The sequence below is a fragment of the Sphingobacterium sp. UBA1897 genome (genome assembly GCF_002337775.1).
Lineage (GTDB): Bacteria > Bacteroidota > Bacteroidia > Sphingobacteriales > Sphingobacteriaceae > Sphingobacterium > Sphingobacterium siyangense.
Window position 1 is genome coordinate 220,507 of sequence record NZ_DDGR01000018.1, and the last position, 57,671, is coordinate 278,177.

Annotated in this window: 45 protein-coding genes (1 of these 45 running past the window's edge); 27 read left to right on the forward strand and 18 right to left on the reverse strand. The window is 40.2% G+C overall.

Annotation, left to right across the window (positions count from 1 at the left end):
* Positions 1-33: 33 nt before the first annotated feature.
* The gene (locus tag B4N43_RS09265; RefSeq protein WP_286734302.1) at positions 34-453 is read right to left on the reverse strand and encodes a nucleoside-diphosphate kinase; all 420 of its coding nucleotides are present in this window, start codon (positions 451-453) and stop codon (positions 34-36) included.
* A gap of 279 nt (positions 454-732) precedes the next feature.
* On the opposite strand from B4N43_RS09265, the gene B4N43_RS09270 reads away from it, so the two are divergent.
* The 5 genes from B4N43_RS09270 (at position 733) to galK (ending at position 6,255) form a co-directional block, all read left to right on the forward strand.
* Positions 733-1,581 carry a 4-hydroxy-3-methylbut-2-enyl diphosphate reductase gene (locus B4N43_RS09270; RefSeq protein WP_088163256.1) on the forward strand — a complete coding sequence of 283 codons (849 nt, stop codon included), beginning with the start codon at positions 733-735 and terminating at the stop codon, positions 1,579-1,581.
* 81 nt (positions 1,582-1,662) lie between these two features.
* On the forward strand, positions 1,663-2,697 hold the full coding sequence (gene hemH / locus B4N43_RS09275) for a ferrochelatase (protein WP_286734305.1): 1,035 nt from the start codon (positions 1,663-1,665) through the stop codon (positions 2,695-2,697).
* Between the two features lie 12 nt (positions 2,698-2,709).
* Positions 2,710-3,984, forward strand: coding sequence for a metallophosphoesterase (locus tag B4N43_RS09280; RefSeq protein WP_088163254.1), 1,275 nt, complete (start codon positions 2,710-2,712; stop codon positions 3,982-3,984).
* A gap of 68 nt (positions 3,985-4,052) precedes the next feature.
* Positions 4,053-5,102 (forward strand): UDP-glucose--hexose-1-phosphate uridylyltransferase, encoded by a 1,050-nt coding sequence (locus tag B4N43_RS09285; protein ID WP_075994539.1) that lies wholly within the window; start codon positions 4,053-4,055, stop codon positions 5,100-5,102.
* Position 5,103: 1 nt separating this feature from the next.
* Positions 5,104-6,255: a galactokinase gene (gene galK / locus B4N43_RS09290; RefSeq protein ID WP_145330323.1), complete on the forward strand. Its 1,152-nt coding sequence runs from the start codon at positions 5,104-5,106 to the stop codon at positions 6,253-6,255.
* Between the two features lie 89 nt (positions 6,256-6,344).
* On the opposite strand, the gene B4N43_RS09295 is transcribed toward galK, so the two are convergent.
* From B4N43_RS09295 to B4N43_RS09315, 5 genes are all read right to left on the reverse strand, one after another.
* Positions 6,345-7,535 (reverse strand): trans-sulfuration enzyme family protein, encoded by a 1,191-nt coding sequence (locus B4N43_RS09295; protein WP_075994537.1) that lies wholly within the window; start codon positions 7,533-7,535, stop codon positions 6,345-6,347.
* A gap of 201 nt (positions 7,536-7,736) precedes the next feature.
* Positions 7,737-11,072 (reverse strand): transcription-repair coupling factor, encoded by a 3,336-nt coding sequence (gene mfd, locus B4N43_RS09300; protein WP_088163252.1) that lies wholly within the window; start codon positions 11,070-11,072, stop codon positions 7,737-7,739.
* A 292-nt stretch (positions 11,073-11,364) separates the two neighbouring features.
* A complete protein-coding gene (locus B4N43_RS09305) occupies positions 11,365-11,949 on the reverse strand; it encodes a hypothetical protein (RefSeq protein ID WP_075994535.1) in 585 nt (194 codons plus the stop codon).
* Positions 11,950-12,086: 137 nt separating this feature from the next.
* Positions 12,087-13,379 carry an HAD-IB family phosphatase gene (locus B4N43_RS09310; RefSeq protein WP_088163251.1) on the reverse strand — a complete coding sequence of 431 codons (1,293 nt, stop codon included), beginning with the start codon at positions 13,377-13,379 and terminating at the stop codon, positions 12,087-12,089.
* A gap of 109 nt (positions 13,380-13,488) precedes the next feature.
* Positions 13,489-14,460, reverse strand: a complete 972-nt coding sequence (locus B4N43_RS09315; RefSeq protein ID WP_088163250.1) for an NAD-dependent epimerase/dehydratase family protein — start codon at positions 14,458-14,460, stop codon at positions 13,489-13,491.
* A 189-nt stretch (positions 14,461-14,649) separates the two neighbouring features.
* Here B4N43_RS09315 and B4N43_RS09320 point away from each other — a divergent pair, with 189 nt between their 5' ends.
* Positions 14,650-15,837, forward strand: a complete 1,188-nt coding sequence (locus B4N43_RS09320; protein WP_120335149.1) for a formimidoylglutamase — start codon at positions 14,650-14,652, stop codon at positions 15,835-15,837.
* A gap of 204 nt (positions 15,838-16,041) precedes the next feature.
* Positions 16,042-17,364, forward strand: a complete 1,323-nt coding sequence (gene rmuC / locus B4N43_RS09325; protein ID WP_286734310.1) for a DNA recombination protein RmuC — start codon at positions 16,042-16,044, stop codon at positions 17,362-17,364.
* 90 nt (positions 17,365-17,454) lie between these two features.
* Here rmuC and B4N43_RS09330 read toward each other — a convergent pair whose 3' ends face one another.
* The gene (locus B4N43_RS09330) at positions 17,455-18,531 is read right to left on the reverse strand and encodes a DUF4407 domain-containing protein (protein WP_120335147.1); all 1,077 of its coding nucleotides are present in this window, start codon (positions 18,529-18,531) and stop codon (positions 17,455-17,457) included.
* A 171-nt stretch (positions 18,532-18,702) separates the two neighbouring features.
* Here B4N43_RS09330 and B4N43_RS09335 point away from each other — a divergent pair, with 171 nt between their 5' ends.
* On the forward strand, positions 18,703-20,814 hold the full coding sequence (locus tag B4N43_RS09335) for a M3 family metallopeptidase (protein WP_120335146.1): 2,112 nt from the start codon (positions 18,703-18,705) through the stop codon (positions 20,812-20,814).
* A 256-nt stretch (positions 20,815-21,070) separates the two neighbouring features.
* The gene (locus B4N43_RS09340; protein ID WP_286734313.1) at positions 21,071-21,262 is read left to right on the forward strand and encodes a hypothetical protein; all 192 of its coding nucleotides are present in this window, start codon (positions 21,071-21,073) and stop codon (positions 21,260-21,262) included.
* A 139-nt stretch (positions 21,263-21,401) separates the two neighbouring features.
* On the opposite strand, the gene B4N43_RS09345 is transcribed toward B4N43_RS09340, so the two are convergent.
* A complete protein-coding gene (locus B4N43_RS09345; protein WP_286734315.1) occupies positions 21,402-22,787 on the reverse strand; it encodes a nucleotide sugar dehydrogenase in 1,386 nt (461 codons plus the stop codon).
* Between the two features lie 226 nt (positions 22,788-23,013).
* Here B4N43_RS09345 and dnaG point away from each other — a divergent pair, with 226 nt between their 5' ends.
* The 3 genes from dnaG to B4N43_RS09360 are packed head-to-tail and all read left to right on the forward strand — an operon-like array spanning position 23,014 to position 26,441.
* Positions 23,014-25,017: a DNA primase gene (gene dnaG / locus B4N43_RS09350; protein ID WP_286734317.1), complete on the forward strand. Its 2,004-nt coding sequence runs from the start codon at positions 23,014-23,016 to the stop codon at positions 25,015-25,017.
* A gap of 8 nt (positions 25,018-25,025) precedes the next feature.
* Complete coding sequence (locus B4N43_RS09355) at positions 25,026-25,382, forward strand: YraN family protein (protein ID WP_145330336.1); 357 nt, start codon at positions 25,026-25,028, stop codon at positions 25,380-25,382.
* 30 nt (positions 25,383-25,412) lie between these two features.
* Positions 25,413-26,441, forward strand: a complete 1,029-nt coding sequence (locus tag B4N43_RS09360; protein ID WP_075994525.1) for a glutaminyl-peptide cyclotransferase — start codon at positions 25,413-25,415, stop codon at positions 26,439-26,441.
* Between the two features lie 482 nt (positions 26,442-26,923).
* Here B4N43_RS09360 and B4N43_RS09365 read toward each other — a convergent pair whose 3' ends face one another.
* Entirely contained in the window at positions 26,924-27,946 is a 1,023-nt protein-coding gene (locus B4N43_RS09365) for a Kelch repeat-containing protein (RefSeq protein WP_286734320.1), read from the reverse strand.
* A gap of 3 nt (positions 27,947-27,949) precedes the next feature.
* Entirely contained in the window at positions 27,950-29,317 is a 1,368-nt protein-coding gene (locus B4N43_RS09370) for a DUF4270 family protein (protein WP_286734321.1), read from the reverse strand.
* 119 nt (positions 29,318-29,436) lie between these two features.
* Here B4N43_RS09370 and B4N43_RS09375 point away from each other — a divergent pair, with 119 nt between their 5' ends.
* Together B4N43_RS09375 and B4N43_RS09380 are read left to right on the forward strand one after the other, a co-directional pair.
* Positions 29,437-30,873, forward strand: a complete 1,437-nt coding sequence (locus B4N43_RS09375; protein ID WP_286734322.1) for a sensor histidine kinase — start codon at positions 29,437-29,439, stop codon at positions 30,871-30,873.
* 121 nt (positions 30,874-30,994) lie between these two features.
* Positions 30,995-31,669, forward strand: coding sequence for a response regulator transcription factor (locus B4N43_RS09380; RefSeq protein WP_075994521.1), 675 nt, complete (start codon positions 30,995-30,997; stop codon positions 31,667-31,669).
* Between the two features lie 36 nt (positions 31,670-31,705).
* Here the strand turns inward: B4N43_RS09380 and B4N43_RS09385 are convergent, their stop codons facing one another.
* A complete protein-coding gene (locus B4N43_RS09385) occupies positions 31,706-34,444 on the reverse strand; it encodes an outer membrane beta-barrel protein (protein WP_075994520.1) in 2,739 nt (912 codons plus the stop codon).
* Positions 34,445-34,662: 218 nt separating this feature from the next.
* On the opposite strand from B4N43_RS09385, the gene B4N43_RS09390 reads away from it, so the two are divergent.
* Positions 34,663-35,205 (forward strand): TetR/AcrR family transcriptional regulator, encoded by a 543-nt coding sequence (locus B4N43_RS09390; protein WP_075994519.1) that lies wholly within the window; start codon positions 34,663-34,665, stop codon positions 35,203-35,205.
* 497 nt (positions 35,206-35,702) lie between these two features.
* The gene (locus B4N43_RS09395) at positions 35,703-37,409 is read left to right on the forward strand and encodes a glycoside hydrolase family 3 protein (RefSeq protein WP_248932701.1); all 1,707 of its coding nucleotides are present in this window, start codon (positions 35,703-35,705) and stop codon (positions 37,407-37,409) included.
* A 95-nt stretch (positions 37,410-37,504) separates the two neighbouring features.
* Here B4N43_RS09395 and B4N43_RS09400 read toward each other — a convergent pair whose 3' ends face one another.
* The gene (locus tag B4N43_RS09400) at positions 37,505-39,052 is read right to left on the reverse strand and encodes a glycoside hydrolase family 10 protein (RefSeq protein ID WP_286734327.1); all 1,548 of its coding nucleotides are present in this window, start codon (positions 39,050-39,052) and stop codon (positions 37,505-37,507) included.
* Between the two features lie 215 nt (positions 39,053-39,267).
* On the opposite strand from B4N43_RS09400, the gene B4N43_RS09405 reads away from it, so the two are divergent.
* From B4N43_RS09405 to B4N43_RS09435, 7 genes are all read left to right on the forward strand, one after another.
* Positions 39,268-40,695, forward strand: coding sequence for an L-serine ammonia-lyase (locus B4N43_RS09405; protein ID WP_075994516.1), 1,428 nt, complete (start codon positions 39,268-39,270; stop codon positions 40,693-40,695).
* 76 nt (positions 40,696-40,771) lie between these two features.
* The gene (locus B4N43_RS09410; protein ID WP_075994515.1) at positions 40,772-41,584 is read left to right on the forward strand and encodes an MBL fold metallo-hydrolase; all 813 of its coding nucleotides are present in this window, start codon (positions 40,772-40,774) and stop codon (positions 41,582-41,584) included.
* Positions 41,585-41,971: 387 nt separating this feature from the next.
* Positions 41,972-42,688 (forward strand): DUF4198 domain-containing protein, encoded by a 717-nt coding sequence (locus tag B4N43_RS09415; RefSeq protein ID WP_075994514.1) that lies wholly within the window; start codon positions 41,972-41,974, stop codon positions 42,686-42,688.
* Positions 42,689-42,803: 115 nt separating this feature from the next.
* Positions 42,804-45,218, forward strand: a complete 2,415-nt coding sequence (locus B4N43_RS09420) for a TonB-dependent siderophore receptor (RefSeq protein ID WP_286734331.1) — start codon at positions 42,804-42,806, stop codon at positions 45,216-45,218.
* 29 nt (positions 45,219-45,247) lie between these two features.
* Entirely contained in the window at positions 45,248-45,580 is a 333-nt protein-coding gene (locus B4N43_RS09425) for a hypothetical protein (RefSeq protein ID WP_075994512.1), read from the forward strand.
* Between the two features lie 10 nt (positions 45,581-45,590).
* Complete coding sequence (locus tag B4N43_RS09430; RefSeq protein ID WP_286734334.1) at positions 45,591-45,869, forward strand: hypothetical protein; 279 nt, start codon at positions 45,591-45,593, stop codon at positions 45,867-45,869.
* A 6-nt stretch (positions 45,870-45,875) separates the two neighbouring features.
* On the forward strand, positions 45,876-47,519 hold the full coding sequence (locus B4N43_RS09435; RefSeq protein WP_075994510.1) for a PepSY-associated TM helix domain-containing protein: 1,644 nt from the start codon (positions 45,876-45,878) through the stop codon (positions 47,517-47,519).
* 232 nt (positions 47,520-47,751) lie between these two features.
* Here the strand turns inward: B4N43_RS09435 and B4N43_RS09440 are convergent, their stop codons facing one another.
* Together B4N43_RS09440 and B4N43_RS09445 are read right to left on the reverse strand one after the other, a co-directional pair.
* Positions 47,752-49,167 carry a PLP-dependent aminotransferase family protein gene (locus B4N43_RS09440; protein ID WP_075994509.1) on the reverse strand — a complete coding sequence of 472 codons (1,416 nt, stop codon included), beginning with the start codon at positions 49,165-49,167 and terminating at the stop codon, positions 47,752-47,754.
* 2 nt (positions 49,168-49,169) lie between these two features.
* The gene (locus B4N43_RS09445) at positions 49,170-49,541 is read right to left on the reverse strand and encodes a hypothetical protein (RefSeq protein ID WP_075994508.1); all 372 of its coding nucleotides are present in this window, start codon (positions 49,539-49,541) and stop codon (positions 49,170-49,172) included.
* A 173-nt stretch (positions 49,542-49,714) separates the two neighbouring features.
* Here B4N43_RS09445 and B4N43_RS09450 point away from each other — a divergent pair, with 173 nt between their 5' ends.
* A complete protein-coding gene (locus B4N43_RS09450; protein WP_286734339.1) occupies positions 49,715-51,292 on the forward strand; it encodes a Na+/H+ antiporter in 1,578 nt (525 codons plus the stop codon).
* A gap of 75 nt (positions 51,293-51,367) precedes the next feature.
* Positions 51,368-52,006 carry an NAD-dependent epimerase/dehydratase family protein gene (locus B4N43_RS09455; RefSeq protein ID WP_286734341.1) on the forward strand — a complete coding sequence of 213 codons (639 nt, stop codon included), beginning with the start codon at positions 51,368-51,370 and terminating at the stop codon, positions 52,004-52,006.
* 19 nt (positions 52,007-52,025) lie between these two features.
* On the opposite strand, the gene B4N43_RS09460 is transcribed toward B4N43_RS09455, so the two are convergent.
* Together B4N43_RS09460 and B4N43_RS09465 are read right to left on the reverse strand one after the other, a co-directional pair.
* Positions 52,026-52,565, reverse strand: a complete 540-nt coding sequence (locus B4N43_RS09460) for a hypothetical protein (RefSeq protein ID WP_286734344.1) — start codon at positions 52,563-52,565, stop codon at positions 52,026-52,028.
* A gap of 25 nt (positions 52,566-52,590) precedes the next feature.
* Entirely contained in the window at positions 52,591-52,821 is a 231-nt protein-coding gene (locus B4N43_RS09465) for a hypothetical protein (protein ID WP_248932693.1), read from the reverse strand.
* Positions 52,822-53,174: 353 nt separating this feature from the next.
* Here B4N43_RS09465 and B4N43_RS09470 point away from each other — a divergent pair, with 353 nt between their 5' ends.
* A complete protein-coding gene (locus tag B4N43_RS09470; RefSeq protein WP_075995012.1) occupies positions 53,175-54,296 on the forward strand; it encodes an ATP-binding protein in 1,122 nt (373 codons plus the stop codon).
* A 40-nt stretch (positions 54,297-54,336) separates the two neighbouring features.
* Here the strand turns inward: B4N43_RS09470 and B4N43_RS09475 are convergent, their stop codons facing one another.
* Complete coding sequence (locus B4N43_RS09475) at positions 54,337-56,031, reverse strand: HEPN domain-containing protein (RefSeq protein ID WP_286734348.1); 1,695 nt, start codon at positions 56,029-56,031, stop codon at positions 54,337-54,339.
* A 23-nt stretch (positions 56,032-56,054) separates the two neighbouring features.
* Entirely contained in the window at positions 56,055-57,326 is a 1,272-nt protein-coding gene (locus B4N43_RS09480; RefSeq protein WP_286734350.1) for a hypothetical protein, read from the reverse strand.
* A gap of 184 nt (positions 57,327-57,510) precedes the next feature.
* Between B4N43_RS09480 and B4N43_RS09485 the strand changes: the two genes are divergently transcribed.
* On the forward strand, positions 57,511-57,671 hold the 5' end (the start) of the coding sequence (locus B4N43_RS09485; RefSeq protein WP_120335122.1) for a hypothetical protein. Its footprint extends 253 nt past the window's final position; 161 of the gene's 414 nt are visible here — the first part of the coding sequence; it begins with the start codon at positions 57,511-57,513; its stop codon lies off the right edge, out of view.

Below are 57,671 nucleotides of genomic sequence, written 5' to 3' on the forward strand. Positions count from 1 at the left end.
TGTAAAGCGCTTTTTTTATGTTGTTTCTAACGACTAGAATCTTTCAAATTGAGAGAAAAAGAAGTTTCCTTCGATAGCAGCATTCTCATCTGAATCCGATCCATGGATAGCGTTTGCGTCAATAGATTTAGCATATCTGTTACGGATTGTACCTTCAGCTGCATCAGCAGGATTAGTCGCGCCGATCAATGTACGGAAATCTTCAACAGCATTATCTTTTTCCAAGATTGCAGCAACGATAGGACCTGAAGTCATAAATTTTACCAACTCACCATAGAAAGGACGCTCTTTGTGTACTGCATAGAATGCACCAGCTGTCTCTTGAGAAAGTTGGATGTATTTCATTGCAATGATTTTAAAACCACCAGCAATGATATCGTTTAAGATTGCACCGATGTGACCGTTCGCTACTGCGTCAGGTTTGATCATCGTAAAAGTTCTGTTAGTTGCCATTATTTTAATTTTTTTGCAAAATTAGATAAATTGCTTTTCATATGCAATATCATTACGCTTCATATAGACACAATTATTGATAAGCCAACTGGCTGATGTGATCCTTATCGCTAAATCTTATACGCCTTGAAAATATGTTTATATTGAAATAGACGTTTCGCATGCTCCTAATCAGCTGTTTTTTCTCGGTATGTAACAAGGCTTTGTATCCGGCCGTTTATAGAAAAGTAAAAAAACAATTGATCTAAGTTCAATACGAATATGTAACTTTGTGATATTATGGCATTAAATCTAACAGTAGACATCGATAAAGATTCAGGCTTTTGCTTTGGAGTGGTATACGCTATTGATATGGCGGAGGAGATCTTGGAGGAAGAGGGATATCTTTATTGCTTGGGAGATATTGTTCATAATGATGAGGAAGTTGCTCGACTGAAAGCAAAAGGCTTACGTATTATCGATCATGCCGCTCTGCCGACCTTGAGCAATGAAAAGGTATTGATCCGTGCCCACGGTGAAGCCCCAGAGACTTATCGTGTTGCTTTGGAAAACAACATAACCCTGATAGATGCCTCTTGTCCAGTGGTGCTCAAATTGCAGAACCGTATAAAAACATCGTTCGATCAAGAGGAGAAAATTCTAATCTTTGGTAAGCATGGACATGCTGAAGTGATCGGTTTGCAGGGGCAGACAAATAATGAAGCCTTAGTTTTTCAGGATATTACCGAATTGGATCAGGTCGAATTGCCGGCCTCATTTACGCTATATAGCCAAACAACAAAAAGTGTAGATAAATTTTATGCGATCAAAGATGAACTGATCAAGCGCGGGTATGAAGTAAAGGCCAATGATACCATCTGTCGACAAGTTTCCAATCGATACGAAGATCTTGGCGCTTTTGCCAGACAATACGATAAAATCGTCTTTGTATCGGGCAAGAAATCCTCCAATGGAAAGGTGCTGTTTGAAGTTTGTCAAAACGCCAATCCCGCTAGTTATTTTATTTCTGATCCAGCAGAATTAGATGCTTCGGTCTTTGCTGAAAACGATCGTATTGGTATCTGTGGCGCTACTTCTACGCCAATGTGGTTGATGAAAGACGTAAAAGCAAGTTTAGAAGCATTATAAGCACAATTACCCGTCACAGATATTTCATAATTCCGCGGTTTAGATCCCGAGTGCATTCTTTTTTGCGTAGCTTTGTAAGCTATGAGCAATAAAGGCAAAAAAGGTATTCTTTTAGTACAATTGGGTACACCTGATAGTCCCACTACTCCAGATGTAAAAAAGTATTTAACGGAGTTCTTAATGGATCCACGCGTCATTGATATTCCTTATTTTCAACGAACCTTATTGGTAAAGGGAATCATTGCACGTACCCGTGCTCCCAAATCTGCAAAAGTATACGAAACGATCTGGGATAAAGAAACAGGGTCACCTTTGATGCATTACAGTATTTTGCAACGGGATCTGCTTCAAGAAGCATTGGGGGAAGAATACCATGTCGAATTAGCGATGCGTTACCAAAACCCATCGATTGAGGCTGCATTGAAAAATATGGAAGGTCTATTTTTGGAGTCCATTCGTGTAATCCCTTTATTTCCACAGTACGCTTCAGCAACATCGGGCTCGGTTATTGATCGTGTCATGGAGCTAATCCGCAAATGGAATTATCTACCGGAAATCAGTTTCGTAAGCAATTTTTGTACTGACGATTTGATGGCAGAAACTTATGCAGATCATGCCCGCAGGCACGATTTGGAAAGTTTTGACCATTTTGTCTTTAGCTATCATGGCCTTCCTGTGCGGCAGCTAGGCAAAGTGGATCCGACAGGTCAACTTAAATGCCCTGAATCAGGCTGTGATTCCTGTAAAACGACAGCCAATTCATATTGCTATCTCTCGCAATGTTATGCAACTACACGGACGATAGCTGCAAAGCTTGGTTTAAAAAAAGAACAATATTCGCTTTGCTTTCAATCCCGGTTAGGTAAAGAGCCCTGGATACAGCCGTATACCTCGGATTTGTTGCACGACCTTGCCGCGAAAGGTTATAAGAAGTTATTAATTTTCAGTCCTGCTTTTGTAGCGGATTGTATCGAGACCATTGATGAAATTGGCGTGGAATATGCTAATGAATTTAAGCACTTAGGTGGAGAAGAGGTTTGTTTGGTAGAAAGTCTTAATGATGATCCCAAATGGATCGAGTCTTTAAAACAATTGGCACTCAATGCCAAAAACTAAAATAGGTAAATGATGTTGTTCGTAAACGCGTGTGTATTACTCATATTGGATTTTTATATTTTCTTTGCCCTCCGCGCAACGAAGATCAAATTTCCCAAAACAAAAGTATTTTCCATCCTCTGGTGGTCTTATTCTGTTTTACTGCTATTGGGAGTTTTTATCTCAGCACAATATAGTATTCCTTTAATCGTACGGTCGGTTATTTTAGTCGCCTTTTTTCTGACTGCCGCATCAAAGATATTTTTCTTTTTGATTTTGTTGATTGATGATATCCGACGCGGTGGTGTGTGGTTAAAACGGCTGTTTACAAAAAAGAGATCTATTGAGGATTTAGTTGAAGATGCCGGAGACCCTTTACCGGAGAATCCGGTGAAAGGGATTAGCCGATCCGAGTTTTTGACCAAAGCTGGTATTCTAGTTGGTGCCTCACCCTTGATACCATTGAGCTGGGGTATTATTTCAGGAGCCTATGACTATCGTGTAAGGAGAGTGCCCTTGTATTTGCCAAATTTGCCTAAAGCATTCCATGGAATGACCATCGCGCAGATTTCAGATGTGCACTCGGGATCTTTCTACAATAAAAAGGCTGTCAACGGTGGTATTGATATGCTTTTAAAGGAAAAAGCTGATGTGACTTTTTTTACCGGTGATATTGTGAATGCCCAAGCTTCTGAAATGCGCGGCTATCAAGATATTTTTGCTCGTGTGAAATCTGATTTAGGTGTGTTTTCTACATTAGGTAACCACGACTATGGTGACTATTATTATGGTAAAGAAGATTCTCCTGCAAAACGCAAGAACCTCAAGGATGTGATCGATGTTCATAAAATCATGGGCTGGGATCTGTTAATGGATGAAAATCGTAAGATTAAGGTTGACGGTGAAGAGCTTTGTATTGTCGGGGTTCAGAATTGGGGGACAGGCCGTTTTCCGAAACATGGTGATATCAAGAAAGCGTTAATGGGTACCGAAGAGCAACCTGTTAAGTTGCTGTTATCTCACGACCCCTCGCATTGGCGGGCTCAGGTATTGGATACCGACGTGGATGTGATGTTTGCCGGACATACCCACGGTATGCAATTTGGCGTAAGGTCCGAGATGTTGCAATGGAGTCCAGTACAATATATCTATAAGGAATGGGCAGGGCTATATCGTGAACAACAGAACAAACGATTATATGTGAATGTCGGCTATGGTTTTTTGGGTTATCCAGGACGCGTTGGAATTCTGCCTGAAATTACCATATTCGAATTGCTAAAAGCGCATGACCCAAAGTTTAAAGCCTAAAAAATCCCCTTTGACTTTTGAGTTAATATAGCTATAATTGTGTATTCTGTACACCAGTTATACATAACATGCAATCAACTTTAAACTTTGGGGACTCTCCCCACACACGTGTTAATATTCTTACCGGGGAAAAAGTACTTGTGTCTCCGCATCGTAGTAAAAGACCATGGCAAGGGCAAGTGGAGGATCTCCCCGGGGATAATAGACCCGAATATGATCCACAATGCTATTTGTGTCCGACAAATAAACGAGCAGATGGTGATGTCAATCCAGATTATAAAGAAAGTTTTGTCTTCGTGAACGATTTCTCGGCTTTATTAAAAGATACAAGCCAACAGGAATTTAATGAGGATGAATTATTTGTCGCAGAGACCGAAAGAGGGATCTGTAAGGTAATTGCATTCACACCACGCCACGATCTTACACTACCCGAAATGGATCAGGCCGCAATCAAATCGGTGGTTGATCTTTGGCAAAAGGAATTTGTCGAACTCTCCAAGGTTGACTGGATCAAATACATTCAAATTTTCGAAAATAAAGGCGCGATCATGGGCTGTAGTAACCCACATCCCCACGGACAGATCTGGTCACAAAATCATTTGCCAGTAGAAATCCAAAAAGAATGCGTTCAGCAACAGCAATATTTCAACAAATATCAACGTACAATCCTGTCAGACTATGTTAAAGCGGAGTTGAGAAAAGAGGAACGCATTATTGACGAAAATGATTCTTTTGTTTCTCTAGTCCCTTTTTGGGCTGCCTGGCCTTACGAAACGATGATTGTCAGCAAACGATCTATCCAAAACATTGCCGGGTTTGACGAGAAGGAGAAGACGGATTTTGCCGCTATCCTCAAGTTATTGACGACGCGATATGACAATCTCTTCAAAACATCCTTTCCCTATTCTGCAGGAATGCATCAGGCCCCGGTAAATGATGGTGATCACCCAGAGTGGCATTGGCATATGCACTTCTATCCACCATTGTTACGTTCTGCTACCGTTAAAAAGTTTATGGTGGGTTATGAGATGCTAGCAAATCCACAACGTGATATCACACCGGAAGTTGCCGCAGAACAGTTGCGAAATTGTTCGACAGTACATTATAAAGCTAAATAAGATGATAACAAAAGATACAATTGTAAACAAATTTAAAGAACTCTACCAGGAGGAACCTCTTGTCGTTACTTCCCCCGGACGGATTAATATTATTGGAGAACATACGGATTATAACGATGGATTTGTATTGCCTGCTGCAATTGATAAAGCAATATACGTTGCTGTAAGTAAGCGATCGGATGATAACATTGTGCTTTATGCGGAAGATTATAAAGAACGTCATGAGGTAAAACTAGCAGATATTGCAATCTCAGAAAAACATTGGCCAAACTATATTCTCGGTGTAGTTGATCAGTATCAGAAACGTGGGGCAACGCTAGGTGGATTCAACCTGTATATCGATGGCGATGTACCATTGGGGGCCGGATTATCGTCTTCAGCGGCCGTTGAGTGTGCCGTTACCTTGGCGCTCAGCGAACTGTTCGATTTACAGGTCGAACGACTTGATATTCCACAGATTGCACAAAAAGCTGAACATACCTACGCTGGTGTGATGTGTGGTATTATGGATCAGTTTGCTTCAGCTTTTGGTAAAGAGAAAAATGTCATCAAACTGGATTGCCGTAGTTTGGGTTTCGAGTATGTGCCACTTGATCTTAAGGGTTATGAAGTTGTGTTATTGAATACAAACGTAAAACATTCATTAGCTTCTACAGCTTACAATACACGTCGTGAACAATGCGAACAGGCGTCTGCATGGGTACAGGAAAAATACCCGGAAGTCAAGAACCTACGTGATGTAACCATAGCGATGCTTGATGAATTGGTGAAAGATAAAGATGCCGATATTTATGCGAAAGCTAGTTTTGTGGTCCGTGAAAATGAACGCGTAGAGAAATCTTGTGATGCACTACGTTCAGGAGATGTTGTTCAGCTTGGACAGTATATTTTTCAGAGCCATGAGGGGTTAAGTAAAGTGTATGAAGTCAGTTGCCCGGAACTGGATTATTTAGTGGATTACGTCAAGCAATTTCCTGAGGTGATCGGTGCCCGAATGATGGGCGGCGGTTTCGGTGGCTGTACGATCAATATCGTCAAAGAAGGTGTATTACCTTCAATTTTACCAACACTCGAAAAAGAATACAAACAGAAATTTGATAAAGAACTTTCGGTTATTCAGGTCAGGATTGCCGATGGTACCCGCGTACTTTGATAAAAAAGTAGGTACAGTAAGGGGAATAGCATGTTCATGCTATTCCCCTTATTTTTTGTCTTTTTTGATAACGACTTACTACACAAGTCCTAGTTAAGCTGGTCTAATGCCTGTTTTAAGTCGGCGATTAGATCATCGGCATGTTCGATTCCAACAGAGATGCGCAACATGCCTAGCGTGATTCCGGAAGCTTCTTTCTGTTCCTTCGTATGATGACCGCCCCACATACTCGCGGGGTGTACAATAAGCGATTCGACCCCTCCCAAACTGGCCGCGTTGATAAATATATGCAGCCCATTGATGAGTTTCTGTGCATTTAAAAATGCCTCTTCTTCATCTTTACCGTTGACATCGATGCAAAGCATACCGGAGAAACCGTTCATTTGTTGGGCCGCGAGCTCATGTTGTGGGTGATTGGGTAATCCAGGATAACTGACTTTTTTTATTTTTGGATGTTGATCCAGAAATTCGGCTAGCTTCAGCGCATTTGTATTGATCTGTTTGACGCGTAGACTTAATGTTTTCAATCCCCGTAATAGTAACCAGGAATCAAGCGGTGCAAGTGATGCTCCCAAAGCGACGGATCGTTTCCATACGCTGGCGATATAGTGCTGCGTACCGCAGACGATACCCGCGGTGAGGTCGCTGTGTCCGCCCAAATATTTCGTGGCGCTGTGGACAACGACGTCTATTCCAAAATCTGTCGGTGTTTGGTTGATAGGGGAGGCAAATGTATTATCGACCATACTCTGGATTCCATGTTTTCTGGCAAGCTCTCCGAGTGCTTTTAAATCGCTAATGTTGAGGTTTGGATTCGATGGAGTCTCTATATAAATCAGTTTGGTATTTGTTTGAATAGCCTTCTCAAAAGCTGAAACATCTGTTTGATCCACAGCCGTAACCGTGATGCCATAATCTGTTAGGAACTCTTTAAAGAAAATAGCTGTTCCGGAATAATGTGCATGTTGGGCGACAATATGATCGCCCGATTTAACGATGGCCAATATGGCTGTACTGATCGCTGCCATACCTGTTGCAAATACAAGTGCATCCTCCGTTTTTTCCAATTTTGCTAGGATGGACGCTACTTGGCTATTCGTTGGGTTGCCATGGCGATGATAAAAATAAGGGTGTTTCGGTTCGGTAGCAGCCTTGATGTATTCCGTTGGGTCAGGATCTGCAATGTATGTGGATGTCTGATAGATTGGAGTAGTTACTGCAGATGTCTGGTTGAATTGCTGTCCTTCATGGACGAGTATCGTTTCGGTATTGGTAGCCATACTAATAATATTGATTGATGCTTGTATCGCCTTAAGAATCCATAACTCGATCTTGTCGAATCTTTGATCGTAAGGAACCCTTAGCTCGTTTGAAAGCACTGTTGGTGCTAACAGCTCGAAGAAGGTTTGTCTTGTATATCAAATATAAATAAAATCTACTCAATATGTAGATTTTATTTATATCGGATGCATCAATATATCTTACAACATTTCTCTCAGCAGGCTCAATGCATATCCAATGGTATTCACATTGTTTAATGCTAAACGAAGCTGGCCTTTGACTTCTTTGAGGTTGCTGATCTCCGGATGGCTTTGTACAAAGGACAGTACTCGGCCGAATTGATCAGATTCAAAGTAGCTCGACTTGGGGTTATTGACAAAATAACCTTTCAGTGTATGCTTTTTATAGGCTATTTTTTCGAATCCGATCGTTTTGCCAAACCACTGTAAACGGAGTGTATTGAATAATTCAAAGACTTCTCGTGGGATAGGGCCAAAGCGATCTTCAAGTTCTTTTTCAAACGCTGCCAATTGCTGCTCGTTTTCCAATTTAGAGAGTTCCGTATACAGATTATATCGTTCAGTGATATTGGTTACATATTCATCCGGGATCAATACCTCGAGGTCGGTGTCAATCTGTGTAAAGGACACATATTTTCGTTCTTTCTCATCAGCGAATACTGCTGAAAACTCATCCTCTTTCAGTTCCTGAATAGCTTCGTCCAAGATTTTATGATACATCTCGAAACCGATCTCGGCAATAAATCCCGACTGTTCGCCACCTAATAGGTTTCCCGAGCCACGTATATCCAAATCGCGCATGGCAACATTAAATCCAGAGCCGAGTTCAGAGAATTCTTCTATCGCAGAAAGTCGTTTATAGGCTTCCGACGTTAAAGTCGACAATGGTGGACTCAGTAGATAACAGAAGGCCTTTTTATTAGAGCGACCGACCCGACCCCGCATTTGGTGCAGGTCACTCAGTCCGAACATATGTGCATGATTAATAATAATCGTATTCGCGTTTGGAATATCAAGACCCGCTTCAATAATTGTTGTTGCGATTAAGACATCGAAATCGTGATTGATAAACTTAAGCATCACATCCTCGAGCTCATCACCCTCCAATTGGCCATGTGCAACACCGACCCGTGCTCCTGGAACCAGCTTGCGAATCAAATTGCCCAGCTGCGGAAGATCTGCGACCCGATTATGGATAAAGAATACCTGTCCACCACGATCAAGTTCGTAACTGACGGCCTCTCCGATCAGTGTTTCATTGAAAACGTGGAGTTCGGTCTGTACAGGCTGCCGGTTGGGTGGTGGGGTCGAGATGATACTCAGATCGCGGGCGCCCATCAATGAAAAGTGCAATGTTCTTGGAATTGGCGTTGCTGTCAATGTCAGTGAGTCTACATTCGCGCGCATGACCTTCAATTTTTCCTTTACTGCAACCCCAAACTTTTGTTCCTCATCAATAATCATTAGACCAAGATCTTTGAACTTGACATCTTTGCTAACAAGGCGATGGGTGCCAATGATAATGTCTATTTTTCCTTCAGCGAGCCTGGCTAAGGTATCTTTGATCTGTTTGCTCGTTTTGAAACGATTAATATAGTCGATCGTGCATGGAAGGCCCTTTAGGCGCTCCGAAAATGTCCGGTAGTGCTGTAATGCAAGAATTGTCGTCGGTACCAGGACAGCAACTTGTTTACTGTCTGCTACAGCTTTGAAGGCTGCACGGATGGCAACCTCCGTTTTTCCGAAGCCAACATCCCCACAAATCAATCGGTCCATCGGATGCGGCGATTCCATATCCTTTTTTACATCGGCAGTAGCCTTTTCCTGATCGGGTGTATCCTCATAGATAAAGGAGGCCTCCAGTTCATTCTGTAAGTAGCTATCCGGTGAGAACGCATTTCCATGCTGGGCCTTTCGTTTGGCATAAAGCATGATCAGGTCGCGCGCAATATCCTTAACTTTTTTCTTGGTCGTCTTTTTGAGTTTGTCCCAAGCATCGGTACCCAGTTTATTCATTTTGGGAACAGTACCCTCTTTTCCGGAATATTTGGAGATACGGTTTAAGGAGTTGATGTTTACATACAAAAGGTCGTTGTCTGCATAGATCAGGCGGATCATTTCCTGAGATTTACCGTTGACGTCCACTTTTTCCAACCCTCCATAGCGACCAACACCGTGGTCAATATGGGTAATGAAGTCACCAGGTTTAAGATCCCGTAGATCTTTGAGCGTAATTGCCTGCGAGCGCTCGTAAGCCTTCTTACGTTTATATTTATAATAGCGGTCAAATATCTGGTGATCCGTGTAACAGGCCAACTTTAAACTGTCGTCTCTAAAACCTTCGCGTAAAGCTTTATGAATTGGAATAAAGGTCGCTGATTTATCGAGATCTTCTAGAATCGTATAGATACGTTCGACCTGTTTGGTTGAATCTGAAAAGATCAGATTCTGGATCCGCTGGCCCTCATTCTCCTTGAAATTATGGATTAAGAGATTAAAATCCTTATTGAACGAAGGTTGCGGGTGGATATCGAACTTGAGTGTTACCTCAGCTTTATAAAAGAACTGTTTGCCGAATTCGATGATAGGGAACTCAAAGAATAAGGCATTGAGATTCTTCTCATCTGTAAACTCATAGGCTGGATTATGCCATTCGGGATTATCCTTTTTCTGCTTATCTGTTAGCCCCGCCCATAATTTTTCCGCTTTTTTTAACCCATCTTTTACAATATCTAACGTAAATTGAGCGTCTTTGATCCAGATCGTAGCGTCCTGATCTACATATTCCAATAAGGAAATGTGTTGGGATGTCAGGAATTTCGCTTGGACATTCGGTACAATGGTTACTTTATGGATTTTTTTGACAGACAGCTGGGACTCAATGTCAAATGTACGTATGCTTTCGATGTCATCGCCAAAGAATTCAATGCGGTATGGGAGGTCATTCGAAAAAGAGAAGATATCTACAATGCCACCGCGTATCGCAAATTGCCCCGGTTCATACACAAAGTCTACACGTTCGAAATCATATTCGATCAAAAATTCGTTGATGAAATCAATACTTAGAGCGGTGTTTTCTGTTATTTCCAATGTATTTTTATCCAGATCGTTGCGGTTGATCACTTTCTCAGCAATAGCCTCCGGATAAGTCACAACCATTTTCGGTAATTCCGAAGTATGGTTGAGTGAACTTAAAGTCTCCGCACGTTGCAATACATTGGCAGAGTCAGTTTGTGTAAAATCAAAAGCTTTGCGATAAGACGAAGGAAAAAAAAGAACCTGCTTATCCAACAGGCTTTCCAGATCACTTAAAAAATAAGAAGCGTCTTCATGAGTCGGTAAAATAAAGACCATTGGACGTTCCTGTAAGTTGTAAGAAGATACGGCTATGAACGCATCCGAAGATCCAATAAGCCCTTTCAGCTGAATCTTTGGGTTTTTGGATTGTATAGCCTTGGTAAGCGACTGGACAGATTCGCTTTGGCTGTATTTTTCTAATATTTCTTGAATTCCCACGAGCAAAAATTTCGAATAATTGCGAATTTAACGAAATAGTATCAAGTATTGGGTATGAAGTACTAAATTTTTTGGTAAAAAAATGGCTGAATCCCTCATTAAGAAGGGCATGACTTTGGAGAACTCAAAAGCTATCACAGATTGATCTGTGCGGGAGTTTATTTCGCGAGGTAAAAGGTGTAGGCAAAAGCGAGCAACACCAACAATGTGGCCAAGTAAATTAATTTATATTGCTCGTAAGCTGTAACATGAAAGGATCCAATTTTAACACGGTTTTTACTATTTCTCATGACTAATTTAGGTCGAGGTCAATCTTCTGTTCACTAATATAGCTTTTAAGTGTTGTATTACCAAAAGCATCCAGTGTATTTTGAAAATCTTCCCGGTAGTCAAACTGAAAGTCCTCATGAAGTTTACTGTATTTACCCACCGCATGCTTTATACGCCCTGTTATATATTTATGCAATTTGTGGGCGGCAGACTGATAGGAGGAGTCGAAAAGTCTGTCGTAATCAGCAATGGTTCTCTTCAGGATATAGCATCTAAATTCTACTTCACTGATTTTGTCCTTGGTGACTTTTTCGTGTTCATTCACTAAACCGCTTGCTTGTTTCACCAGCTTGCTAAGTGCAATAAAATGACTGTGTTGTGGCGTATTGCCAATTTGACTTAAACCAATATCGAACAATTGCGCCAGTTGCTTTCGTAGTTTTTCAATACGTTCCTCTAAATCGTCCGCATTTTCCAGTAATTGGAAATGCAATTGTTTGATCAGCATTTTGTCCTTGCTTATCAGGCGTACAAGGAGTTTGTCTTTTTCCTTCTGAGGTAGGTCAAGTACAGCTTTCTTTAATTCGGCATCTTGATGTAAGGACATAATCTATGTTTTAGTATAAAAAGAGTTGTTGAGCGAAAAGTCAGGCACACTGCAAGTGTGCCTGAATAAATTTCTCGTTTTATAAGCCGGAATTTAAGCAGGCAATAGCTGCCGCCCATATTTACCGCCGCTTGCTATTAATACAATATTCTGAACTTAATTGTATTGTCGATCTGTTTGAGTTGTTTCAATAGATCTTTATCATATTCACCTTGTATATCGGTTACCGCATAGCCAATATCACTTTTGGTCATTAGAAATTGGGCAACGATATTGATGTTATTTTGGGCATAGACCTTATTGATCTGCGCCATAATTCCGGGAACGTTTTGGTGGATATGCAATAATCTCGTTACCTGTTTTACTTTTGGTAAAATCAGATTTGGGAAGTTGCGACTTAAATAAGTATCACCATTGTTGATAAAATCGGCCATCCGGCGAGGTATAAACTCGGAATTTTTCTTTTTATTTTTCTTATCATCAAAAACGACAATACCTTTAGCATTGCAGATATCCTTATTGATATGCCCTCTGATATCACCCAAATATCCGATCGTTTTTAATTTGTCAGCATGTTGGAGTTGCTCATCACTGATATCGATATTGTCCCCCAATAGAAGCATCCCTACATCTTTCACATACTTTTCTTCGAAGGTATCTTTTGTGCGGATAGAAAAACCGTCTCTTTTTAAGATATGAGCCGCTATTTCTGGTACATCACCCACGATCAAACAAAGGATACGGTTTTTAGGATAGGATATTGCACGGGGCAGATCATTTACATATAAGAACTCATCAAAACTAGGTGTGATGAAGTCTGCTTTCTCAGTGACACTTTTACGTTGGATATTCTCTGTAAATGCAAAGAATTTTTCAATTAATCCCGATTCTTTCAGTTGAAAATCTGAATAACCGTCACCAATGCCAAATAGTCTTCCTTCAATATTTAACTGTTTTAATAATTGCACTTTTCCACCTTCATTTGATAATGGATTCTCTTCATCAAAACCGATGATATTACCTTCTTCATCAAATCTGAATGTATTGGCATAGATATTTTCAGTCTTGATATGATATGGTGTAACAACAGGAGTAATAAACTCCTTAAAACCTCCTGAAACAATCCATGCGGTGTCGGCGTGTTTCTTGAAAAATTCACGATTTCGGGAAAAAGAGGTTGAAACCTTTTTCTTAAGATGTGAAACAAGTTTATCCAGATGAGATTTGTTGGCATTTAAAAGTTTGACGCGACCAGCCAAAGCCTCACGGAAAGATAGTTTACCCTCCATGGCAAGATTGGTGTACCGCTCAATTTCGTGATAGATAGATTCGCGATCCGGATGGTTCTCAAGGGAGATCCGTGCAAGTTCATCAAGTGCCTCTACTTGCGTAAATGTACTATCGAAATCAATGATGTAATAGTTTTTCATCTTGTTATTTTTTTATGAAACGATCGTGAGCAATAGCGCTGAATGCAGATCTCCGATATCGGTAGGTTTCCGACGGTTTCAAGGTTTGGTTGTTTGTTATGTTATAGTTTTACTGTTTGTTATATAAATCTGCAATTTCCTTTAGCGTTTGTTCCAAAGGTCGATAACTGTGGTTTAGAAGTTCCTGGATTTTAGCGTTGGAATACTGCAATTTGGCACTTGACGCTGCCGCTGTTTCCTTTGTCAATGTCGTATCCGATTTTTTAAATACGGAAAGCATGCTGGAAACAGTAGAGGCAATTTGGAGTAAGGTTTCAGAAACTTCGATTGTCGGTTCAGGCCTATTCATTAATACACTTGCCACGCTCAGCAGATCCTTGTTGCTTATATTGAGATGATTGATGATATAGCGCTCAGCCGTGATATCATCTCTTCCCATTAATTGAATCATGATTGCAGCAACATCTTCAACGTCAACAACGCCGACACTTCCTTTCGGATAAAATCGTAGACCTTTATTGATCATCGAAAAAATAGCTCCAGAGCCTTTCTCGTTTGCCGAAGCACCTAAAATTACTGAGGGGTTGACAATAACTGCACTTAAACCTTCGGTAATGCCACGCCAGACCTCCATCTCCGCCTGATATTTTGATAACGAATAGTTCGATGTCAATGAATTGTGTTCCCAATGGTCTTTCTCGGATACCGGAAGGTTGTCTCGATTTGTCCCTAAAGCTGCGATCGAGCTGACATGAAGTAGGCGAATACCCTTTTCAAGGCAAAGATTGACCAGATTTGTCGTTCCTTCCACGTTCACTTTAAAGAGTGCCTTAGCGTCTTTCTTTTGGTAGGAAACCAATGCTGCACAATGGAATACTTTAGTAACCCCATCAAGAGCATCTTCTAATTCAAAATAATTGTTGATATCAGCGTCGATCCATTGCACCAACGAAGACGATAACAACGAGGCCGGAATAGTCGATTGAGCTCTTTTGATGGCAATGACGTCAATTCCTTGGTCTATCAACTGTCTGATTAGTGTAGACCCTAAAAAACCTGTTCCTCCAGTTATTAATATCACTTGATAAAGATACTGTTAAAAATAATGTTTTCAAAAGTTAGTTAATAAATGGATATTTGTGTGAATTGCATCCTGAAAACCTTCATGCTTTCGCGGGTATCAAACGCCATGAAAGCCAAGGTAGATTCTTTCAGTCCAATTAAAACAGTCGTTTTCAGAACAAATAGGAAATTTTACAAATTATAGCTTATGTCATCACTGTCCGTATTCTTTAGCCCGATTTCAATTACAGGTTTTGCTCCTGAGCATGGGTTCTTGAGTTCTCAACTAGGAAACATTATTCAAGCCTATGAAATAGATTTTCCGAGCTGGGAAGTGGATAAACAGCCTCAATTGGCTATTGTCGGTGTGGAGGAAGACCGTGCATCCATGAATAATAACGGAACGGATAAGGCGCCGGATGCAGTACGAAAACATCTCTATGCGCTATATCAGGGCGATTATAAGATGAATATCGTTGATTTGGGAAATATCAAAGCCGGTAATACAATTCAAGATACCTATATCGCTTTAAAATCTGTCGTCGAGGAACTGGTCAAAGAAAATATTCTTCCGATTATCATTGGTGGTGGACAGGACCTTACCTATGCACAATATTTGGGGTATCAAAACTTAGAGCGAAAGATAGAGCTGGCAATTATAGATGCTCGTTTTGACCTTGATGAGGAAAATGCTGAAAATGTAAGCCTGAATTCCCGATCTTATGTGAACCATATTATCTTGCACCAGCCGGACTATTTATTCAATTTAAATGCCATAGCCTATCAAACCTATCTCGTAAGTAAAGAGTCTATCAATATGTATGATAAACTATTTTTTAATGCAACACGAGTCGGTATGATTGCCGGTAAAATGGACCAATCAGAGCCTTTGATCCGAGCAGCGGATTTAATTAGTTTTGACATAGGAGCCATTCGGGCCTCTGAAGCACCTGGAAATGCCAATGCAATGCCCAATGGTTTATTTGGCGATGAAGCTTGTCAACTCGCCCGCTATGCCGGGATGTCGGATAAATGTTCTTCCATCGGTTTTTATGAATTCAATCCAACATTTGATCCAATGGAGCAGACGGCTATGTTGGTCTCCCAAATGATCTGGTGCTTTATTGATGGTTACTATAACCGCAAACAAGATACGCCACTGTACCCTAAATCATCTTATATCATTTATCGCACGACACTGGAAAATGAAGAGCATGAATTGGTCTTTGTGAAAAGTAAAAAATCGGACCGCTGGTGGATTCAAGTGCCTTATTTTGGATCTAAATCAGTCAATGAACGCTATTACCTCGTGCCTTGCCGTTATGAAGACTACCAATTGGCTGTTTCAGGTGAAATGCCTGATCTATGGTGGAAAACACACCAAAAGTTACAATAATGTACCACTAAGTGGGGCATTGGTATTACGCCTTATCATAGAGAAGTGTGTAATACATCGTGCAAACTGATAACAGATTGGAGTTATCTGTTTTTTAGTGGTGCCGATTCATTAAGATTGAGGCGTTATAGGTTTAGTTAAATGCAGTGATGGCAAAATAGACCTGCTCAGGTAAGCATACACCATCTTCAGAAAATACAAATCATGGAAATATTTTTCTTTGCGGGAATCGTATTGTTATTGGTCATTTTGATCGTATTGGTACTAAAAAAGAATACCGATACCAGTACTGGTCCCGCGTACAATAAAGAGGTTGAAACACTAAAAATTGAACTTGCTAGATCGCAACAGCGGGAACAAAGTTTGCTGGAAGAACGTCTTATGCTAAAAAATGAATTGGATAAGGAACGGGAGAATCTTCTGGTCGCAGAGCGGTCTTTAGAGAGTACACGTTCTTTTTATGAGGCGCAGCTCGATAAATTTCAGGAACAGAAGAATGAAATCGCAGAGATTAAACGACAATTCAACAATGAGTTTCAGGTTATTGCCAATAAAATATTGGAAGAGAAGACACAAAAGTTTACAGAGACCAATCATCGTTCCCTGGGCTTGATCTTGGATCCATTGAAGGAAAAAATCAAATTGTTTGAAGAGAAAGTCGATAAAAATTACAATCAAGAGGCCGCGGAAAGAAATTCTTTAAAGGGAGTTGTCCTTCAGCTGGTCGAACAGAGTCTTAAAATTAAAGACGAAGCCAATAGCCTAACCAAGGCATTAAAAGGGGATACCAAAAAGCAGGGCAATTGGGGCGAGGTAATTTTAGAGCGGGTTTTGGAGCGTTCGGGACTTATGCGCGATCGCGAATTTAGATTACAGGTCTCTCTTATGGATGCCGAAGGAAGAAGAATGCAACCCGACGCGATTATCGACCTTCCTGAAGATAAACATCTGATTGTGGATTCAAAAGTTTCGCTGATTGCCTACGAACGTTGGGTCAATGCTGAGACGGACGAGGACCGCGCAATTTTCGCAAAACAACATGTACAGTCTGTGGAAAATCACGTGAAAGAACTTTCCGCAAAAAACTATCACGAGTTATATGGTATAGAATCGCCGGAATTTGTCCTGCTGTTTATGCCGATTGAATCTGCATTGAGTATGTCCGTCGCTGAAAAACCGGATCTATTTAGCGATGCTTGGGATCGTAAGGTTGTCATCGTTAGCCCTTCGACATTGTTGGCGACATTGCGTACTATCGCCAGTATCTGGAAACAGGAACGTCAGACCAGGAATGTAATTGAAATAGCGAAAGAAGCAGGGAGCCTTTACGATAAATTTGTGAGCTTTCTGAACGATATGGAACAGGTGCAAAATCAGTTGGAGCGCGCATTAAAAAGCCATGAAGATGCAACTAAAAAGCTCTCTACAGGCGCTGGGAACGTGATCGGAAAAGTGGAGAAATTAAAACGTTTAGGAGCCAAAGCAAATAAACAGATCGATTCCAAATTTTTAGATGAGGAAGATTAACAAAAATGGGCTTGCCGAAAGGTAAGCCCGTTTATAATTTTTAACCGTGCAAAGCAAAGCCTGCTCTGCTAACTTATGCTAGAGGTTCTGCTAAAGCTCTTTCATCCGTTTATTGATGGAAACATCCACATAGGTATCCTTTAAACGATCTACAGCTTCTTTTTGAACAGTGACATTGGTGTCTGATTCGTAATCATGAATAGTCCTTTGGTTTTGGACTTCGTTGTCATAAGGATCCTTTCCTGCTAAGAGCTTGACGATTACCGGAAGACATTCGAGGAAGACAAAAAGCAGCGCAATAAAAAACACAGCATTTGCATTGGATTCGTTGACCTTTCCATTGGCATCGTACCTTAGATTGCCCAGCGCAGAATTACGGTCTGCAAAACCAGCGACATTGACAGCGCTGTCCAACGAAGCGTTGGATAAGACTTTTTGGTCCAATATCCCTTCAAATTTCTGTTTCTGACGTATTGCGTTTTGCTGGGTCGTTATCTTGTTCCGTAAAGTGTCCAAATAGCCTTCTTTTTTCTTCAGCTCTTCTTCTTTCATTTTGGCATAAGGGCCATATCCCATGACACCAGATGTTTCAGTTGTTTTGTTCCCGAATATCTCGTAATTCAATTTTGTACGATCATTTTTAATACTAGCTTCCAATGAATCACGTTCGACCGTAATCGCTTTTAAAAGTGAAACCTCATTGGCATATTTCTTATTGAAAGTACTGTTGAGCGTGTCGATTTTAGCGCGTTGATCGGCGAGAAAACGTACACGGAGGTTTTCTCGAATCTCTTTATCGAAGATTTTTAACTCCAACGGCCTAGAGATAACCAAACCAATCAAAATTGCCAATAAAATTCGAGGAAGAGCCTGCAGAAGCTGCATAAGGCCACTTTTTGATTTATTTATACTGAGTACAATATAGCGATCCATATTGAATATCGCTAAACCCCAAATGATGCCAAATACAATGGCCAAAAGCCAGTCAAATGCCCCACCACTAAATACGAAATACATGGCATAGCCACCCGAAAGGCTGGCAAACAATCCCGTAAAAAAAATAGTAGCACCTATGGCTGTGTACTTACTATGCTCTTCCGGATATTTTTCAAGAGTTTCTTGATGTACCCCCGCACATCTCCAAAAGAAACGGTTAATATCGCTCATTAAAATATTTTTACTCAAATTGACAGATTATTTTTAACAAGGTTTATGAATAAGTTTTTGTTTTACAATACGATGACTGTTTTCATGTTCTTCTGCAACCCCTCTCCAACAAGGCCGACCATTTGCCTAATTTTATTATCTTTGAAAAAAAATCAGGAATAATCAGATAATATGAAGAAAAGACAACTTTTGCCATTTTTTGCGATAGTGGCAACTGCATTTGTTGGTTGTGAGGAAAAAAAAGTGATGACAGATAATCCTCTTTTATTGGCTTACGAAACCCCATTTAATGTACCGCCTTTTGACAAGATCAAAACAGAGCATTTTAGGCCAGCTTTTGATGAAGCGATAAAAGTACACAATTTGGAAATTGACACGATAGTCAACAATTCGGATAAAGCAACATTTCAAAATACGATAGTCGCTCTAGAAAATGCAGGTGGATTATTGAATAATGTATCTACTGTATTTTATAATCTAAATAGTGCCAATACAAATGATAGTATTCAGGCGATAGCAAAAGATTTGGCTCCCATCTTATCGAGTCATTCTGATGAAATCTCGATGAATACCAAACTATTTGACCGTATCAAAACAGTTTGGAGCAGTCGAAATACACTTGGATTAGACGAACAGGACAATAAACTGTTGGAGGAAACCTATAAGAGTTTTGTACGTTCCGGAGCGAATTTAAAGGATGCTGATAAGGAAAAAATGAAAAAAATTAATGCTGAGCTTTCAACATTAACAACGCAATTCGGACAAAATTTGCTTGCTGAAACCAACGCTTATACACTGGTCGTTGATTCTGCTAGCCAATTGGAAGGCTTGCCTGAATCGTTGAAAACAGCAGCAGCTGAAGAAGCCGTAGCAAAAGGAAAGAAGGATAAGTGGGTGTTTACCTTACAGAATCCTTCCATTATGCCCTTTCTTCAATATGCAAAAAATCGTGAACTGAGAAAGCAACTTTGGGAGGCTTATCAGCTACGCGGTAATCAAGATAACACCAACGATAACAAGGCGATCATTCAAAAAATTGTAAACCTTCGCCTTCAAAAAGCAAAATTATTAGGTTATTCTTCACATGCGGCCTATGTCCTAGAGGAATCAATGGCGAAGAATCCGACCAATGTCTATGCACTGTTAAATAAACTTTGGACTCCAGCTCTCGCTAAAGCAAAAGGTGAAGAAGCAGATATAGCAAAGGAAATAAAGGCTGAAGGAGGTAATTTTGCTGTGGCCCCTTACGATTGGAGATATTATACAGAAATTATTCGCAAAAAACGTTTCGCATTGAATGAGGACGAAATTAAACCTTATTTGAGTCTTCCTGCAGTTCGTGAAGGTGCGTTTGCTGTAGCTAATAAATTATATGGTTTGACGTTCGTAGCCTTAAACAATGTACCAACTTACCATAAAGATGTGGAAGTGTATGAAGTTAAAGACAAAGACGGTTCTCATTTAGGTCTGCTATATGCCGATTTCTTCCCTCGAGAGTCAAAACGAGGGGGAGCCTGGATGACTTCTTACCGTAACCAGTCGACAAAAGATGGCAAACGTGTTGCTCCAGTAATTTCCATTGTATGCAATTTCACAAAACCAGTGGGAAAAAATCCTGCCTTGTTGACATTTGATGAAGCGACTACTTTGTTCCATGAGTTTGGACATGCTCTGCATGGTCTTCTTTCCAATGTGAGATACCGCTCTATGGCCGGAACTTCTGTACCACGTGACTTTGTTGAACTACCTTCACAAGTGATGGAAAATTGGGCAGCAGATCCAGAGGTGTTAAGAACATATGCTAAGCATTATAAGACCAAAGAAGCAATGCCAGATTCATTGATTCAAAAAATGGAAAAGGCCGGTACCTTTGATCAAGGATTTGCAACGGTTGAATACCTTTCTGCCGCGTTGTTAGACATGGATTATCATGCTACCACAAAAGAAATTTCAAAAGACATTAATGGCTTTGAAAAAACAGCAATGAAAAAAATAGGTATTATTGATGCTATTATTCCGCGCTATAGAAGTACATATTTTCAACATATCTTCGCTGGTGGATATTCTGCAGGTTATTATGCCTATATCTGGTCAGAAGTATTGGATTCAGATGCCTTCGCAGCTTTCAAGGAAAAATCATTGTACGATCAAGTAACAGCGGATTCTTTCCGAAAAAATATCCTTGAAAAAGGAGGTACTGATGATCCTGCTAAAATGTACCGTACGTTTAGAGGTGCAGATCCAGATCCAAAATATCTATTGAAAAAGAGAGGTTTAAATTAATGCTCTCTAATTAAAAAAAGGCGATATAGAAATATATCGCCTTTTTTTTGTTCAGGTACTTGTTATTCTAAAAACTATTCTTACATTTGAATATTATTTATAATGAGTCTAAATAAATGCAGATAGTATGTGTGACACAAAAATTCTAAGCCAAAGAGGAGATACCCATATTAGTGTTTGCCATAAGTGTCAAACATATTATATCTGGCAACAAAGTTTTGTACTGACATTTACGAGGAATAAATTCTTCGATTTCTTGAATATTACGAAAAGTAATGGTGATGAGCTCTTTTTTAGCACATTCCCAGATGGTGAATTTCGGTTGATTATGAAAACACCTTATCCAGATATCGTATTTTCATTTGATGAAGAACAATGGCAGAATTTCAGAGATGCACTCCAAGAAGCTTATTACATGAATGAGTTTTATGGAATGCTAAATAATTAAGATAAAAAGTCCTGTTGCATCGCTTGTGTTTCATCTCTCTTTCCTTACGCGTTGACAACAGGCACAAACAAAACCCTCAGTTATAGTTGCATACACCTATGCGACTATATACTGAGGGTTCTTTTTATCTATATATTGATTACTCGCCTATCGCGTAATATTTAAAATCAAGGTCTTCAAGTTCCTTACGGTTCAATAGTTTACGGCCATCGAACACAAATGCAGGCTTTTTCATATGCTCCTTAATTTTGGCCCAATCATAATGCTTAAATTCCTCCCATTCAGTCAATACTGCAATTGCATGTGCATCATTGCAAGCCTCATAGGCGGTATTGACAACCTTTACCAAAGCTCGATTTTCTTCCGAAGAGCGCGTATTTAGATAATCTAGGTCGGCATAGATACGTTCAGCGGACACTTTGGGGTCATAGACCGTGATTTCAGCTTGTTCACTCAATAGATAATCTGCAACATAAATCGCTGCAGATTCACGCGTATCATTGGTGTCTTTTTTGAATGCCCAGCCTAAGAATGCAATCTTTTTGCCCGATACAGTATTATACAATGTTTGGATAATGTTGTCCGCAAATCGCTGTTTTTGATAATCATTCATCAAAATCACTTGATCCCAATACTCGGCAACCTCTGTGAGACCGTAACTTCGTGCAATATAAACCAGATTGAGGATATCTTTTTGAAAACAAGAGCCACCAAAACCTACAGAAGCTTTCAGAAATTTGGATCCGATCCTGGAGTCCATACCAATCGCCTTGGAAACTTCATCTACGTTTGCCCCTGTTTTCTCGCATAGTGCCGAGATGGAGTTAATGGAGGAGACACGTTGTGCTAAAAAGGCATTTGCGGTTAGTTTTGAAAGTTCAGATGACCAAAGGTTCGTTGTGAGAATCTTGTCGCGACTTACCCAATGGGCATAGATGTCGACCAATGCGGCGATAGCTTCATCATTCTCTCCGCCTATAAGCACACGATCTGGATTGATTAAATCCTGTATTGCTGTGCCTTCAGCCAAAAATTCAGGATTGGAAAGAATATGGAAATTAACACCATTACCCGTGTTATCAAGGATACTTTTTAAAGCTGCCGCAGTGCGAACGGGTAAAGTCGATTTTTCAACAACAATTTTGTCGTTTTTGGCAACCGCTGCGATCTGTCGTGCACAAAGTTCAATATACTTTAAGTCTGCAGCCATTCCCTTGCCTTTTCCGTAATTCTTAGTCGGTGTATTGACCGAAATAAAAATCATGTCGGCCTCGTCGATAGCTTTTTCGATATCGGTTGAGAAAAACAAATTACGATTACGCGCTTCTGCAACAATCTCTTGTAAGCCTGGTTCGTATACAGGAAGGTTGTCTAGATTCTCATCATTCCAAGCCGCGATACGGGCGGCATTGACGTCGACGATCGTAATCTCAATATGTGGACATTGCTTTGCAACAACTGACATGGTAGGTCCACCGACATAACCAGCACCGATACAGCATATTTTCTTGATTGTTTTGCTCATTTTGATTATCTTAATCAGCTATAAATTGAAGAACAAACTTAGATAAATTGCTTTTGATATGCAATACAAAGCACAGCATATCAAAACAATTTATTTAGGCGAACTGGCTCATCCATTGTTTTTCCTTCTATTTGTTTCATTGCCCTTCTGCAATGCCATTAAAGAAGGCATTTCGTAGTGGAGATGCAAAAGATTTATTCTAATTTTACATTAAAAAAGAAACGGTTTGATAAAGCAGGAAGTTATTGATAAAGTACTGGAAACAGCACGGATAGAAGAGGTGGTGGGGGACTTCGTTGATTTAAAGAAACGGGGAACTTCTCTGATTGGAAATTGTCCTTTTCACCATGAAAAGACGCCTTCCTTCCACGTTTCAGTTGCAAAGGGTATTTATAAGTGTTTTGGTTGTGGTGTTGGTGGAGATTCCCTTAAATTCGTCATGGAACTGGAAAAGTTCTCTTACCCGGAAGCGATCCGTTATTTAGCCGATAAATATTCGATTCAAATTGAAGAAATCGAGCGTTCTCCTGCCCAGCTTGCTGCGCAGGATAAACGGGAAAGTCTATATGTCCTAAGTGCTTGGGCCAGTAAATTCTTTGCCGAACAACTCTGGAAAACTGAAATGGGTCAAGTCATCGGACTCAACTATTTCAAGGAGCGTGGCTACCGAGAAGATATCATCAAAAAATTTGAATTGGGCTATTCGCCTGAAGAATGGACTGCATTGGTCGATAAAGCACAGGTAGCTGGTTTTCACCCAGATTATTTGGCTGCAAGTGGTTTGGCTATTGAACGTGATGATAAATCTTTATATGATCGTTTCCGTGGCCGGGTCATGTTTCCGATTCATAACCTGACAGGGCGTGTAATTGGCTTTGGTGGTCGGACACTAAAGACGGATAAAAAGGTCGCCAAATATGTAAACTCTCCCGAAAGCGAAATCTACCATAAATCCGATGTGCTGTATGGATTGAATTTTGCCAAAAAAGCAATTATGGAAGAGGATAATTGCTACTTGGTAGAGGGCTATGCCGATGTTCTTTCGGTACATCAAGCTGGAGTCGAAAATGTTGTTTCCTCCTCGGGAACGTCTTTGACAACAGGTCAGATCAAGCTTATTTCCAGATTCACAAAGAATGTGACCATACTTTATGATGGGGATGAAGCAGGGATCAAAGCCTCCCTACGCGGTACAGATATGCTGCTCGAAGAAGGCTTAAACGTTAAAGTGCTGCTTTTTCCCGACGGTAATGACCCCGACTCTTATGTTCAAAAGTTTGGTGCCACGGCTTTTAAAGATTATGTCAAATCCAATCAGCAGGACTTTATTTTCTACAAAACGAATATTCTGCTTCGCGATGCCAATAACGATCCAATAAAAAGGGCTTCGGTAATCCGTGATGTCGTCGAGAGTATTGCATTGATTCCCGATGAAATTAAGGTTTCTGTTTTTATCCGGGAATGTAGCAGCCTTTTGGATATAGAAGAACGCATTTTATTGGCAGAACTCAACAAGATTAGGCTCAATAGGGCAAAGAAGGCGGATAAGGATGCTGCTCGTAAACCCCAGAGCCCACCGCCTAATGCAGGGATGCCACCTTTTGGGATGGATGGTCCACCCCCGGATTTCTTCATGACAGATGATGAAAGAGGGGGAGTAGCTCCTATGGCGAATGTCGAACAACCGGTACAACTGACTTCGGAAATTCTTCAGGAACGAGAGATTGTCCGTATTCTAATCAACTATGGGGATTATCTGGCAACCTGGGAAGGTGATGGGGATATTCCCGTTGCAGGACTGCTACTGGGAAATATCAGCGACATAGAATTTAAGGATAAAGCTGCGGCCTATATTTTAAAAGTCTATAGAGATGCTGCAGAAAACTACGAAATTCCAGATGCCAAGCAATTTTATTCGAATTCGGATACAACCATATCCGATTTGGCGATTAATAGTGTTGCCAGCAAATATTCACTCAGCGAAAATTGGAATGACGATAAGCGTAAAATTTATGTAACGCAAGAATATGAGCATTTAAAACAACTTGTTGTTACAGCGATCTATCGGATTAAGAAACGTAAGATTGAGGCGGAAATGCATCATATTCGTGAAGAAATGAAACATGAACAAGATGTGGCAAACCTAGACGTCCTTATTTTTAAATATCAGAAACTTAAAGAAGCCGAACGGCTCTTGGGAGGCTTTCTGGGAAATACGATTGTTAAGTAATACTTGATATGGCCAAGCATCTTGAAACGGGCGAATGGGGTGAGCAAATGGCCATGGAATACCTCGTGGAGCAAGGCTATAAAATAGTGTTAAGAAATTGGCGATTTAAGAATTTAGAAGTAGATTTGATTGTCGTGGACAGGGATACCTTGGTATTCGTTGAAGTAAAAACACGGTCGGGAACGGATTTCGGCGAACCCTACGAATTTGTAGATCGCAAAAAACAGCGACTACTGATTCGTGCAGCACAGGCTTATATCCTTAAAACAGGTTATGTCGGTGAAGTCAGATTTGATGTTGTCGCAATAACAAGATCCCCCAAAACAGTACTCAACCATATCAAAGATGCGTTTTGGGATAGCTAAGGATACGTACTTATAAATAATTATACATAGATGAGAAAAATCACTTATTTTATGGCAATTGCAGCGCTAGCTTTTGCTTCTTGTAAGTCAAAAAAATCAAGTTTGGAATTTGCTTCCCCTGGAGCAAATCAAGCTGTTTTAAAAGGTGCTCAAGTCCAGTTGAAATTGAAATTTGAATCAGTATCAATGGACTCTGTCGCTTATTTTGTCGATGATAAACATGTGGGGTCATCAACTGATACTACGGCAATTACGGTAGATACCAAAGACATGGCCTATGGTACACGTAATATTTCCGCCTTGGTATACAATGCTGGAAAACCCGATTCTGTTTCAAGTACATTTTATGTTGTACCTGAAAATGCGAAGAACTATGGTTTTGAGGTTGTCAACAAATACCCGCACGATACGACAGCTTTTACACAAGGGCTACAGTTTGCTGATGGTATTCTCTACGAATCTAATGGCCGTTATGGTGAGTCAAACTTGAGAAAGGTCGACCTAAAAACAGGTAAAGTACTCAAGGAAATCAAATTTGATGAAAAGACTTTTGCCGAAGGAATGACATTGGTAGGTAATAAGTTATTTATGTTAACGTGGCAACAAGGAGAAGGATATGTCTTTGATAAAAACTCTTTTGTAAAGGAAAGTTCCTTTAAATATGAAAATAGTAAAGAAGGTTGGGGTTTGACCTACGACGGGCAGCATTTGATAAAATCTGATGGATCCAATAAATTGTTCTTTTTAGATGCAACGACCGGTAAGGAGCTAAATGCTATCGGAGTTTACGATGAAGCTGGACCAGTGGATGAACTTAATGAACTGGAATATATAGACGGCAAAGTCTACGCAAATGTCTATCAAAAAGATGTTATTGTTATAATCAATCCGCAAACAGGAGCGGTAGAAGGACGGATTAATCTTGTGGGTATCTATGAGCATACTTCCGCTTATGACAATGAATTGAATGGAATTGCTTACGACCAAGCTGGAAAGCGTCTCTTTATAACAGGGAAGTTATGGAATACATTATTCGAGATCAAGACAGTTGAAAAATAAACGAACTTCAGATCTTGATCCTTCTTTGTGAGGGCGACAGTATTGCACATTCGAATAAAATGGAAACCTTGTCAGAATTATCTGACAAGGTTTTTTATTGCGCCCCCATTCTTCTTTGAAGTATGGATGTTATTGTGTGAGGTTTTCAATTCCATCTTTTCTATAATGACGGCCCGGGGCTGAGACAGATCGCTTTTAAAACTGTATCGGAAGCTTTTAAAACTGCATGGAGAGAATGAAACATTATGACGAGCAAATCTCTCGTCAGGTATACCTCAATTAATGAAGAACAAGAGAGTTGCCCTATATTAGTAAATAATAGCCGGATATATGCTATTATTGATGAGTGATTTCGCTATAGCGGACAGCCATAAAAGAGAGCTAGAAATCCTTTTTTAACCAATAGAAACACAATATTTGAAGCAAAAAAAAGGAATGAAGTTTCAAACTTCATTCCTTTCTTTATATTGATTTTATTTCGATTAATAAATCGGAGTAAACATCCAAGTATCGTCAAAACGAGATGAACCATTAAGTCCAGTTGTGATATAACCGTTGTTTAATACAGAGAAACCAATAGCATCTTGGCGTGCTGAACCAGCGAAAGCACCGTTGTCATTTGTCCAGTAGTCACCAGAAATATTATATTTCCAAGTGCTGTTGATAACCGCATTTTTGTAACCACCAACAACGAATGGAGTACCATTGATTGCGAAAGCAGAAGCATTTGAACGAGTCAAATCGTAAGTATATGAATCATCTGCTCTGTTTAGATCGTTCAATTTAGTCCATTTGCTACCATCAAATTTATAGAAATCTTTTGGGTAAGAACCGTTAGAGATACCGCCACCTACGTAAGCTACATTATTGACAACAAAAGAGAATGCTGCTTTTCTTTTCGCAGAAAATGGCGCATCACTGATTGCTTGCCAAGTATTAGCAGTAGGATCATATTTGTAGAACTCATTGGTATTGGTTGTTCCACCACTAACGACAGTTTCACCTGTTCCAACATAAGCCGCACCGTTTAAAGTAAAAGCGACTGCATTAGACAAAGCAATCGGAAGTGGGGCAATGCTTGACCAAGTGCCTTTTCCGTTATTACCTGTAGGGTCAAATTTGTAGAAATCTGTTAGGTTGTTTGTTCCGTCATTTCCACCACCAACATAACCGATATTACCAATGGAAAAACCGATGGCACCGTTTCTCTCAACACCTGTGAAAGGCGCTTTTTCAGCCCAAGTATCTGATGCTGCATCATACGCATACGTGTCTTTCACACGGAAAGGCTTACCACCAGCATTACTTGCTAGACCAGTAGTGACATATGCAACATTATTTATCAAAAAGCTAGCAGCAGATGAAGTTTGTGGGCCTTTAAAAGCAGCTTTTGCAAACCATTCGTCTGATTTGGTTGAGCTGTCGTCACTTTTTTTACAAGAAGAGAAAGTTGTAACTGTAAATACAAAAGCTAATAAAACGAGTAGCCAATTTTTCTTGTTCATAAATTATTGAAATTTAGTATAAAGGATGTTTAATTTAATTTTCGGATCATTCTCATTATCTTTTGCCAATATTAACCTATTTCCAGTTGAAAACAAACCCGATGTCGGTAAAGATAGATATAATGAAGTATTATTGTATGCTGTTGTTTTAATTTTTGTTAAATATTCAATCAGATTGAATGTATATGTTCCATTCGAGCCAAAATCATTTCCACGCACTAATGTTGCTTGTTGTGTTGTTGTCGAATAAGGTGAAGTTACCAAACTAATCGGATTTCCATTATTACTTGCCACCATTAAGACCAAACTCTGAGGCTGATCAAAAATCGAGGAAGCTCCATTAGGGACTTCAATGACGAGTTCAGCTTTGTTCACCGCAATTGATGGATTGTTCACCAATTCTAATAACGTTGGAAACTCAATTTTTGCTACAATACCCGTTGAACCCTCTAAGAATACATTTCCATCAGTTTGTTGACTCGCAATTTGAGGATTTTTTAAACTCATTGGCGCAAACTTTGTTGCAGAGCGATCTGCTTCAATCTGATTGTACTGATAGGCCTTGTTGTCAATGGAAAAATATTGCTTTCCAACAGATTTCGTTCCTTCATTATTCAGGAATGAATAGTGAACTTGTAGAAATACGGTGTCTTTAAAACCGATCAAAGCCGTGTTGCCGTTGTCAGGAACAAGTGCCAATCCTTTGAAATACTCTTGGAAGCTTGTGCTGTTCTGAATCCGGTTGTCATTATTTTTGATCATCGTAAATAGCTCATTGCTAATGGTACTGTTGAATCTAAAGAATAATGAATCTGCTGATTGTATACGTGGTTTAAAGGAAAGTTCTGCCAATGGCGTATTTTCATAGGCAAACTTTTGTTTACTGAAGATTGCCGCTGAAGTGACAAAAACAGGACGTTCATCAGCAGGTTTGGTTAAATCAATCTGTGTTTGTGTAATTTCTTCCGTAACACGGTGTACCGATATCTTTTGTACTTTCGTTGTATCACCGTAAGAGTATTTGTTTGGTGTTAATACCAAAGTCACCGAATCCAAGGTCGCGTCATCTGGAATAGAAGCATTACTTATCGTTCCTACTCCGAGTCGCATATAGGCTGTAGACTTCATGCTGCCCGTAACAGCATTGCTATTCTTTCCAACGAGCATTGTTCCAGTAGAGGAAGTCGGAATATCGTCCAATTGATAAGTCGAAACTTTGGCGGAAACCGTATCAATTGGTACTAAACCGATTGTTTCATCTCTTGAACTATCCAATGAGAGCGAAATGTCTTTATTACAACCAACAAAAGCGGCCAATGTAAAAAGTGGAAGTAAAAGTTGAATACTACGTCTCTTAAAGTCTTTAATCATATTAATTTTTGAATAGTGCAAAAGTAATCAATGCGAACTGTTAATCAGTGTTATATTTTGTTAAATATGGTTAATTACCACAGCGATTGCAAATCTAGTAATTTAAATTTGTTTTAGTTATGGGTAGAAGATTTAAATTACTGATCAGTTTGATCGTTTTAATAGGGGCAGGAATTACTGTAGTACTGGGGATTTGGCTTTATGGAAGTTATACAAATCGCCGCGACCTGTTTCTTTCTACCGCTGAGCGTTCGCTCTTCAATGCGGTCCAGGAGGCATACCAAGCGCGCAATGGTGATCGGCAGTTAGATGGCCCGGAGGCTGATCGGAATCGCCTCCTGCAAGATGTAAAACGCGAGCTTTCAACCTTAGTACCCGTTGCTGAACTGGATAAGGCTTTACAACGTGTAAATACCGAACTACCTAAAAACGAGCGATTTGATCGCGAGAGCCACAACAGACGGGAGAAAATGTTTCCCAAAGACCGGGAAGGGCAAGGCGCAATTGTTCCGCCCTTTCTGTTCCGCGACTTTGAGATGAACAAAGCCAATCTGAATTTAATCGAAAGAAAGTTTAAAGAATCCCTGAACAATAAGAGCATTTCAGTACCATTTGAAATGGCTATTGTCACGATTCCACACGATCAAATCAAAGATGCGCGCCGTAAGTACCGCGAAGCAAATCTTGCTTGGACAAGGCCCATGATGGTCAACCCATTAAAAAATGAATTTCTTGTGATCAAGTTTCAGGAGGATTGGAAGTATCTGCTGTATAGCTTAAGCTGGCAGCTGCTCATCTCACTGCTCTTGATTGGACTGCTGCTCGGGACGTTCTTCTATTTGATGAAAACCATTCTCAACCAAAATAAGATGGCCGAGCTGCGTAAGAACTTCGTTGATAACATGACACATGAACTCAAAACACCGGTATCTACAGTCATGGCAGCCATAGAAGCGATACAGTTGTATGGTGTACAGGATGATAGGGAAAAGATGAATCGCTATCTGAATATCTCCAAAAAAGAACTGGAACATCTATCCAATATGATTGAAAAAGTACTTCAAATGGATATCGATGCAACAAGGGGCATTGTTTTGCAACGTACTGACTTCGATCTTGTCGCCATGGTGAAGGGAGCCATTGAAGTTGCTCAGCTGAATAAAATTAAGCAAGTGGACTTTAAGCTTATTGCTGTTCCAAGTGAAATACGGATCAATGGCGACGAAGCCCATCTAAAGAATGTGATCAATAATTTATTGGAAAATGCGATAAAATACGCTGGACAGCAGGTTTATATTGAAGTGGAAGTGAAGGAAATGAAAGAAAATGTCCATATTCGTATTACAGATAATGGTAAGGGAATTCCTTCAGAATACCATAATCAGATTTTTGATATGTTCTTTCGGGTTCCTTCTGGTAATCTGCACGATGTAAAGGGCTTTGGTTTGGGGCTTGCTTATGTCAAGCAGGTGGTAAAAAGGCACGATGGCAAGATTACCGTCGATAGTGAGCTGGAAAAAGGAAGTACCTTTAATATCCGATTACCGTACGAATAAACAGCATTGTTTATTTTTCTGAGCGGAAATAGGGCTTTTTATAGCGCAGTAAATAGGCTGATTTATCCGAAAGATGTCTTTGAAACAAGGCCGAAATATATTTTGATTGAATGACAACCCTATGATTGAAATTTTATATGTAGAAGACGAGCCAAGTCTCGGAATGATCGTTGCCGATAGCCTGGAAGCTAATGGATTTCATGTTACCCATTGCAGTAATGGTCACGAAGCTTTGGAAGCATTTACCGCGGCTCGGCCAGATATTTTGGTCGTCGATGTCATGATGCCCGTCATGGATGGCTTTACATTGGCGACAAAAATACGCGAATCAGATACGCAGGTGCCCATTATCTTCTTGACAGCCAAAGTGCAGACAGAGGATGTTGTGAGGGGATTTCGTTTGGGCGGGGACGATTATGTCAAAAAGCCGTTTAAGATTGAAGAGCTCGTTGTGCGGATAGAATCCTTGTTGAAAAATAGTCCTAAGATGTTATTCGGCCAAAAGCTGATGATAGGAGACTATAGCCTCGATAGCTTAAAACATCAGTTGACTTATCAGGGTGAGGTACTTAAGCTGTCTTTCCGCGAAAGTGAACTGCTGCGGAAACTGTATGAACAAAAAGATAAAGTCATACCGCGGGAGGATATCATGCGAGCCTATTGGAGCCATGATAAGTATTTCACGGGACGGAGTCTGGATGTGTTCATCAGCCGTATCCGGAAATACCTCAGTCAGGATGATCGCATCAAGATTATCAATGTCAGAGGAGTGGGCTACATGCTTACCGTCGATTGAGAGGTGTTCCACGTGGATTGGCGATGATGGTGCATATTAACGACGGGTTTTCATTTCTCCTTTTCCGCCAAGTCCCCGGATATGGTAGGTAAAACTTAATATGGCATAGCGCGTTATGGCGTTGGATTGCGAAACTCGTACCCAAAGATCACTGACCTGCTGATTGATGTTTTTATTGTCATTAAATAGATCAAAAACCGTGAGATTGATTTCGGCATTCCTACGCTTGAACAATTTCTTGCCTATAGAGACATTCCATAACAAACTTGTTGTACTTGGTGAATTCAGAATGCTGCCATTGTAAAGGTAGTTGAATGTTGAATTGAGCGTCCATGTTTTTAACAAGGTCAATGCAATGGAATTGCCAATGGTATGTTTATAGACCGAATAATTCGATTTCTCGCTTGCGGAGTTCTTGGAAAAGGCGATGTTTCCATTGTAATCCAATCCGATGATGATATCCTTGCTGAATGCCGTGTTTACACCGACCCGTTGACTTAGGCCGTAGGTTTGCGCATTGACCTTTTCGAGATTCAATAAGGTGTAATTCTGGTTGAAATAGAGGTTATTGTTTAGGTTGAAATTAAGTTTCAATGGTTCAAAGCGGTATCCAAGGCTATTTTGCCATTTGAGGTTATAGACACCATTGAAATTTTCAGGCCTGATGTATTGCCCCCCCGGCCCGAGTATAACATCCGCTGTGATCGTAAAGGCTGAATCTGTGGTGAAAATGGTATTGGAGATTTTATGCTCAATAAAATCTGCTGTAAAGTCGGAGGTAAAACTTCTGCCCGAACCTTTATTGATTGATCTAAATTGTACCACAAGGTTGTGGTCATATTCTTGCTTTAGATCCGGATTCCCCGAGCTAATGCGTAGTGGGTTTTGATTGTCTATAAAATCCTGTAATTGCTCGATAGAAGGAGTGTTCGTCTTTGCATTATACCGAAACTCAACCCGCGTGTCTTTATTGAAATTATACTGGAAGTTTAGATTGGGCAGCAAACTATTGAAGTGGCTTTTTGTGGTCAGTGTAATGGGAAACAATTTATCATTGACTTGGGAAGCCGTCTGATAATCTAAGCCAATCTGAAATCTTATACTGTCTTTTTTGTTAAATAAGTAGGATACTCCACCGCTATGGTAAACAAAATCATTACGAAATTCATTGGAAAGACGGTTTTTTAATTCACCTAGCTGACCTGTTTCGACCAGAAATTCATAGGTCTTGCGGTCCGAGTAGCGCGCCGTATTCCGAAAAGTATAATTCCCTTGCAGCCGTGAATACGTACCGAACATCTCGGTATAAGCTATCTTTGAGCGAAAACCATTATTATCACCAATGGAGTAATTCCTGTTGTTGACGGTATCGACCCGGTTAAATAGCCCGTCTTTATAATAGGAATTCAGTGCAAAATTTTCAGCATGGCTCTTGTTGCTGTTAAATGAACCATTGAAATTAAAACTGATCGTGCGCCCCGGTTTGTTGAGTCTCCGCATGTAAGTGAGGTCTCCTCCCCAGTTGAAATTTTCTCCAAAACTGTTGTTCCTACGATCAGAGCTATTAAGTATTTCTGTAAGATTTAATAACGTATTGCCTGTAGAACTTGTATTCCTGTCATTATTCTGATAGGAAAAATTAGGTTGAAAGTCAAGTTTCTGAATAGAATCTATCTTCCAGTTTGCGCGGATAGAGAGTGCATGATTGTTGCTGTAAGTGCTGTTTAATTGATCCTGATTGTTGATTTGGTTGGCCCGGTTGCCTGCCGTATATTCTGTTTTACTTTGGCTGAGGATATTATTGTCCGTGTAGTTGTACGTGTAATTCGCATTGAAATCCATTCGGTCATCGAAAAAACGATCCAAATAGTTGAACCCGGCGTTGAAGCGAGTTGTCACTCCCTGTCCGGTACGTCCTCTTGTGTTTCCACGTGGAGCAAAGCCGTTGGGCTGATTGACATTGTTGGTATTGATGTCGATAGCATACTGACGTTTGGGATTCATTTTGGTCACCTGGGTATTTATAGCATATTTCTGGTCGGGACCCACTCCTCCAGAGAGCTTGCCAAAATATGATTTTCTTTTCTCGGGCTTGGTGACGATATTGATCACTTTCATACGTTTTCCATCGTCAAAACCACTAAATTTGGCCTGCTCAGTTTTGTCATCGATAATCTGGATCTTAGCAATCACATCGGCCGGAAGGTTTTTTAAGGCAACCTTCGGATCGGTGCTAAAAAACTCCCTACCGTCAATAATAATCTTATTGACAGGTTCTCCCTGTGCTTTTACATTGCCATCGTCATCAATTTCAACACCGGGAATCTGTTTGACCAATTCGTCGGCATCTGCAAAATCCTGTGTGACATATTTCTTGGTGTCAAATTCAAGTGTATCCCCTTTAACCTGTATACTGCTCGAAGAAATGTTAATTTCATCCAGTACAATTTCGGCATTAGTGAGTTTGAACGTTAGATCGATTGTTTGGCCGATTAGTTTTACACGCCGAAGATCCATGCTGTAGCCCATCGGCTGTGTACTGACCAGATAATCTCCATTGGGAAGTGTGCTACTGCTGAACCTGCCCAAAATATCTGTAGGAACCTGTACTTTACTGGAATCTTTTACCGCGATAATGGTGATGCTTGCACCTCTGATAGGCTGCGAAGTCGTATTATCGAGCAACTTGCCCGTAATATACTGTTGGGCTTGCCCGTTTGTACCCAATAATAAGCAGATAGAAAAGATCAAAATGGTCCAAAGTTTGGTCTTCATCGGTCGAGGTACAAATGTGTTTTAATGTGTTGTTGACGGTTATATAATTTTATTTCCCAAAAATATGGCACTATTTGTTACGAATTATTATCATTTTAGTTACAATAACCCCAAGTGAATGGAAAGATTAGATATATTTGCAGTAGAATTATAAAATCAACTGAACAAATCCGTATAACGATCTAGTGATATACGGATATAGATTAAAAAAATAAAAGATGAAAGAAAGTGTTTTGAGTAGAAAAGAGCGTATTATGAAAGAAGCATTGTTGCTTTTTTCAGATCAAGGCTATACGAATACCTCTACCAAAACGATTGCCCAAAATGCAGGAGTCTCCGAAGCATTAATCTTTAAACATTTTGGGAATAAAGACGCTCTGTTGGTTTATCTGATTAAATCAGGTTATCGTAAGGTTCTTACGCATCACCGGGGTATGATGACTTATCGTGAACCGAAGGAATTTCTGCGTACGATGATAAACCTCCCGGGCAAGTTGGTCAGTGCAGAACCCATATTCTGGAGATTGCAGGAGCGTTTGTCTCATCACCCGTTTTCCAAACAGCAGCATGAACAATTTATGAAACCTGTTCAGCCTATTATTCATCGTGCTTTTAAAGAGCTGGGCTATGAGAGTCCTGAGTTTGAGACAGAATTCTTATTGCTGATCATAGATACCCTATGGAAAAAAGAGGCCATTGGAGAACTCGAAAATACCATGGAGTTGACACTCTTTCTCGAGAAAAAGTATCATCTGATTTAGAGTTCGTGCTTAAATTATTCTATTTCCTGCAACCTGTTTCGGTCTTAATGTATCGCTGCTCATGAAAATAAATGTGGCCTGGTAGACACGTTATAGGTCGCAAAATAAGCTGTTCATAGTGGATACCAACTTCGGCGATAAGACGTTATTTCTGCGAAGATAAAACGGTACTTAGTCGTATTTTCTTCGGTTGCAACCGAAGAAGCACCGAAGGAGCTCCGAACAAGTACCGAAGAAGCACCGAAGGAGCTCCGAACAAACATTGAAAGAGTCCCTGGCTTGCTACCCCGGTTTACCTCGCTTGATGTAAAACAATAGATCTCTCGGGTCTCAAGTTTATTTTCTCAAATATACAAGTCTTCAGTACCCCTTGTGCGTTGTATTGAAATGCTGTTTTGTGCATGTTTATATGAAATTGTTGCAAAAACAATTTCATATTGTCCAAAATAATAACGTTCTTAGTGGTTCTATTTTAAATACATTATACAAACTAATTTATGTTCAAAAAACTCGGTCTGGGAATATTGGCATTAGTCGGCACAATTTCTTTTTTGAAAGCTCAGGACAAAAAAGATTTTGTGAAATACATCAACTCGCAGCATGAATGGGTCGATGCGGTATTCAATACCTTGACGCCAAAAGAAAAAGTCGCTCAGTTATTTTTGGTTAGAGCACACACCAATCTAGGGCAGAAGTATATTGACTCGGTAGCTCAGGTGATACAGGACGAACATTTGGGTGGTCTAGTTGTTTTTCAGGGCGGTCCCGTACGTCATGTCGATATGTTCAATCGCTATCAATCCCTGTCCAAAGTACCTTTGATGATGACTTTTGATGGCGAGTGGGGATTAGGTATGCGTATGCCGGATTCAACATTGTCCTTTCCTTATCAGATGACTTTAGGAGCCGTCCAAGATAATCAGTTGATCTATCGCATGGGACGTGAGGTTGCCTTAGATTTCCAACGTATAGGTATGCATTTCAATTTTGCACCCGATGTGGATATCAACAATAACCCTAAAAATCCGGTCATTGGTATCCGCTCCTTTGGTGATAATAAATATAATGTAACCCAGAAAGCAAAAGCGTATATGGACGGTATGGTGGATGGCGGTATATTAGCTTCCATTAAACACTTTCCGGGTCATGGAGATACAGATGTGGATTCTCATTATGATTTGCCACAACTTCCTTTTGACAAAAAACGCTTAGATACCCTGGAAATGTATCCTTTCAAAGAACTTATCAAAGCTGGAGCACCTGCTGTTATGGTGGCGCACATGAATATCCCGAGTTTGGACGATACACCTAATATGCCATCTTCCATCTCTAAAAAGGTCGTTACGGACCTTTTACGTAACGAACTTGGCTTTAAAGGGCTAGCAGTCACCGATGCAATGGATATGAAAGGCGTAAAGAAGTTTTTCCCAAATGGAGAAGCCGACGTACAGGCGATTATCGCAGGACATGACTTACTTGAAGTATCGGAGAATAGCAAACGTGCGATCGACTTGATCCTAAAAGCCATTGAAGAGGGACGCATAGCACAGGCAGATATTGATGCGCGTGTTAAAAGAGTGCTGGCCGCCAAATTATGGCTTGGTTTAGATAAATATCAGGCCACAGCACAACAGAATCTATACAATGATTTACATCGTGCCTCAGCGGTTCAGCTCATTGACGAACTGTCAAATGCAGCGATCACAGCATTAAATTCTACCGAAAAAATAAAATCATTCAAAAAGGATTTACCTACCGCTATTATCAATATCGGAATTACGGCTAATCAGACTTTCCAGAATGAATTAGCGAGTGCGCTGACCAATGAAACACAGTATTTCGTCACAGACAGCATGAGTAAGGATGATATTAAACGTATTACCAAAGAAATCAAGAAAAATAAACAATTTATTATCGCCGTGCATGACACGAGACTTCGTCCACGTCCGACCATGGTATTGAATAAAGATGTTCAGAGCTTGATGAAGAAATTTGCGAAAAAATCGATCTTGACCTTATTTACCAATGCCTATGCTTTGGATGGTTTTGAGGCGACGAAAAAAGCAAAGACAATTTTGCTGGCTTATCAAAATGATGCCTTCATGCAGAAAGCAGCAGTAAAAACGATTTTGGGGCAAAATACGCCGAAAGGAAAACTTCCGGTTACGATCAACAAAAAATTTAAATACGGACAGGGGAAATAACGTATTATAAAATCACACAAACAGGATGCCTCTTCCGAAAATGGTCCCATTGCATTAGCAAAGCCATTTAGGAAGAGGCATTTTTTTGTCAAATTCTAAATTTCTTCGTTAGCACTTCTGCTATCTGATGGCTTACTTTCATTTTTCATGCGATCAATAGCAGTAACGACATATTTGTACTGTTGATGCTGCTTGATATCGTCATCGGTATATTGAAGCTTATCGCCATCAAAGGTGATAAAGATGATTTTTCCAGGATCCTTAATGTTCACTTTTTCATCGAGATTGAACCGATAGATCACATAGCCATAAGCAGACTCCCCATCAGTGGCCACATCTGGTTTTTGCCAAAATAAGGTGTTCATTTTACCATTGGCCGAATTTTTAATCAGAAGACCGAAAGGTGCATTGGGTGGGATACTATCTAACCACGGCATTGTAGGGGGTAAAGCTGGCGTACGATACAGATCATTTCGCATGGAATCCTGCAGTCCAACAAGATTGTCCGTGAGTGATTTGGAACTGAAATAAATACTTCCCTCCACATCGTGCTCCTCTCTTAAGTGGCGTACCTGTCTGGGAATTTGGCTGCGGTCTGTCCAGCCGATTTTATTTTCTGTAACACGATAAGCCCCATGCCCCACATAAAAGTGACGGCCATAGGTGTGTTTCTGCCACCAGTCAACTAAGATCTCATATGCTGCAGCACGATTTTTGAAAGGAAAGTAGATCTGGGGATTGATGTAGTCTATCCAGCCTTCCTGCATCCATTTTACACCATCAGCATATAGTTCACGGTAAGCACTCAGCCCACGGGTATCTGAGCCAGCAGAATTATTTTCTTTGTTGTCCCATACGCCACAGGGGCTAATGCCATATTTTACATAAGGTTTTATCTTTTTGATGGCAACACCAAGATCGTGTACCAGTACGTTGACATTGTTGCGTCGCCAGTCGTCAATTTTCTCGATTCCGTTGTTATATTGACCAAAGGTAATCTGATCCGGTACCGGTGTATTTCTGCTATCAGGATAGGGGTAAAAGTAATCATCGAAATGAATACCATCTACATCGTAGTTTTTGACTACATCCATAATCACATCAATGATATATTTACGCACTTCCGGAATACCTGGGTTGAAAAGCTTCTTGCCAGCATAGGTGAAGAACCATTCTGGGTGGCGCTTGGTAATATGGTCATCCGAAAAATGGGCCGGATTTAATGTTGTTGATGCGCGATACGGATTGAACCAGGCATGTAGCTCCATCCCTCTTTTGTGGGCCTCGGTGATCGCAAATTCCAGGGGGTCATAAAATGGTGACGGAGGCAGGCCTTGTTTTCCGGTCAGGTATCTACTCCAGGGTTCTCTGCCCTTTGCATAGAAAGCATCGGCAGCAGGACGCACCTGCAAAATAATCGCATTCAGCCCCGCGCTGCGGTGTTGGTCCAGTAAATCAATAAACTCCTGTTTTTGCAGTGCGACATTATTGCCCGCTTTGACAGAGGGCCAGTCTATATTACCTATGGTTGCAACCCACACTCCACGAAACTCCCGCTTAGGTAGTTGTTGGGAATACGTTCTAATCGAAAATAAACAGATAACAATGGTAAAAAAAGAATATAAATATGTTTTTCCCGTCATTCTATAAATTATAGCCAACAAAGATAGGGAAGCATTTCTTACTTTTTCCCTAAAAAATGTAAGATGTTTGTTGGATACTTTTTAAAAGAACCTGAGCTTGGTTTTCAAATTGATAATAATGCAAATACAGGTAACATTGTACTTTATTTGTACTAATTTAGATGCGGTTTTCACAAAAGCAATAGCTTGATCAGCTAACCGCAATAAAAAAGATTATGAGCAAAGAACAAATATCCGTTTTTGACATGTTTAAGATTGGTATCGGCCCCTCGAGTTCGCATACCTTAGGACCTTGGCGTGCAGCCCAGCAATTTACCGCTGTGCTCAAGTCAAAAGGCCTATTGCATGAAGTCGAACAAGTCAAAATTCTGCTATATGGTTCTTTGGCAAAAACCGGTGCCGGGCACGGTACTGATATTGCTGTTCTACTGGGGCTAAGTGGAGATGATCCGGTTACCTTTGATGTCAATAGAGTGACACCCAAAGTCGAACATATCAAGGCGGTCGGTGAACTGGAAGTCGCTGGCGAACGGACGATTCCTTTTTCTTACCAGGAAGACCTCCTGTTTCTATATGCCGAAAGCTTACCTTTTCATCCCAATGCCGTTACCTTTCAGGCCTTCCTATCCAGTGGTAGGGCGATTACCGAAACTTATTATTCTATAGGTGGCGGTTTTGTGGTCCAAGAAAATGATACGGAAAGCGTCCTGTCTGAAGTAGATCTTCCATTCCCTGTGGATACTGCACACGAACTCTTGCATTGGACGATGAAAACAGGGCTGAAAATCTCTGAGCTGGTCCTTGAAAATGAATGTGCATGGCGTGAAGAAAGTGAAACCGTAGCAGGCGTATTGAATATTTATAAAACAATACACGAATGTATCTACCGGGGCTGTCATACAGGCGGAACATTACCTGGGGGCTTAAATGTTGAACGTAGAGCAGCCAAACTAAATAAGAAATTAATGCAGGGACGCAGTTATCAAGATTACGAGTCCTGGATAGCGGCCATTCGTGAGGGCGGCCAAAACTTCCAATATATTCTTGATTGGGTAAGTTGTTTTGCACTTGCCGTAAATGAAGAAAACGCCTCTTTCGGACGCGTGGTTACAGCGCCTACCAATGGAGCTTCGGGCGTTATCCCGGCTGTATTGCAATATTATATTACTTTCCACGACGGAATGCGTGAGAACAAAATTATCCAATTTATTCTTACAGCATCTGAAATCGGTTCGATCTTTAAGAAAAATGCAACGATCTCTGCTGCAATGGGTGGCTGTCAAGCGGAGATTGGCGTTTCCTCAGCGATGGCTGCCGGAGCGCTGACAGAAGTGTTGGGTGGATCGCAGCGTCAGGTTCTGATGGCTGCCGAGATTGCGATGGAACATCATCTTGGATTAACATGTGATCCAATTGGTGGATTGGTTCAGATTCCATGTATTGAGCGTAATACTATGGGAGCCATTAAGGCAATTACTGCTGCGCAGTTAGCACTGCAATCGAACCCAGATAAGGCAAAAGTGAGCCTGGATACTGTGGTTAAGACGATGTGGGAGACCGCTTTGGATATGAATGCTAAATATAAAGAAACAGCAGACGGTGGACTTGCCGTCAATATTCCATTGAGTTTGCCGGAATGTTAATGACTGTCTGAGTTTTCTCGTTTTTCGTATCTTTGACGCGGTAAAATAGATATATTCTTATAAATAGCGTAAACGAATGAAATATTGTGCAATCGCCTCCGGAAGTAATGGAAACTGTTATTATGTGGCTAAAGATGATTCTGCTATTTTGATAGATGCTGGAATCAACAGCAAACATATACACCTTCGGATGTACAATCTGGGGCTTTTACCGACTCAGATCAAAGCAATTTTCATTACCCATGAACATTCTGATCATATCAGAGGCCTATCAGTATTTGCCAAAAAATATAATCTACCGGTTTATATCACCAAGGGGAGTTACGATGGTACCCGATTGCATCTTCCATCCCATTTGGTCCATATAATCTCTCCGGACGAAGTCGTTGAAATTGGAGGTCTCAAGGTGTATGGTATTCCCAAATATCACGATGCCAAAGAACCCTGTAGTTTCCTTGTTTCAGATGGAACATACAATATCGGGGTATTGACGGATATAGGACGGCCTTGTGAAAATGTACAGCATGTTATTCAGCATTCGGATGTATTGCTTCTGGAATCAAATTATGATGAGGAAATGTTGCGTACAGGACGCTATTCGTATTTTCTGAAAAACCGGATCAGCAGTGGTTGGGGACACCTTTCAAATCGTGTTGCCGTCGAACTGTTTAACGCTTATAAAACCGATCGCCTTAAACATCTTATCTTAACTCACCTCTCCGGTGAGAATAATACGGTCGATCTGGTGCAGCAAACTTTCGAACCACACTGCGAACGTATCCAGCTTCATGTAGCAACACGCTATCAGGAAACAGAATTATTCGACCTGAAAGTTGTGCTAGAGAATCATGTAACAGCTTTTTCAATTCCTTCTGCACTCTCTTCCTAGTTTAAAATGCTCTTTTTGTTCGTTTTATGTCTTCAACTAAAGCGTAAGAATACTGTAAAATAAAAAAATTAGTTGATTTAAAAAGATTTCCTATTATATTTGCTTTGTTTTTAATCAGTCTAAATAACTCATGGTATGCTTACTTGGACAAAGAGAAACAAAAACACCATGTAATAGACGGCAATCTATCACATGGCGTAAATCTACATACAGCGGCAACTGAATGTAGGTGACTGAAACAGCACGCTGTGTCAGTTACTCCCGATATACGATATGGAAGAACTTGCAAGATAACGAATTTTATTGTTTTATTCGTTGTAGAGCTCGCTTAAACCAGCAAATTCTCCCATAATAAGTTGAAGAAAACTAAACATCAATCAACATATTATGAAAATTTTAATTTCATTTTTTACATTTCTTGCGGTATTACTGTGTAGTCATACCAGTCATGCACATGCCCTTTGGATTGAATCATCTTCTTATGGGACGTTAAACCAATCCCATGAAGTCAAGGTATATTACGGTGAGTTTGCAACGAATGAAAGAGATCAGATCGACAAATGGTACTCCGACGTGAAGGACTTCTCATTAATGTTGCATGCCCCTGGAAAGGAGCCTGTCAAGATTCAGTTGACGAATAAAGGTGATCACTTTAGCGGTTCATTTCAACCTACAGCAGCAGGAACCTATTTCCTGTCAATAGTTAAAGCACCTAAAGATCTCGGCGGCAAAACGAAGTATGAATTTTCTTCCTTAGTACCTGTTGTCGTAGGAAAGTCTGCAACACTTGATTATACGGCCGTAAAAAGCCCATTGCAGATTGAGTTGCTTGGTGCGGCTAACGCAAAAAAAGGACAAAGCGTACAAGCAAAGATCACCAGCTTTGGCAAAGTTGTGCCTCAGGCCAAAGTTTCTGTTTTTTCGGCTACTGGTTGGGGAAAAGAGTTTGTTGCGGACGAGAATGGTATCCTGACATTTGATGCAATTTGGTCGGGGCCATACGTTTTGGAAGCAAGTACGTTTGCTGAGACAGCAGGTGAACATGAAGGAAAACCCTATGCTTCGGCATGGCAGGGAAGTACAACTTTTATTACCATCAAATAACTGCAGATACAGCGCAGACAAAATAGTAAAGGGTCCATCTGAAACGATGGAAACACCAATGGATCCTTGCAAAAAAAGAATATCTACTATAAAAAACATCTACCACACTACATTCATGAATAAAACTTTATCCTTTCTGGCTATTCCTATGATTAGTTCGGTTTTCTCTGTTGCACAGGCACAGACGAACAAAATAATTGAGGGAATTCTTATCAATGAAAAATCTGAACCGATCACAGGGGCGACAGTAAAATTAACCAACACGGGTGCGACCACCAGTACCGATAATGAGGGGCATTTCGCTTTTCATAAGCTTTCATCCAAAACTTATCATATTGAGATTAAGGCGATTGGTTATAGTAAGCATACGATGGAGGTGAATGCAAAAGATGAGGTGACAAACCTTGGGCCCATCATCGTAAAAGACCAATCGCAGGCCATCGACGAAGTTGCGGTTTATGGTAAATACTATGAGCATTATAAGTTTGACAGTATCTCCGGATCGTTACGTCTTAAAACACCAATCTTAGAGTTACCTCAAAATATACAGGTTATTTCTTCTGATTTAATGGCCGATCAGCAAGTTTTTGATATTGTGGATGGTATTACGCGTAATATTAGCGGGGCTACACGTCAAGGCCATTGGGACAACCAATATGCCAATATACGTATGCGTGGCTCTAAGATCCCAGCATTCCGTAACGGGATGAATATCGAAGCTTCTTGGGGACCTACAGCCGAAGACGCGAGTATGATTGAGCGGATCGAGTTTGTAAAGGGGCCTGCGGGTTTTATGCTTGCAAACGGTGAACCTGGCGGGTTTTATAATGTCGTAACTAAAAAACCGACAGGAAATACCAAGGGATCTGTGACGCTGAATACAGGTAGTTTTAGTACGTATCGTGCTGCTCTTGATTTAGATGGTAAATTGCGGAAAGATGGAAAGCTACTTTACCGTCTGAATGTAGCTGGTCAACAGAAGGATTTCTATACAAAATATAACTATAGTGACCGTATTGTGATTGCTCCTGTCGTGACTTACAAGATGGATTCATTAACTTCATTGACATTTGAATATACCTATCAAGGTTCTACCTACTTGTCAAATGGTAATTATGCATTTTCGCCAAAAGGATTCGCCGATCCAGGTATTTCAAATGATTTTTTTGCAGGAGATCCTTCATTTGCGCCAAATAAAATCAAAGATCATAGTGCATACGTATATTTTGATCGAAAACTAAATTCTAAATGGAATTTCCATGGGCAGCTTGCTTATTTTAATTTTAAAATGATCGCTACCAGTTCGTGGGTGGGTGCGATGCGTGCCAACGGTGACATGTCTCGAACCTATAATATGGCTGATGAAGCAGGGGAAAACAAATTTGGCCAATTCTCGTTTACAGGAGAAGAATATACCGGTAGCGTTCGTCATCGTATTTTGGCTGGTGCTGACTTTGGTACTAAAAAATTCTGGGGTGATTTTTCGGCACTGGCAAAAGATACATTGGTCACAAAACCATTGAATGTCTATAATCCTGTTTATGGAATCGCGGAAGCGGCAATACCTAATCCCGACAGATCCAAAAGTATTAAAGTAAGGGCAGGGGGACAAAATTATGTTAACTCGGTATCGTATTCGTCTTTGTATGTACATGATGAAATGGCATTTTTGGAAGAAAAACTACGTTTGTCTTTAGGCTTACGTTATACAATAGCCCAAACTGTAGGGAAAACGGCTGTAGCGGATCGGACGGATAAAGCATTTACAACACGTGTTGGATTAAGTTATTCCATAGACAAATCAACAAGTGTGTATGGATTATTTGACCAGTCTTTTGTTCCGCAGGCTGGTACCGATTGGGAAGGAAATGCTTTTAAGCCCGTCAGAGGTAATGATCTAGAGGCAGGTATTAAGAAAGAGTGGGGTAATGGAAAATGGATTTCTACGTTGAGTGCATACCAGATCAAACGTAAGAATGCTTTAACAGATGATCTGGACCATCCAATTGCAGGTGGTAATAGTTTCTTTAAAATCGCCCTTGGCGAAACGACAAGTAAGGGGATAGAGTTCGATATTACGGGTGAAATTGTCAAGGGATTAAATGTTAATGCCAACTATGCATTGACAGATTCCAAAATATCGAAAGATGGAAAAGAAGAAAATATCGGAAATATCACACCGAATACAGCGAAACACACTGCAAATGCTTGGTTAACCTACCGTTTGCAGCAGGGACCATTGAAAGGACTGGGGCTAACAGGTAGCGTTCAGGGAATGTTCGATCGTGCTATTGGTACGACAAAAGAAAGTAACTTTAAGAATTATATAAGAACGGATGGTGGAATCAGCTATCAAAGTGGGAAATATAGTATTTCTGTGATGGTAAATAACTTGTTAGATAACAGGAAGTTGCTGACCTCAGGTTCGACAACTGCAAAAAATGCGAGTGTTACAGAAAGTGTTAGTTATTACACCTATATCGTAGAAGCTAGACGTAATTTCCGTATGGGGGTTACCTATAAGTTTTAAATAAACGATCTCGATAAATTATAGAATCGATGTATAGTACATTACTAATCGTTATACTCTTTGGAGCATACCTTTTTTACAACACGAGCAAAAAGGTGAAATTTGGCCCTAGGCCACAATGGCTGGAAAAACTGTGCGCACAAACTAAGTTTGTGCGCACTTTGAGCATATTGCTGCTGCTCTTTCCATTTGGCACTGTTCTCTATATGCAAGGATTTGGCGCGGGCTTTTTTGCATTTTTCGCCTATTTCATGTGCATGATGTGTCTCGTGGTGCTATTGAATCCTTATCGCTATTTCAAATTATACCCAATTGTGGGATTGTATGTATTTAGCCTTTGTGTTGAATTATTGATTTCCTAACCGATTAAATATGCCTGCTAATAAAAAATACCTCAGTACGCCCTTTCAGCGGTTCCTGAAAATTACAGCCGGATTTATCGGTGGTTATGTTGTCATGCTCTCTTTTCACGTCTTGGTCACACATATTTTTGAGAAAAAGGATGTTGTTGTCACGGCTTGCTTCACGGGCTATCTCCTATGGGCGGTACTCTTACTGTTTGCTTTCCTTGCAAAGAACGGATGGAAAATATGGGGAATATATTTACTCTTGGCTGCAGTTTTTTCGCTGCCTTATTTTTTCAACATGTAATTGACCATGAATAACCGAAATTATAATATCTATTTCAATACGCATACCATTAGTGGCATTATTATTTGCGCCATCCTGTATGTGATATTTTTTGCGGGATCATTTGCATTTTTTAGGAATGAAATTGCTGCCTGGCAGAATAATACGTCCTATAAGACCTATCGCGAAGATCACCAAAACTTTGATCGTTTGCTCGATTCGCTCAAAGGACAAACAAATTTGCATGGACGCGATATCACGTTTTATATGCACCGGGAAGGGACCTCAGCCTATGTGGGCTTGAGTGCATCTAACGATAGCATCCTCAACAAAGAAAATCTAGCAAAGGTAACGCCTGAACAGAAAGCAGCAAAACAGAAGGGCCGCAGAAGAGGTGGCGATGATGATTCAAAGAACTTTACCTATAATTTTGCAAATAAGAAGTCAGGTGATTATACGCAGAATTACGATATGGGCGAATTTCTGTTTCGCTTACACTTCATGGCTCAGCTCAATCAGGTGCCAATTCGCGTAGGTATAGCCCCCTTTGGTTATCTTATTGCTGGAATTACCGCTTTTATTTTCCTATTTGCTCTTATTACAGGATTATTGTTGCATTGGGACAAGATCGTCTCAAATTTCTTCGTGTTCAGACCCTTTAGTAAATGGAAAACGGTATGGACCGATATGCATACGGCATTGGGTGTTATTGGTTTTCCGTTTCAATTTATCTTTGCGGTAACAGGCACGTTTTTGATCATTAATTCTGTCCTGGCTTTGCCGCTGAGCAAGTTGTTGTATGATGGCGATCAACAAAAAATGTATCAGGAGATGGGAGTTAGTGCCGAGACCGATTTTCCTTATACCTACAAGCCTTTAAAGGCAGACATTAAGATCGCTCCATTTTTGGATCTGGCAAAATATAAATGGCCTGAATCCGATTTTCAGCGCATTACGATAAAAAACTATGCAGATTCCAATATGCATGTTGTCATGGAGCTGGAACCGCAGTTTAACAAGAGCTTTGCTGGATCCGGTCTATTGTCTGTGAGAGCTATCGACAATAAAGTGGTTGCTGAGAAATCTCCGGTCAGTGACCCTACCTATGCCGATGGTGTCCGCAGTCTTTTATACCGTCTGCATTATGGTGATTATGGGGGCTATCCGCTTAAGATGGTATACTTTATTTTAGGAGTTATGGGCTGTCTGGTCATTATCTCAGGTATATTAATCTGGCTGGTAGCACGTGACAAAAACAATGTAATTCCACGAAAACGGAAATTCAATTTCTGGGCGGCCAATATCTTCACGGCAATATGTCTGACCATGCTACCTGTTACAGCGCTGACTTTCATTGCCATTAAATTGAGTCCAGAGGTTAATCAGGATTTTATTTACCGTGTGTATTTCTATAGTTGGCTTGTACTTTCACTGTATTATATTATACGGAGAAGCATTCGACGCACCAATCGCGAAACATTGCTGGTTGGAAGCATATTGGCATTTTTTATTCCACTAGTCAATGGTTTTATAACTGGTAACTGGATCTGGGATACATTTCGCAATGGACAGCGTGATATTTTTGTCGTAGACTTTTTATGGCTTATGATCGGTATCATCGGTATAATCGCCTATAACAAGACTAAAAAATTCTTTGAGACTATTCGTTAACAAAGATTCTTTTCTCTCTGCGAAGTAAGTACACTTCGTTTTTTAATTCCAAGGGCGCTCACAAGGTGCCCTTGGAACGTTTATAGGGTAAGGCTTGGGAAAAATCTTTGATGCCATGTTGATCCTTGATGGAAAAGTGGTAATTTTTCCAAAGAAGGTCCCCAATGATATTCCTCCTCCCATTCAGGTTGATGAAATAGACTGGGATTGATTTACTTGGAGTACGGCTTTCTTAGCGTACGGCTTTGAAAAATCGCCCAAGGCGCATCAGATCCTGTGCAGTCTTTTCGTTCCAGTCCACGGCATAGTTGAGCCGAATACAATTCTTAAACTGATCGTGCTGTGTAAACATCCTTCCTGGAGCGAAACTCAGCTTTTGCCTGAGGGCATAGTCGTAGAGCAGGGTCGAGTCTATTTTAGGGTCCATCTCTAGCCAAAGTACAAACCCACCCTCAGGCTGTGACATTTTTGTGTTTTCTGGAAAATGGGCCTCAATGCTGTTTCTGAAATTGATATAATTGCTGTACAACTTTTGCCTTAAACTATTGAGGTGGTGGTCATAACGTCCGATCTGTAGGAACTTGGCAATGGCCTCTTGATAAATTGCGGGCTGCGAAATCGTCTGTATGAGTTTTTGTTTTAGGATTTTATCCTTGTATTGCCCGGGCTCAACCCATCCGATTCGAAAACTTGGTGCCAATACTTTGGTAAATGATCCACACCACATCACCAGTCCCTCTTCATCAAAATATTTGCATGGTTTGGGCCGTGACGAACCGAAATAGATGTTTCCATACAGGTCGTCTTCAATCAATGGAATATGGTGGTGTGCGAGCAGTTTGACAAGCTCTTTCTTGTGTTCTTCAGGCATTAGCGCGCCCAATGGATTGCTAAAGTTGGTAACGAAGCAACAGACATCAATTTTATGAATAACTTTTTTCAGGGCATCTAATTCAATTCCCGTAATAGGGTGGGTCGGGATCTCGATGGTTTTGAGACCCAGTAGTTGAAAGGCCTGAATAAAACCAAAATAAAGGGGGCTTTCCACCGCGATGGTATCGCCAGGCTTAGTTACTGCGCGAAGGCAGCTGTAGATCGCATTCATGGCGCCCGACGTGATAATAAGATCCTCGTCACTTATTTTTCCTTCAAGTACCATTGACCATTTGGCAATTTCTTTCCGTAAGCTTGGACTTCCCTGTACCTGTCCGTATTGATCACCGTAATCATGCAGTTCATGAACCGACTCTATAATGCATCGATTGAGTTTCTGAATCGGAAGTAATGATGCACTGGGTAAACCCAGTGAAAAGCGTGTAATTTCCTTGTCTTCCAGGGAGTGAAAAACTTTATCGATCAATGCTGCAGGATCTTGTTTCTTTTCGTCGATTTTAAATGTGGAAATAGACGGAATAGCCATCCGACGAAGCCCCGACCGACTAACGAAATAGCCTGATTTTGGTCGTGACTCAATGAGAGATCTACTCTCTAATTCCATATAGGCACTTTTTGCTGTGTTTAAACTTACATTGTATAGCTTCTGAGCGCTCCGGACAGAGGGCAAACGATCTCCATAGACCAAAGAGCCATTTTTGATCTGGCTCTCAACAATATTGGCTATTTTCTTATATAACAGTTGCTGCTCCATGCTTATGCTAATTTACTGTTTCTGTTTTGATTTAACCAGGTGTTATATCGATGGATTCCTTTTCTGAGCAATTCTTCCGAACCAAATAGATCAATCAACTGGTGCTCGAAGAAGGATTGTGCTTTTTCCGTGAATACTTTGGAGAGCGTGTCCGAAATAGGCGCTTCGTAGGTAATTTCGATCGATAACAGATTTTTTTTGCAGATTGTTACGGACGAAAAAGCTGTTAATTGATTACATTGATCGAGTGCCATAAAAGGCATGCCTATGGAGTCTGAATCCAGTTGTTTTTTGTTGAGTATTTCTTTGATAAGCGCTAAATCAGAAAGATCCACTTGTCTGATCAGATACGGTTGATTTGCAGTTGTCGCCATAAGAATAAATCTTTTTGCTAATTTAAGAAGGGTACAGGATGCTGTTTAGGTACAGAGTGCTGTTAAAATAAGGGTACAGAAAAAAATAAGATGACCATGAGTTTTTTTAATTTCCATTTGAGATCTTTACACAAGGAAAAGGATATCTCTGGATCCATAAATTATGAACTCGTATGCATAGCTTGTTTCCTTTATTTATCGCGATGATCGCGATCATCGTATTGATCGAAATGTGGGCCACCAAACTACGGATAGCCTATCCCATTCTCTTGGTTCTGGCGGGGCTATTGATCAGTTTTATTCCCACTTTGCCCGTAGTGACAATTGATCCGGATGTCATCTTCCTCATTTTTCTACCACCACTGCTCTGCGAGGCCTCTTGGTCTATTTCGTTTAAGGAGATGAAGAAATGGTGGCGTATTATAGGGAGTTTTGCCTTCTTGGTTGTATTCTTTACCGCACTTTCCGTTGCGGTGGTTGCCAATTATTATATACCGGGGTTTACACTAGCGCTGGGTTTTCTGTTGGGGGGCATTGTGTCACCACCGGATGCTGTCAGTACGGGGGCGATTATGAAATTTGTAAAAGTTCCCAACGCCACTTCTGCTATCTTGGAAGGCGAAAGTCTATTGAATGATGCTTCTTCCTTGATCATTGTCCGTTTTGCCCTTATTGCCGTTGGGACAGGGCAATTTGTATGGGGACAAGCTGCGGTATCCTTTATCTGGATGCTTGTCGGTGGTGTGGGTATTGGCTTATTATTGGGCTGGTTCTTTATACAGGCACACAAACGTCTACCGACCGATGCACCGTCGGACATTGCACTTACCTTGATTGAACCCTACTTTATGTATTGGATTGCGGAGCAATTCCATAGTTCAGGTGTGTTGGCTGTTGTTGCTGGAGGTCTTTTGATGTCCGGTCAGCGGTTGACATTTCTCAATAGTACAAGTCGGGTACGTGGTCTGAGTGTCTGGGAGAGTTTTGTATTTATTCTAAATGGTATTGTATTTTTTATTATTGGATTGGATCTTCCGGAGATTGTTGACGGTCTGCGATCCAATGGAACTTCACTGCGGGAAGCCATCGGGTACGGTCTTTTGGTAACGGCAGTATTGATTCTTGCCCGTATCATCAGCTCATATGCGGCAATGATTGCTACCCTAATTTTCCGTCCTGCTGTCGCGCCAAGGTCAAGGTCCCTCAAACAGCGTTTTCTAATGCCCCTTTTGTTGGGCTGGACCGGCATGCGCGGGGTTGTATCACTGGCAGCAGCATTGTCCATTCCTGTCGTTATGAACGGTGTGGCTGTTCCGCAGCGAAACCTGATCTTATTTATCACCTTTGTGGTGATCTTATCCACGCTCTTGATACAAGGGCTTACCTTACCCTACTTGATCAAAAGGACCAGACTATTTGAAACTTTTGAAGAAGAGCCCGAAGAGCTGGTTCGTACTCGCATGAAGCAAGGGTTAAAACATCACGTTTACCAATTTCTAAAAGATAAACATGAGAAAGAGCTGCATAATCGCGATGTTATGGACCGTATTTTGAAACATTGGGAGGAAAAGGTGAATGCGGCGGATGATTCCTGGATGAACGAAAAAACGAAAGTGATATTTATGGAGCTTTTGGATGTGCAACGGGAGTATCTTCAGAAGCTAAACTGTGAGTCGACCATTGATGAGGGGATTGTTCGTTCGCAGTTATATCAACTCGACTTGGAAGAAGAGCGATTGCGGCGGATCTAACCATGTAGTTGTGTAAAGCGACCGACGAGAATAATACTTGTATAACAAAAGGCTCCAAAGGAGCCACGATAAAATATGAAAGTAATCATAACAGGAGCCACTGGAATGGTTGGCGAAGGCGTTTTGCTGGAATGCCTCCAAAACGAAAAGGTAACAGCTGTGCTGAGCATTTCGCGTCGTACCGCGGCTATTCAACATCCTAAATTGAAGGAACTTTTGGTCGAAGACTTTACTAAACTTTCGCTATTTAGAGATGCGATTGCAGGATATGATGCCTGCTTTTACTGTGCAGGTGTGAGTTCTGTAGGAATGAAAGAAGACAAGTACCGTTATATTACGTATGATACGACACTGGCTTTTGCAAAGTCCCTGCTGGAAATTAATCCGGAGATCAGTTTTATTTATGTGTCCGGAGGAAGCACCGATAGCACGGAGCAAGGCAAGGTGATGTGGGCTAGGGTTAAGGGTAAGACAGAGAATGATCTGGCCAAATTACCGTTCAAAAAGGAGTATAACTTTAGACCGGGGGCAATGACGACTGTTGCAGGGCAAAAGCATGCCAATCCCTTTGCTTTTGTGGCCAAAATCATCAAGTTTTTTGCGCCTTCGGTAGTGCTATCCTTGCATGAGGTCGGAAGGGCGATGATACATGCAGTGGAAAGAGATGGTGTTAAGAATATATTGGAGGTTAAAGATATTCGCGCTTTGGCTTAAACCGTTCGGGATGTTATGGTTATGCCCATTTCCAGTTTAGTTCTTCCCGATAGTCTATTTGAAGGCGCTGACAAAGTTGCTGCAGCAAAACGTTGAATTCAGCGATTTCTGATAGTTGATTTTTTGGAAAAAATAATTGGTCAGCCATTTTTAATTTTATAAAAAAGGCCGAGGACGTTTCCGTTATATATTCAAATTGATATTTGGCTTCCATTTGATCACTTTTGATTTCCAGATGATCATCTTCAAAAGTGATGGTATGGACAATGCCGATGCGGTTTTTGAACTCTTGGCTCCTGACATATCTGGTGCCGTATCTCTTATAGTATATTCCCAGGTATTTTTGAAAAAACAGGAACGCGAGTAGGCCAACAAGGATAATTAGAATTGCCAGAAATTTTTCATAATAAAAGAAAGGAACTGCGAGGATCAGCATCAACAACAAGAAAAGTAAGCGGGCATTTTTACGGGCTTTGATGATCTGTGGAGATTTGGACATGCTAAAAAGTATGGCTTCCAATTGATCTTGTTCGGAAAGTGTTAGTTTCAGTTCTTTCATAAGATAAAAATATCAAATTTTTGGATTAGGCCCTGTCAAATTTGAGGTATTGAATTAATTTTGAAAAATACTCCTGACTCCAGATATCGAGAACAGTATGATCGGGAATAAATCTTACAATATCTTCTTTCACACTATGCATATTCACTGTATTTATTTTGTCGTTGGGGCGCTTGTAATCCTTAAGAATGGACAAGGCTATTTGTCGCGTAATAGGTATTTCTGCGTAATTTTCTAAAGCCTGTTTAATATCCATTTTGTTAAATATTTATATAATAACCGGAATTATTCCGATTATTTGCAAATTATTTGACATAATTGTAATTGGCTTTGTTACTTTGTAATATGCTTTCTATTCAACTTGTTTGACTAGCGTTTGGCTGTAAATTTTTTCAAAATAGATTTCCATTTCGCTGTTACACTTTTCGATAAATGTTAGCGGAGTTCTTAAAGGCTGCAACTGATGGATTTTTTGTGGCTTCAATCGCATTTAAAGCAATATTAGATTTTATAAAAAAAGTTTTATAAAATTTCAATTCACCAAAAGTAATGCTTTTTGGTGAATATATTCACCAAAAAGCATTACTTTTGGTGAATATAAAATGGGTTATGATACAGCGATTAATCAAAAATAATTTGGAGCAAGCACTTTTTAAAGGAAAAACTATCCTATTAATTGGTCCGCGGCAAGTAGGTAAAACTACACTGATCAAAGAGATACTCTCTGGTGACGATTATTTGTTTTTGGATGGAGATGATCCCTTGATAAGGACTTATCTAAATAACCCTAATACAAAAGAGATTGAAACAATTATTGGTCAAGCTAAAGTGGTATTTATTGATGAAGCACAGCGCATCGAAAATATTGGTTTAACGGCAAAAATTATACACGATCAATTTAAAGATGTGCAGCTTATTCTAAGCGGATCCTCGGCTCTTGAGCTGAAAACGCATACACATGAACCATTGACAGGACGTAAGAGAGAGTTCAATCTATTTCCTATTTCCTATGCCGAATATGAGAATAATACTGGTTTTCTTAATGCTGCAGGCGATTTGGAAACTAGATTGGTTTATGGATTTTACCCAGAATCGATAACTAGCCGCGGTGAAGAGCGGGAAGTCCTCAATGAGATTTCTCAAAGTTATTTATATCGGGATATTTTAGCCTTGGCGAATATAAAAAAGCCAGAAGTTCTCGAAAAAATCCTTCAAGCTTTGGCTTTTCAAATCGGATCTGAAGTTAGTTATAATGAAATTGCCCAGCTGACAGGAGTTGATAAAAACACCGTGTCTAATTATATCCATCTCTTGGAAATTTCTTACATTATATTTCCCCTGACATCCTTTAGCCGAAACCTGCGTAATGAAATAAAGACAAATCGAAAGATATATTTTTATGACAACGGAATCCGCAATGCTGTGATACAAAACTTTAATCCAATTGAATTAAGAGATGATGTGGGTGCCCTTTGGGAGAACTTTTTGATTTCAGAACGCTTAAAAAATAACAGTTATAGCCGGCATTTTGTTAATAAGTACTTTTGGCGAACAAAACAGCAGCAAGAAATTGATTACGTAGAAGAAGCGAATGGTAAAATAACTGGCTACGAATTTAAATGGAATCCTAAGGCGAAAGCAAAAATACCATCAAATTTTGTAGAAGCCTATAGTGCAGATGTTCAGGTAATCTCAAAGGATAATTTTAGAGCGTTTATTGGTCTTGAATAGCATTTGAATCATGGTACTCAGGCTTCTGTTTTAATCTCTTTTATTCAATTTTTTCGAGCAGCTGTTGGCTGGAAATCTTCTCAAAATAGATTTCCATCTCTTGGTTACATTTTTCGATAAACGTTTTGGTGAGTTCCTGTAATCTTAGGATGGTTAGCGGATTCGCTTGGTAATTTGCATTGTGCCTAAATTGCTGTTGTGCTTCCGTAATGTTTTTAAAGGCGTGAAGATGATCCTCATGATCTAGGCAAAATGTTGCGTAGGCATTAGGGACTATCAATTTGCAGAGCGTCATCAGAAAAGTCAGGTTGACACGTTGCGGTTTGTATTGGATGACGGAATTGATTACCCCGAGACAAGCCTGCTCCAACGCTTGCGATAGCATATAATATGTGGCCTCGATGCTTATTGACGACCAGTCTTCCTCGTAGGGTAAATATAATGTGCGCGCATTATTATAGCGTGTCTTCCACTGTTGATGTACATAATCCAGATTAAGCTGTGGGGCAACGATACTTTCCAGATCGATATTTGCTATTGATGGATTCTGAAACCAGATGTCACCAGCTTTCAGGAGCGAAAGAAAAAAGGGATGACCCTTTGAAAGCTGTTTGCTGAAAGTGGTGGTGTTTTCAGGGGCGAGCGTAAGCGATACATTGTTGGGGAGCAAATCCGTTATGAGCTGCGTTATATTATTGATCTCGGCGCTTAAAATATCATAAGCGACAAAAATATAGTAGGCATGCGTGATACAATCATTTTTTGCTCTTCGGAGCGCATTCTGATAGTTGTGATGATCAGAATCATAACCGAAACATACTACCAGCGCAGGAGTGCAATAGCGCTCTATAGCGTTTAAAATGAGGTCTCGATAATTGGCGTTACAATAGTTTTGTTTGTATATTTCATTGTTATTTTTGAAATTTTCGACTTCGTTGTTAGCTGCTGGGACTGGGTTAAGTTTTGACTTAATTTCTTCGAATAAAAGATTGGAATAATCGTAGATCCAGTTTAACGTGTTTATTAAAATTTGATAGCCTGTTTCTAATACAGCTTCATCGATAAAATAGTCTTGATTATAACGATAACCAATATAAGCTTCATCGATTTTAGCTAAGGCTTGTTTTTCTTCTTTGTTGTCGATTAGTCTCGCCAGTTTGGAGTCAAAAGTTTTAAGGTAGCCCATACTACCTGTAAGCGAATGTGATTTTCGATCATCATTTAAAAGGATATGTTCTGCGGTTTTCAAGGATAGTTCGATGGCCTGATGTAGCATAAAGGCTGCGTGTGCATAATTTTTATGCTCGAAATAGAAATTGTAGCCATCTATAAAAGATCGAATCTTGCCCTTTTCCTTATCGATATATGTTCGTGTTTTTTCGATAATCTCCATAGCTGTATAATTCGGAAAGATCAGTGGGATTTCTTGCACCGGATTTTGATAAACGCGATTTTCAGGCTGGTAGATAAGATAAGTGCGAGCCTGTCCGAGATCCAGTTGTTTTTGTGCTTCGTGCGTAAGGCACACTTTGATATATAAGTCTGATGGGCGGTTTTTGACGATTTTGTTAATCAGGCTACGGGGATCCGAATGTCGCATTCCTGTATTTGATGCTATATTAATCTGTAGCATCTGATACTTTTTACTATCGTGGTCAAAAGTCCAATGGTAGATTTCATCGACAGCAACGGCACGAAGGATTGCCTCGATAATAGGGTTAATATCGGTGTTCATAATATGGATTGAATAAATGGGCTTTATATTTCTGTTTCTAGAAGAGCTGTTTGTTTTTGATTGAGAGATTCTATCTCTTCAGAAAAAGCTGTTAAATAGGCGAGTTCTATTATTTTGATCATAGTCTGGTAAATTTGTGTACTGTAGTCTGAATAGGCGCCGGTATATCGGTTTTTGGCGAGGCCATAGTTGATCCATTCATACAAGATTTCATTCCATTCTTGTTGATCGTATGTTTTAACTGTTGCCAATAGTGCTGACAATGGATTGTCTAGTTCTTCATTCGATACATAATAAAGTATAATCTCCGCTTTTGCATGCCTAATCAAAACTGATTGGCATTCGGGCAATATCGAAAATGAATTGTCCATACCGATTGGTAGATTAGAGGATTCCTCAGATTTATTGGATAACATCTCCAATAAGGCGTAAAGACAGGCATAGTTAAAGAGTAGATTTGCCCCCGAAAATTTACTGTTTTCATGATCAGCAGACCAGAATTCTTTTTCGTCGATGACCGTTTGGTACCAATATCGGATATCTTCTCGCCAGCCATTTAGATCGTCTCTATCAAAGAAATCTTTTAATGCTGAGATGGAATAAGATTGGGAAGCAAGCCATTCGGGCGATATGATGCGTTTTTTTGGGTGAAGTATTTCGTCTTCTGTTTCGTCCAAAGATTGCTGGGTTTGGCGCTGCTCATCTGCAATGTCTTCTTGATTTTCTTTAACATAGTCTGGAAGTATTTTATTTTCATAGATCTTTCCGAGAGAAGCCGCTAGACGCAGTAAGAATTCTTTTACAGCAACAATTTCATGACCGTTATTGCCTAAAAAGCCGTTATCTCTGTCTCCTAAACTTATCCATAAATCATCAAGAATGTCGTACCATTGTTGTAAAGATTCATAAGAAAAAAAACGGCTAATGCTATCTGCTGCTGTGTCAATATTACGTGCCGATGAGTCTGTTGCTAATAGCTGACTCCAGTGGTCTGAAACAAGTTTGCTGAACTTCAACGGCTGTTCTATTGTTTTTAGTTTACATTTCCTAAAAATGACATATGCCAATTCTACCTGTTCAATTAATTTTTTGGTGAGATATCCTATAGAGGAACGCGGTGGGTTCATCTTTGCGTTTGAAGCCGCGTTGATTAGCATATTTAGGTCTGCTAACCAGTCAGGTATGGATGTTTCGCTTTCAAAAAACTCTATAAGATACTTCATCGGATCGTCGATGTATTCTTGGGTTAAATAGCGAAAATGTTTCGCTTTTAGTTTCTTTTGCGTATTTTTCATCAGATTATATTTTTTTAGTTGATGAAACTGTTACTTGGGCATATGCCGATCTGTGCACTGATCTAAAGCCTTGTTGGTTTCATATATTTTTTGGTTTGTAAAGTAGTTTATAATTGTCTTCGTTAGCACTAAATTAAGAACTATTTTTCGGTAAAACAAATATTTAATATTAAAATTTTCGGTAATGAGTTCTGTTTTGAAGAGAATTAAGATTGTTGCGGACAGGGAGGGGATGAGCGTTTCAGCTTTTGAAGCTACAATAGGGGCCAGTAAGGGGGTTTTTACTCGTGCGCTTGCCAATGGAACTGATATACAATCTAAATGGCTAATAAATCTTGTTGAAAA

Coding starts and splice junctions, on each gene's coding strand:
- B4N43_RS09265 (WP_286734302.1), bottom strand. CDS start 453: ATGGCAACTAACAGAACTTTTACGATGATCAAACCTGACGCAGTAGCG.
- B4N43_RS09270 (WP_088163256.1), top strand. CDS start 733: ATGGCATTAAATCTAACAGTAGACATCGATAAAGATTCAGGCTTTTGC.
- hemH (WP_286734305.1), top strand. CDS start 1,663: ATGAGCAATAAAGGCAAAAAAGGTATTCTTTTAGTACAATTGGGTACA.
- B4N43_RS09280 (WP_088163254.1), top strand. CDS start 2,710: ATGTTGTTCGTAAACGCGTGTGTATTACTCATATTGGATTTTTATATT.
- B4N43_RS09285 (WP_075994539.1), top strand. CDS start 4,053: ATGCAATCAACTTTAAACTTTGGGGACTCTCCCCACACACGTGTTAAT.
- galK (WP_145330323.1), top strand. CDS start 5,104: ATGATAACAAAAGATACAATTGTAAACAAATTTAAAGAACTCTACCAG.
- B4N43_RS09295 (WP_075994537.1), bottom strand. CDS start 7,535: ATGGCTACCAATACCGAAACGATACTCGTCCATGAAGGACAGCAATTC.
- B4N43_RS09305 (WP_075994535.1), bottom strand. CDS start 11,949: ATGTCCTTACATCAAGATGCCGAATTAAAGAAAGCTGTACTTGACCTA.
- B4N43_RS09310 (WP_088163251.1), bottom strand. CDS start 13,379: ATGAAAAACTATTACATCATTGATTTCGATAGTACATTTACGCAAGTA.
- B4N43_RS09320 (WP_120335149.1), top strand. CDS start 14,650: ATGTCATCACTGTCCGTATTCTTTAGCCCGATTTCAATTACAGGTTTT.
- rmuC (WP_286734310.1), top strand. CDS start 16,042: ATGGAAATATTTTTCTTTGCGGGAATCGTATTGTTATTGGTCATTTTG.
- B4N43_RS09330 (WP_120335147.1), bottom strand. CDS start 18,531: ATGAGCGATATTAACCGTTTCTTTTGGAGATGTGCGGGGGTACATCAA.
- B4N43_RS09335 (WP_120335146.1), top strand. CDS start 18,703: ATGAAGAAAAGACAACTTTTGCCATTTTTTGCGATAGTGGCAACTGCA.
- B4N43_RS09345 (WP_286734315.1), bottom strand. CDS start 22,787: ATGAGCAAAACAATCAAGAAAATATGCTGTATCGGTGCTGGTTATGTC.
- B4N43_RS09355 (WP_145330336.1), top strand. CDS start 25,026: ATGGCCAAGCATCTTGAAACGGGCGAATGGGGTGAGCAAATGGCCATG.
- B4N43_RS09360 (WP_075994525.1), top strand. CDS start 25,413: ATGAGAAAAATCACTTATTTTATGGCAATTGCAGCGCTAGCTTTTGCT.
- B4N43_RS09365 (WP_286734320.1), bottom strand. CDS start 27,946: ATGAACAAGAAAAATTGGCTACTCGTTTTATTAGCTTTTGTATTTACA.
- B4N43_RS09370 (WP_286734321.1), bottom strand. CDS start 29,317: ATGATTAAAGACTTTAAGAGACGTAGTATTCAACTTTTACTTCCACTT.
- B4N43_RS09375 (WP_286734322.1), top strand. CDS start 29,437: ATGGGTAGAAGATTTAAATTACTGATCAGTTTGATCGTTTTAATAGGG.
- B4N43_RS09380 (WP_075994521.1), top strand. CDS start 30,995: ATGATTGAAATTTTATATGTAGAAGACGAGCCAAGTCTCGGAATGATC.
- B4N43_RS09385 (WP_075994520.1), bottom strand. CDS start 34,444: ATGAAGACCAAACTTTGGACCATTTTGATCTTTTCTATCTGCTTATTA.
- B4N43_RS09390 (WP_075994519.1), top strand. CDS start 34,663: ATGAAAGAAAGTGTTTTGAGTAGAAAAGAGCGTATTATGAAAGAAGCA.
- B4N43_RS09395 (WP_248932701.1), top strand. CDS start 35,703: ATGTTCAAAAAACTCGGTCTGGGAATATTGGCATTAGTCGGCACAATT.
- B4N43_RS09400 (WP_286734327.1), bottom strand. CDS start 39,052: ATGACGGGAAAAACATATTTATATTCTTTTTTTACCATTGTTATCTGT.
- B4N43_RS09405 (WP_075994516.1), top strand. CDS start 39,268: ATGAGCAAAGAACAAATATCCGTTTTTGACATGTTTAAGATTGGTATC.
- B4N43_RS09410 (WP_075994515.1), top strand. CDS start 40,772: ATGAAATATTGTGCAATCGCCTCCGGAAGTAATGGAAACTGTTATTAT.
- B4N43_RS09415 (WP_075994514.1), top strand. CDS start 41,972: ATGAAAATTTTAATTTCATTTTTTACATTTCTTGCGGTATTACTGTGT.
- B4N43_RS09420 (WP_286734331.1), top strand. CDS start 42,804: ATGAATAAAACTTTATCCTTTCTGGCTATTCCTATGATTAGTTCGGTT.
- B4N43_RS09425 (WP_075994512.1), top strand. CDS start 45,248: ATGTATAGTACATTACTAATCGTTATACTCTTTGGAGCATACCTTTTT.
- B4N43_RS09430 (WP_286734334.1), top strand. CDS start 45,591: ATGCCTGCTAATAAAAAATACCTCAGTACGCCCTTTCAGCGGTTCCTG.
- B4N43_RS09435 (WP_075994510.1), top strand. CDS start 45,876: ATGAATAACCGAAATTATAATATCTATTTCAATACGCATACCATTAGT.
- B4N43_RS09440 (WP_075994509.1), bottom strand. CDS start 49,167: ATGGAGCAGCAACTGTTATATAAGAAAATAGCCAATATTGTTGAGAGC.
- B4N43_RS09445 (WP_075994508.1), bottom strand. CDS start 49,541: ATGGCGACAACTGCAAATCAACCGTATCTGATCAGACAAGTGGATCTT.
- B4N43_RS09450 (WP_286734339.1), top strand. CDS start 49,715: ATGCATAGCTTGTTTCCTTTATTTATCGCGATGATCGCGATCATCGTA.
- B4N43_RS09455 (WP_286734341.1), top strand. CDS start 51,368: ATGAAAGTAATCATAACAGGAGCCACTGGAATGGTTGGCGAAGGCGTT.
- B4N43_RS09460 (WP_286734344.1), bottom strand. CDS start 52,565: ATGAAAGAACTGAAACTAACACTTTCCGAACAAGATCAATTGGAAGCC.
- B4N43_RS09465 (WP_248932693.1), bottom strand. CDS start 52,821: ATGGATATTAAACAGGCTTTAGAAAATTACGCAGAAATACCTATTACG.
- B4N43_RS09470 (WP_075995012.1), top strand. CDS start 53,175: ATGATACAGCGATTAATCAAAAATAATTTGGAGCAAGCACTTTTTAAA.
- B4N43_RS09475 (WP_286734348.1), bottom strand. CDS start 56,031: ATGAACACCGATATTAACCCTATTATCGAGGCAATCCTTCGTGCCGTT.
- B4N43_RS09480 (WP_286734350.1), bottom strand. CDS start 57,326: ATGAAAAATACGCAAAAGAAACTAAAAGCGAAACATTTTCGCTATTTA.